We start from the raw sequence: 54,789 nt of genomic DNA on the forward strand, positions 1-54,789 counted from the left end.
CGACCTCGACGGCGGCGTCGGCCGGCAGGTTGGCGACGCCGACGGTCGAACGGGCATGGCGGCCGGCATCGCCGAGCACCTCGACCATGAAGTCGGAGGCGCCGTTCATGATCGCCGGCAGAGCGGCGAAATGCGGAGTGGCGTTGATGAAGCCGCCGAGGCGCACGCAGCGCTTGATCCGGCCGAGATCGCCGCCGAGCGCGGCCTTGGCCTGGGCGAGGAGGTTGATGGCGCAGAGCTTGGCAGCCTCGAGCCCGGCCTCGTTGAAGATCTCGGCGCCGAGCTTGCCCTTGTGCGCGTCGGCGAGCTTGCCGTCGAGGCCGAAGCAGAGCTGGCCGGAAATGATCAAGAGATTGCCGGTGATGACATAGGGCACGTAGTTCGCGACCGGCGCGGCCGGGGCGGGCAGGGTGATGCCGAGGGCGGCGAGCTTGGTGTCGATGGCGTTCATGATGAGAGGCTCCCGGCCTGCGCTGGACAGGAGCCTTTCATCGCCGATGGCAGGCAAGCTCGCAAGCGCGGTGCGACTTGGCCGATGCGCCTGCCGGGCAGGACAGGTCAGGCGGCGTCGGAACGTTTCGCCAGATAACGCTCGGCCGGTGTGTTGCGCGAGAGATTGGGGCCGAGCGCCAGCCGCGCCGCCGTATAGCGCTCGAAATCGGCCGCGTCCGGCAGCGAGGGAATGGTGATGAACTCGCCCTGGTCGAAGCCGGCGAGCGCCGCATCGACCATGTCGTCGACCTCCATGATCATTTCGGGCGGGAAGCCGTCGACGTTGACGCCGGCCCGGGCCCAGATCTCGGTGCGGGTGGCGCCCGGCAATACGGCCTGGACGCGGACGCCGGCCGCCTCGAGCTCCTTCTGCAAGGAGATGCTGAGGTTCAGCACATAGGCCTTGGTGCCGCTATAGCTGCCGTTGAACAGCTCCGGCGCCAGGGCCAGCACCGAGGCGATGTTGACGATCGCCCCGGTATTGCGGGTCACGAAGTTGCGAGCTGCCGCTGCGGCCAGACGCGTCGGGGCGATGACGTTGAGCTCGAGCATGGTCTGGAAGCGCTCGATATCGCCTTCGACCAGGGTGCCGGAGACGGACATGCCGGCATTGTTGACCAGCAGGGTCAGGCTCTGGTCGTCGCGCAGACGCTGCTCGACCTGAGCGAGTTCCGCCTTCGCCGTCAGGTCGGCCTTGAACCATTCGACCTTGCGGCCGGTCTCTGCACGAAGGCGCTCCGCCAGCGCGGCAAGGCGGGCCTCGTCACGGGCGACGAGGACGAGATCATAGCCACGGCGGGCCAGTCGGTCGGCGTAGACGGCGCCGATCCCGGTGGATGCGCCGGTGATGAGGGCGGTGCCGAGCTGCTGCGTAGCCATGTCCAACTCCTGTTCGATTTCGCTGTCGATTTTTTCATGATGATCATCATGATTGAATTTACATGATCAACATCATATAAAGAGTCAAGAGGTTGAACTGCCGATTTTCGAAGGAGCGGATCGATGCGGGTGAGCCGCGAACAGATGGCGGAGAACCGCGAGCGCATTCTCGACACGGCAGCGACCCTGTTTCGCGAGCGCGGCTTCGACGGGGTCGGCGTCGCCGATGTGATGAAGGCGGTCGGCCTGACCCATGGCGGCTTCTATGGGCACTTCTCGTCGAAGGACGACCTCGCCGCCCAGGCGCTCGGACGCGCCTTCGGCAACGCCAATCAGTGGCTGGAGGAGGCCAAGGCGGCGGAGCCGGAGGCGCCGCTGCAGGCGATTGCCAGCCGTTATCTCTCGCCGCTGCACCGCGACGACCCCGGTCATGGCTGCCCGGTGGCGGCGCTGGGTTGCGACATTGCGCGCCAAGGCGAAGCCTCACGTCAGGCTGCGACGCAGGGGGCGCGCGCGGCGATCGCGAGTTTGTCATCCGCCATGCCGGGGAGGAGCGACGAGGAGCGGCGGGCGAATGCCCTCGCGAGCTACGCGACGCTCATCGGTGCGCTGGTCTTGTCCCGCATGGTCGAGGACGAGGAGCTCTCGGAAGAGGTGCTCACTGCGGCCAGGGCTGCACTTCGGTCGACGAGCGGGTGACCGCCACAAGGCGCGGCGTCGCCCCGCCTTGTTTGCGCCATTGCCGCAATGCACCTAGATTTGAAGGGCTGCAGTTCGCCCCGGCTAAGAGCGCGAATCGAGGATCGGCATGAAGACGTATCGCGGCGGGATCGCAGGCCTGGCGGTGATGGCGGCGACGGGGGCCTGGGCGCAGACCCCGGCTTCGGCGGAGCGCGTCGTGCTCGTGCCGCACCGGGCGGTCTATGATCTCGTGCTCGACGACGGCAAGCCCTCGCGTGACATCACCACGGCGCGCGGCCGCATCGCCTTCGACTTCTCTGGTGATGCCTGCGACGGCTATGCGCTCTCCTTCCGCCAGGTCACCGAGCTGACCAGCGAAGCCGGCCCGCGCGTGATCGATGCGCGCACCACCAGCTTCGAGGAGGGCGATGCCAAGAGCTATCGCTTCAAGACCGAGAGCTCGGCTGCCGGTGCGCCGGCCGATGTCGTCGACGGCACGGCGAAGAAGGGCGAGGCCGGCTACGAGGTGAGCTTGCGCGCGCCCAAGGCCGAGACGCATCGCGAGGCCAGCGCTGCGATGTTCCCGAACGAGCAGATGAAGGCGGTGATCCAGGCGGCGCGCGAGGGCAAGAACACCTTCAATGTCCGCCTCTATGACGGCGCCAATAGCGGCAAGGACGTCTACGACACGCTGTCGGTGATCGGCCGCAAGATCACGACGCCGGCCGCCGAAGCGCCGCTGCGCAAGCCGGAATTCGAGAAGCTCGCGCGCTGGCCGGTGACGATCTCCTATTTCAAGGTCGGTTCGGGCGAGAGCACGCCGGCTTACACCGTTTCCTTCGAGCTCTATGAGAACGGCGTCACCGGCGCGATCCGGCTCGATTACGGCTCGTTCGCGCTGCGCGGCACGCTCACGCGTCTGGATCTGCTTCCGGCGAGCGACTGCTCGAAGTAGTCGTACTCGACGTCGTCTTGCGCCGCGTATCGCGCAAAGACAGGCCCTTCTCGATCGCGGCATCGCCGAACTTGGCGCGGACCTTGTCGAGGGCGGATTCCATCGCCTTCAGCTTTGGCGTCTGCTGGTCGGCGAGATCACCGCGATCGGCCTCGGCCGGATCGAAGAAGTCGCTCATGCCGATGCCGATCAGGCGGTAGCGAGGCCCGGTGCATTCGCGCGTGAGCAGGTCGCGCCCGGCGGAAAAGAGGCGGGCAGCGAGCTGGCTCGGCTCGGGCAGGCGGGCGGCGCGGGTGATGATGTGGAAATCGTGGGTCTTGAGCTTGAGGGTGACGGTGCGCCCGGCCAGTTCCTGCGCCTTCAGTCGCCGCGAGGTCCTCTCGCAGAGCCGCCACAGGATCGGCTCCAGCTCCTCGAAGCGGGCGAGGTCGACGTCGAGCGTCGTCTCGGATGAGACGGTCTTGGCCTCGTGCTCGACCGTGACCTTGCGCGGGTCGATGCCGAGGGCGAGATTCCTGAGGCGCGGCCCGTCCTTGCCGACCAGGCGATAGAGCGTCGCGATCTCGGCCTTGGCGAGGTCACCGATGGTGCGAAAGCCCGATTGGGCGAGCTTGGCCGCGCCGGCCTGGCCGATGCCCGGGATCATGCCGACGGGCTTCTGGGCGAGGAAGGCGACGGCCTCGGCCTGGCCGATGATCGAAAAGCCGCGCGGCTTGTCGAGGTCGGAGGCGACCTTGGCGAGGAACTTGGCGTAGGACAGCCCGACCGAGATGGTGATGCCGATCTCGTCCTCGATCCGGCGCTGGAAGCGGGCGAGGGTCAGCGCCGGGCTGGCATGGTGGAGCCGCTCGGTGCCGCCGAGGTCGAGGAAGGCCTCGTCGATCGAGAGCGGCTCGACCAATGGCGTCAATTCCTGCATCAGCTTGCGGACCTGGCGGCCGACGGCGACGTATTTCGCCATGTCCGGCTTGATCACGACTGCCTCGGGGCAGGCCTTCAGCGCCTTGAACATCGGCATGGCCGAGCGCACGCCCGACATGCGGGCGATGTAGCAGCAGGTCGAGACCACGCCGCGCTTGCCGCCGCCGACGATCACCGGCTTGTCGAGCAGCGAGGGATCGTCGCGCTTTTCGATCGCGGCGTAGAAGGCGTCGCAGTCGATATGGGCCAGGTGCAGGCTGTCGCGCTCGGCATGGCGCAAGAGTCTCGGCGAGCCGCAGGCCGGGCAGCGCCGCACCGGAGCGCGGGCTTCGTCATGATCCTGCAGGCAGTCGCGGCAGAGCGCCCGGGCAGAGACGGCAATGCCGACCTCTCCGCTCACGGCTCGTAGGCTTCGGGTGGGCCGGCGAGGATTTCGCGCGCATGCCCGACAATCTCGGGATTCAGGCTCAAGTTTCCGGCAAACTCGAGCAGCAGCGAATCGCTGGCGCAGAGATGGTCGAGCACGCCGAGCAGGAAGCCGGGCTCCTGTGCTGCGCTGCGCAGGGTAGTGGGGCCGAGACCGGTCGCGGCCAGGAACGGCTCCAGGCGCTCCGGTTCGGAGGCCAGGAAGGCGAGCGCCTTGAGCGCGAGCGTCTCGGCTTCCTCGCTGGTGATCGGGTGCGGCATGGCGTTCTTAAGACCGGCGATTCTGGTTTCAGGTTTGCGTTTCGTCAACTGCTCCCATGTTAAGCCTAGCACTGAACACGGCCGACGGCCTGGAGAATCCGATCCTGCGGATGACCGGGGCTGTACGGACTGGGGGATAGATGAAGAAGACGGTTCTGATCGTCGAGGATAACGAGCTCAACATGAAGCTCTTCAACGACCTGTTGGAGGCCCATGGCTACGCGACGCTCAAGACGGCCGACGGCATCGAGGCGATCGAGCTGGCGCGCACGCACCGTCCCGACCTGATCCTGATGGACATCCAGCTGCCGGAGGTCTCCGGGCTGGAGGTGACGAAATGGATCAAGGAGGACGATGCGCTGAAGTCGATCCCCGTGATCGCAGTCACCGCCTTTGCGATGAAGGGCGACGAGGAGCGGATCCGGGAGGGCGGCTGCGAGGCCTATATCTCGAAGCCGATCTCGGTCGGCAAGTTCCTCGAGACTGTTCGCGCCTATGTCGGCACGGCCTGAAGGGAAGCGCTGAACCATGTCAGCCCGGGTCCTGGTCGTCGACGATACGCCCGCAAATGTGAAGCTGCTCGAAGCCAAGCTGGGCGCCGAGTATTTTGATGTCGTCACCGCAACGAACGGGGTCGAGGCGCTGGCGATCTGCGAGCGTGGCGAAGCGGATATCGTCCTGCTCGACGTGATGATGCCCGGTATGAACGGCTTCGAGGTCTGCCGCCGGCTGAAGAACAGCGCGACCACGGCCCATATCCCGGTGGTCATGGTGACGGCGCTCGACCAGCCCAGCGACCGGCTGAAGGGGCTCGATGCCGGCGCCGACGACTTCCTGACCAAGCCGATCGACGATACCGCGCTGTTCGCCCGCGTGCGCAGCCTGGTGCGATTGAAATCAGTGACCGACGAATTGCGTCAGCGCGCACTTGCCTCGCGCCAGCTCGGCATCGCCGATCCGCTGGCTGCGGCGGCTGCTGAGACCGGGCTCAACGGTCGTGTCCTCCTGATCGAGGATCGGCCCCTGATCGCCCAGCGCCTCGTCCAGGCGCTTTCGGCCTTCCATTCGATCGAGACCGAGACCGATGCGCAGGTCGCGCTCACGCGCGCCGCCGAGGGCGATTTCGAGATCGTGCTGGTCAGTCTCGATCTCCAGAATTACGACGGCCTGAGGCTGTGCAGCCAGCTGCGCTCGCTCGAGCGGACCCGCAACCTGTCGGTGCTCCTGCTCGGCGAGGCTGAGGACCGGGCCCGGGTTCTGCGCGGGCTCGAGATCGGCGCGCACGACTTCCTGGTCCGGCCGATCGACCGCAACGAGTTGCTGGCGCGAGCGCGGACCCTGGTCCGCCGCAAGCGTTTCGCCGAGCGGCTGCGCGACAGCGTGCAGTCCTCGATGGAAATGGCGGTGATGGACCAGCTCACCGGGCTGCACAATCGCCGCTATCTCGACAGCCGGCTTGCGGTGCTGTTCGACGAGTCGGCGCTGCGGGCGAGGGCGCTCTCGCTGCTGGTGCTCGATGTCGACCGCTTCAAGGTGGTCAACGACAGCTGGGGCCACGATGCCGGCGATGAGGTGCTGCGCGAGTTCGCCGACCGGATCCGTGCCTGCACGCGCGGCATCGACCTGGTGGCGCGCATGGGCGGCGAGGAGATCGTCGTCGTGCTGCCCGACACCGCGCTCGATGCGGCGCGAGCAGTGGCCGAGCGCATCCGGGAACGGGTAGAGGGCGAGCCCTTTCAGATCCAGCGCGGACAGAGATCGATCACCGTGACGGTGTCGATCGGCGTCGCCAGCCGGCGGGCGGGCGATGCCGGGCCGGTGGAGATGATGAAGCGGGCTGACGAGGCGGTCTACCGGGCCAAGGCAGCCGGCCGAAATCGCGTCATCGTCGCCAGCGCCGCCTAAAGGGCTCCGGGGTGGGCTGGTAAGGTTTCCAAGTAGGGTTAAGTTTCGATGAAGATTGGTGAATCAATCAGATTCGATTGATTCGGAAGGGCTTCCACGTAGGGTGATTTCCAAGAGAACGGCTGCCAAGCAGCCGTCCGGAACGCCCCTCGGCAGCCCAGGTTCCGCCGCATCTCCTGGGTCACCGCTGGGCTCGGCCGGTCGATGGCGGGATCCTGGCCTCCTCAGCCCCGTCGTCGGCCGGCCACCTCGTTTTAGGCGCCCCTCCGCCGGTGGCTGCGTTCACGTCAACGCAGGTGGCGCTCGATCAATTCCGGCACCCAGTAGCCGAGCAGGCCGAAACTGGCGAGCAGCAGCAGGAGCAGCAGGGCGGCTCGCAGGCGATGCGTCCAGCGGCGCGACTCGTCGACCTCGACGATCAGGCGCAGAAAGCCGCGCATCAGCCCGCCGGGGCGCGGATGCGGTTCGGGCGGATTTTGGTTGCTCAACAGGGGCTCCGGCAGACGGGGCGGCAGATCGATGCCGCACGAGCAGGGTAGAAGATCGAAGCATCCGGCGCCAGCGACGGCACGCGGAACCGGAAGGCAGCAGCTGCGTTCAAGTCGTCAGGCGCAAATATCACCAATTACTGGTCAAGGATTGAGCGCCGGCGGCGATGTAAGGTCGCATTAACCATCGTCGTCTCATGCTAGACTGACGACGATTCGTATGCCCTGCTATTCGGCTGCGAAGCTGCTGGCCTGACATCCTCGCCAAGGAGCGACCCATGCGTCTCATCGCATCGGCGCTCTGCCTCGCGCTGTTGTCGTGGGGCGGAGGGCCTGTTCACGCGCATAGCTGGTACCCCTACGATTGTTGCAGCGACCGCGATTGCTGGCCTATGGGCCTGGATGCCGACGCGAAAGAGCCTGATCCGCGCATCGTTCCCGGCGGCTATCTCACCCATGACGGGCATTTCGTGGCGGAACAGAACACGCGGGTCTCGAAGGACGGGCGCTTCCACATCTGCCGCAGCGGCGGGATGCTGACCGGCACCGTGATCGCGCCGTCGCAGCGGCCGTTCTGCCTGTTCGTGCCGAAGCCGGCGTTCTGAGCGGACCGAAGCCGAGCCGATGGCGCTGCCTCCACCAGCGGAGGCAGCGCCACAAGTCTCAATTGCCGGAAGAACCAGCGGTGCCGCCCGAGGAGCCGTCGCCGCCGGCGCCTACACCGGCGCCAACGCCGACTCCTCCGACATTGGCGCCGAGGCCCGCGCCCAAACCGCCGCCGCCAAGGCCCGCACCGACGCCGGCGCCGACGCTCGCCCCACCAACATTGGCGCCAGCGCCCAGGCCGGCTCCGATGCCACCGCTATTGGCGGCCGCACCGACGCCCGCGCCTGCACTGACGCCGCCGGCATTCGCCGCCGTGCCAACGCCGGCTCCGACGCCACCATTGTTGACGCCCGCGCCGGCACCGGCGCCGATATCAGCGCCACCGACGCTGGCGCCTGCGCCGGCTGCTGCTCCGACGCCGCCATTGCTGGTGCCTGCACCCAGGCCAGCGCCGACATTGGCGCCGGCGACATCGCCCGCGGCTCCAACGCCGGCTCCGACGCCGCCATCGTTTGCGCCTGCGGCGACGCCGGCTCCGAGGTTGGCGCCGGCAACATTGGCTCCGACTCCAACGCCGGCGCCGATTCCGTCGCCATTGGCTGCCGAGCCGCTACCGCCGCTCTTGGAGTTGCCACCGATGTCGGCGCTCAGCCCGGCGGTTGCGGCGATGCCGCCGCGGGTGGCGCTGGCGTCAACTCCAGCGCCCGCGCCGATCCCGCCTGCGCCGGCTCCGGCGCCAGGAGAGCTTCCGCTGCCGGCCGCGCCGCTGCCAACGCTGCCGCCGGTCGAGCCGCCTCCGGTACTACCGCCCGATCCGCCACCAACGCCGATGCCGGCGGCTCCCGACCCGCCGCTGACGCTGTTGCCCGAACCCGCGCTGATGGCGCTGTATTGCAGCTGCGAGCGGATGCGCGCAGATATTCTCAAGCAATCGGATTGTTCTTTGCCGCGCAGCCCGGCGCATACTTCGTCGGCAAGCGCAGCGATGGGTGTCGTATTGCAGACTGCCAGCAAGATGCAGCCTGCAAGAGGACCGGTAATCTTGGCCTGCATGGTCAATCTCCCTGCAAACCCAGCCGGATTAGGTACGCCGGGAAGACAGAGTGGGTTTCAGCCCCGGTTTTGTTGCAGCTACGAAATGGCTACCGGGAAGCCTCGCAATTGAGCGGATCATCGCTCCCCATGCCGTGTCGGGCGACCTGAAGCACAAACGAAAAGGCCGCCCCGAGGGCGGCCTTTCGTCAACGAAGATCGAAGCTTAGGCCAGAGGCCTCACTTGATCTTGGTTTCCTTGAACTCGACGTGCTTGCGCGCGACCGGGTCGTACTTCTTCTTCGACATCTTCTCGGTCATGGTGCGCGAGTTCTTCTTGGTCACGTAGAAGTACCCGGTGTCCGCGGTCGAGATGAGCTTGATCTTGATGGTCACGGCCTTGGCCATGGCGGAGCCCTCGAACAGATGGGGCCGCCGTCGGCCCGCGCAAAAAACAAAACGGCCGGGCGAGCCCGGCAATCCGATGGGCGGGAAATGCCGTATCGGCGTCGGCAAGTCAAGGATTATCGGGCGGAGTTAGGGATTTTCCGCCGCCCGATGTTGTCAGAGCAGCTCGCGCACGAAGCTGCCGCGCTTCTCCCAGTAGAACGGAACCGGCAGATACTGGGCGAATCCGGCCTTCAGTCGCTCCTCGACCTCAGCGATGATCACCTTGGTGATGGTCGGCAGGTCGAGCTCGCGCGCCTCGTCGAAGGTGACGGAGACGAGGTCGACGAGTTCCGAATCGGGGCCGATCACGCCTTCGACCTTGCCGGCGACCGCACGGGCATCGACGGCGAAGAAGCGGGTATCGAAGCGCTTGGGCCGGCGCGGCGGGGTGATGGCGCGGGCGACGAAGGTGACGGCGCCGAGATCGGGAAAGACGCCCCTGGCAGCAAACTCGGTCCACACCCCCTCGGGCGGGCTCTCGGGCGCGCCATAGTCGGCACTGCCGAAGAGCAGGCCGGTCTCCTCGAAGGTCTCGCGGATCGCGGCCAGCGCCAGGGCGCGTCCGCGTTGGGCGCTCGGGCGCACGCAACGGGCGAGCAGGCGCTGCTCGCACGGGCCGGCGAGGGCGCCGGTCGCGGCCATGCGGCGATCGCCGGCCTCGATGCGTCCGCCCGGGAAGACGTATTTGCCCGGCATGAACTTGTGGCCGGCATGGCGCTTGCCCATCAGCACCCTGGGCTTCTTCCCGGAATGGTCGAGAATCAGCATGGTCGCGGCGTCGCGCGGGCGCAGGTTGACGGTGGTGCGCGCCCGCTCGGCCTGGGTCAGGGTGATGGTGTGGTCGCTCATCGACCGCCTACGGCCTTCATCGCGGGTTGGCGCTCCGGCTTGGGCATGGCGCCGCCGAAGCCGTGCATGCGCAGCGCCCATTGCAGGCCGATGACCGCGCCCTTGGCCGGCTGCATCAGCGCCAGGCTGAGCAGCACGGTCAATGGCAGCCAGACCCAGAGGTGCAGCGCGATCGACCAGTTGGCGTACTTCTCGGCCAGCAGGATGCCGCCGACGACGACATGGCCGACGATGGTGATGACGATATAGGGCGGCAGATCGTCGGCACGCTGGTGGTGCAAGGTCTCGCCGCAGGCCTCGCAGGAATCGACGGGCTTCAGGAAGGCGCGGAAGAGCCGGCCTTCGCCGCAATGCGGGCAGCGACCGAAGAGGCCGCGACGCATAGCCTGACGCCAGTCGCGAGCCTGGACCGGCTTGGGTTGGTGACAATGTATGGACATGGAGTTCTTCGTGGTTCAGGGCATCAGCGTCTGCGGCCTGATCGTGTAGGCGGGGGCCGGCCCTTCTTTCGCCCCATAGGTAAATCAGGGCGTGACCTTTTGCCAGAGCGGTCGGATGTCGCGGGCCTGCCCTCTGTGAGCAACTCGAATCGCAGCGCTCCTGCGACCGGCGCCGCCTCGACCAGTTTGACGTGGACGCGGTCGCCGAGACGCCAGCTTTCGCCGGTGCGATCGCCGACCAACGCGTGGGCGCGCTCGTCATGGCGATAGTAGTCGGCGCCGAGGGTGGAGGCCGGGATGAAGCCGTCGGCGCCGGTACCGTCGAGCTTGACGAAGAGGCCGGCGCGGTTGAGGCCGGCAATGCGCCCGTCGAAGCTCGCGCCGATCTGGTCGGCGAGGAAATGCGCGATCAACCGGTCGGTAGTCTCGCGCTCGGCCGCCATGGCGCGCCGCTCGGCCGCCGAGATCCGCGTCGCGACCTCGCGCAGCTCGCTGAGCGTCACCGACTTCGGCAGGCCGTCATCGCCGAGCTTCAGCGCCGAGACGAGGGCTCGGTGCACGAGCAGGTCGGCATAGCGGCGGATCGGCGAGGTGAAATGGGCGTAGCGGCGCAGGTTCAGGCCGAAATGTCCGTAATTCTCGGCGACGTATTCGGCCTGCGCCTGAGTACGCAGCACGACCTCGTTCATCAAGAGCTCGTTCTCCGAGCCCTTGATCATGGCGAGGATGCGGTTGAACAGCACCGGCCGCAGCGCCGCGTCCTTGGGCAGCTTGATGCCAATCGAGGCCAGAACCTCGCCGAGCGCCCGCATCTTTTCGAGCGAGGGCTCGTCATGGCAGCGATAGATCAGCGGGCTCTTCGCCTTCTCCAGCGTCTCGGCCGCCGCGACGTTGGCGAGGATCATGAACTCCTCGATCAGCCGGTGTGCGGCGAGCCGTTCGGGCACGATCACGCGGGTGACCTTGCCATTGGGATCGAGGACGAGCTTGCGCTCGGGCAGATCGAGATCGAGCGGCTGACGGGCGTCGCGGGCACGGGCTGCGGAGCCGTAGGCGGCCCAGAGCGGCATCAGGATGCTGTCGCGGATCGGGGCGGCGACGTCGTCCGGCTTGCCGTCGATCGCCGCTTGCGCCTGCTGGTAGGAGAGCTTGGCCGCCGAACGCATCATGATGCGGTGGAAGGAGTGGCTCTTCTTGCTGCCGTCGGCCTTGAGGATCAGGCGGACAGCCAGCGCAGGCCGATCCTCGCCGCCGCGCAGGGAGCAAAGATCGTTCGAGATGCGCTCGGGCAGCATCGGCACGACGCGATCGGGGAAATAGACCGAGTTGCCGCGCTCCAGCGCCTCGCGATCGAGTGCCGAGCCGGGGCGAACATAAGAGGCGACGTCGGCGATGGCGACGGTGACGATGTGGCCACCGGGATTGTCGGGATCGTCATCCGGCGCGGCGTGGACCGCGTCGTCATGATCCTTGGCGTCGGCCGGATCGATGGTGATCAGCGGCAAGGCACGCCAATCCTCCCGCCCTGCGAGGGTAGCTGACTTCGCGGCTTCCGCTTCGGCGATCGTCGCCGGCTGGAACTCGTTCGGGATGCCGTGGGCATGGATCGCGATCAGCGAGACGGCGCGCTCGGACTTCAGCGAGCCGAGCCGTTCGCGCACCCTGGCCTGCGGCGGGCCGAAACGGCTTTCGCGGGCGAAGGAGACCGAAACGAGATCGCCGTCCTCGGCATTGCCGGTTTGTCCCTTCGGAACAATCGCCTCGCGGCCCTGCGCCTTCTTGTCGACCGGGACGAGCCGGCCGGAGCCGTCGGGGAGGGCGCGGAAGATGCCGAGCACCTGCGCCTTGGCCTTGCCCATCACCTTGAGGGTGCGGCCGGACCATTGATAGCCTTCGACGCCGCGCAGTTTCGTCAGCTTGAGCAGGACATGATCGCCGATGCCGGGGGCGGCAGTGGTCGGCGTCTTCGGCTTGCGACGGAATTCGCGCTGGCGCTCGAGCAGGATCTTCGGCGCCTCGCCCTGGTCGTCCTCGTTCCATTCGAGCGGGGCGGCGATGAGATCGCCCTCGCGATCACGCGTCTTGATCTCGCAAAGCAGGACGGCGGGCAGAGCGGCATGCGGCTTGACCGGGCCCGAGCCGCCGTTCTCCTCCAGCTCGAGCTCGCGCAGCAGGCGCTTCAGCCAGATCTTGCCGCCGCCGTCGAGCTGGAAGGCCTTGGCGATGTCGCGCCGGCCGGGCTCGCGGCCGGCGGCGCGCTCCTCCTCGATGAAGGCGAGGATGGCGTCGCGGGAGAGGTCGGCGTCGGGACGGGACAAAGGCTGGGGCCTCGTCAACGGCGGCTGGGCGCAAAGGACATGGGAAGGTTCTGGCATGGCGCGGCGGGCGGCGCCAGAACGGCCTGTGCAGAACTGCTGCCCGAAACGGAGAAGGGCTGCCCTTGCGGGCAGCCCTTCCATTGCCGAACCGCAGCCCCGGTAACAGGGCTAAGCGTCACGGAAACTCAAGCGCAACCGAACCCCTCATGGGACGAGACCAGGTCACGCAGTCCCCGCGACAGCGGTTGATGACAATGAGACACTGGATCACCTCCTTTCAGTTGTTACCGACAAGGAGGAGGCTAAGGTGATTCCAAGCATTGCGTAAACGGCAAAGATTCAGCTGATCACAGGCCGTGCCGCTGCAATAAAATCAGGCACTAGCTCGGTGTTGAATGCGATTGCCTAATTTGTGGGCGGTCGATCTGCCCATTGCCTGGTCACTTGCTGCTGCGGCGCATGATCCTTGCGTGAGATCGGCCCCTCCCGGCAGGAAATCGTTCTCGAAACCGCCCTGAACGCGCCTTGTTGCGGTGCCCCGATGGCCTGGAAGCCAGGTTGGCACGTCGTTTGCGAACTTCTCCGCCAGCTGGAACGGCAGCTGGCGCCTGCAAGGGCGCGGTCAACAGGGACCTCAGGGGATATCGCAGTGAAACTCACTCGTCGCACGGTCATCGGCGCCGCCTTCGCAGGCGCCACGGTTCTCTCCTCGCTGCTGCCGGCGGCGGCGCAAGAGACGATCAAGGTCGGCATCCTGCACTCGCTCTCCGGCACGATGGCGATCTCGGAGACGACGCTGAAGGACGTCATGCTCATGCTCATCGAGGAGCAGAACAAGAAGGGCGGCGTGCTCGGCAAGAAGCTCGAGGCGGTGGTCGTCGACCCGGCCTCGAACTGGCCGCTCTTCGCCGAGAAGGCGCGTGAGCTGATCGTCAAGGACAAGGTCGCGGCCGTGTTCGGCTGCTGGACCTCGGTCTCGCGCAAGTCGGTGCTCCCGGTGTTCAAGGAGCTCAACTCGATCCTGTTCTATCCCGTCCAGTACGAGGGCGAGGAAAGCGAGCGCAACGTCTTCTATACCGGCGCCGCCCCGAACCAGCAGGCGATCCCGGCCGTCGACTACCTCGCCAAGGAGGAGAAGGTCGAGCGCTGGGTGCTGGCCGGCACCGACTACGTCTATCCGCGCACCACCAACAAGATCCTGGAGGCCTATCTTCTCGCCAAGGGCGTGAAGAAGGAGGACATCCTGATCAACTACACGCCGTTCGGCCATTCCGACTGGCAGACCATCGTCTCCGACATCAAGAAGTTCGGCACGGCCGGCAAGAAGACCGCCGTGGTCTCGACCATCAACGGCGACGCCAACGTGCCGTTCTACAAGGAGCTCGGCAACCAGGGCATCAAGGCGACCGACATCCCGGTCGTGGCCTTCTCGGTCGGCGAGGAAGAGCTCGCCGGCATCGACACCAAGCCGCTGGTCGGGCATCTCGCCGCCTGGAACTACTTCCAGTCGGTCAAGACGCCGGAGAACGAGGCCTTCATCAAGCAATGGAAGGCCTACAAGAAGAACGACAAGGCCGTCACCAACGATCCGATGGAAGCCCATGTCGTCGGCTTCAACATGTGGGTGAAGGCGGTTGAGAAGGCCAAGTCCACCGATCCGGACAAGGTGATCGACGCGCTGCCCGGCATCGAGGCGCCGAACCTGACCGGCGGCGTCTCGAAGATGCTGCCGAACCACCACATCACCAAGCCGGTGCTGATCGGCGAGATCAAGGGCGACGGCCAGTTCGACGTGGTCTCTAAGACCGGCCTCGTCGCCGGCGACGCCTGGTCGAAGGAGCTCGACGGCTCCAAGGATCTGGTCGGCGACTGGGTCGAGAAGAAGTGCGGCAACTTCAACGTCAAGACCGGCAAGTGCGGCGGCGCCTGAGTTAAGAGGGGGAAGGGCGGCACGGTCGATCAACGCCCGGCCGCCCTTCGAATTGCCTGGGCATGCCGCCGGATCGGCCGGCGGCATGCTGGACAAGCCGACCAGCCAATCGAAGCGAGACATGCGGATTCTTTCCAGCCTCCTGCGCGTGCTTGCGCTCGCGATGACGCTCGCCTTCGCGCCGGCCATCGCGCTCGCGCAAAGCGCCGACGACGCCTTCGCCCGCCTCAACGCCGACAGCTTCTCGGACACCGCACGCGCGATCGACATCCTCGTCCAGAGCGCCCATCCGAATGCGGCGGTGATCATCGAGGCACTGGCTGATGGCCGGCTGCTTGCCGGCGGCGGTGCGGTCGCGGTGAAGACCAAGGAGGGCGGCTTCCTCGACGCGCGGACCGGGCAGGCGCTCACCGCACAGCCGGCCGGCGTCAACCCGGTCAGGCTCAACAACAATGTCAGGCGGGTGATCCAGGGCGCGCTCGGCGGCCTTGGCCTGATCAATCCCGATCCGGGCAAGCGTGTCGCGGCCGCCGAGGCGGTGTTTCGGGCGCGCGACATCTCGGTGCTGCCGGTCCTCGAAGCCGCCATCGCCAAGGAAACCAATGACCGGGCGCGTCGGGCCCTGCGCGAGGCGCAGGCGGCGATCCTGATCGTCAAGACCGATGCGCCGCCCTTCGACCGGATCGCTGCCGTCGACGTTCTGCGCGAGCGCGGCGACCAGGAGGCGCTGGCGACGCTGCGCGCTTTGCCGGGCGACGCCTCGCCGGGCCTCAAGGAAGCGCAGGCACGCGCCATTTCCGACATCGAGGGAAAGCTCGCTCTGTGGCGGGCCGCGCAGAACCTCTGGTACGGGCTTTCGCTCGGCTCGGTGCTGCTGCTCGCCGCGATCGGCCTCGCGATCACCTTCGGCGTGATGGGCGTGATCAACATGGCCCATGGCGAGATGGTCATGCTCGGCGCCTACACCACCTTCATCGTGCAGGAGGTGATCCGGGCGCGCTTCCCGGGGCTGTTCGACTGGTCGCTGGCGATCGCGATCCCGGCCGCTTTCATCGTCGCCGGCGCCGTCGGCATCGCGATCGAGCGCGGCGTCATCCGCTTCCTCTATGGCCGGCCGCTGGAGACGCTGCTCGCGACCTGGGGCATCAGCCTGATCCTGCAGCAGGCGGTGCGCACCGCCTTCGGGCCGACCAACCGCGAGGTCGGTGCGCCCTCCTTCATGTCCGGCGCCTTCGAGCTCGGCGGGCTCGCCATCACCTGGAACCGGCTCTGGATCATCGTCTTCGCGGCCCTGGTCTTCCTGGCGCTGCTGGCGATCCTCAAGCTGACGCCGATGGGCCTGCAGATGCGCGCCGTCACGCAGAACCGGCGCATGGCCTCGGCGATGGGCATCCGCACCGGCCGGATCGACGCGCTGACCTTCGGGCTCGGCTCCGGCGTTGCGGGCCTTGCCGGCGTCGCGCTCTCGCAGATCGACAATGTCAGCCCCAATCTCGGCCAGAGCTACATCATCGACTCATTCATGGTCGTGGTCTTCGGCGGGGTCGGCAATCTCTGGGGCACGCTGATCAGCGCCATGAGCCTCGGCGTCGCCAACAAGCTTCTGGAGCCCTATGCCGGCGCCGTGCTCGGCAAGATCGCGCTGCTCGTCTTCATCATCCTGTTCATCCAGAAGCGCCCGCGCGGCCTGTTCGCGCTGAAGGGCAGGGCGGTGGAAGCATGATCACGCGCTTCCTGCTCTCGAACATGGACAAGCGGGGCTACGCCTTCCTCGTCCTCGTCGCGGCGATCGGCCTCATGGTGCCGCTGGCGAACCTTTTGATCCCGGCCGGCTCGCCCTTGCATGTCTCGACCGCGACCATGTCGCTCTGGGGCAAATATCTCTGCTACGCGCTGCTGGCGATCTCGCTCGACCTGGTCTGGGGCTATTGCGGCATCCTCTCGCTCGGCCATGGCGCCTTCTTCGCCCTCGGCGGCTATGCGATGGGCATGTATCTGATGCGCCAGATCGGCTCGCGCGGCGTCTACGGCAATCCGGTCCTGCCCGACTTCATGGTCTTCCTGAACTGGGGGGAATTGCCCTGGTACTGGTACGGCTTCTCGTCCTTCCCCTTCGCCATGCTCATGGTGCTGCTGGTCCCCGGCCTGCTCGCCTTCGTCTTCGGCTGGTTCGCCTTCCGCAGCCGCGTCACCGGCGTCTATCTCTCGATCATCACCCAGGCGCTGACCTATGCGCTGCTGCTCGCCTTTTTCCGCAACGATATGGGTTTTGGCGGTAATAACGGCCTGACCGATTTCAAGGACATCCTCGGCTTCAATGTCCAGGCGCAGGGCACGCGGGCGGCGCTGTTCGCGATGACCTGCGTCATGCTGATCTCTGGCTTCCTGATCGCCCGCGGCATCGTCACCTCCAAGCTCGGCAAGGTGGTGATCGCGATCCGGGATGCTGAATCGCGCACGCGCTTCCTCGGCTACCGGGTCGATCGCTTCAAGCTCTTCGTCTTCACCGTATCGGCCTGCATGGCCGGCGTCGCCGGGGCGCTTTACGTGCCGCAGGTCGGCATCATCAATCCCAGCGAATTCGCTCCGGCCAATTCGATCGAGACCGTGATCTGGGTCGCAGTCGGGGGGCGCGGCTCGCTTGTGGGCGCTGCGCTCGGGGCCGTCGTCGTCAACTGGGCCAAGACGATGTTCACCTCGGGCTTCATGGCGCCGTACTGGCTGTTCGCGCTGGGCGCGCTCTTCGTCTTCGTCACCCTGTTCATGCCGAAAGGTATCCTCGGCACTGTGCAGGGCTGGTGGGAGACGCGCCGCAAGCCTGAAGCGTTGCCGGCGGCCGAGCCGGCTCCGGCGGAGTGAGATCGATGAACGCTCCCACACCCGGCGCGCTGACCTCTTCCTTGCTCTATCTCGACGGCGTCAGCGTTTCCTTCGACGGCTTCAAGGCGATACGCGGTCTGTCGCTGACCATCGAGCCCGGTGAGATGCGCGCGATCATCGGCCCGAACGGCGCCGGCAAGACGACGATGATGGACATCATCACCGGCAAGACCCGGCCCGACGAAGGCACCGTGATGTTCGGCGGCTCGGTCGACCTGACCCGGCTCGACGAGGCGGCGATCGCCAATCTCGGCATCGGCCGCAAGTTCCAGAAGCCGACGGTGTTCGACTTCCATACGATCGAGGACAACATCCTCTTGGCGCTGAAATCGAAGCGCACGGTGCTGAAGACGCTGTTCTGGCAGACGGAAGGGCCTCAGCAGAAGCGGATCGACGACATCCTCGGCATCATCAAGCTCGCCGACAAGCGCGAGCGGCTGGCCGGTTCGCTCTCGCACGGCCAGAAGCAGTGGCTCGAGATCGGCATGCTCCTGGCGCAGGACCCAAAACTCCTGCTCGTCGACGAGCCGGCCGCCGGCATGACCGATGGCGAGACGGCGCAGACGGCGGTGCTGCTCAAGGAGATCGCCAGGGATCATTCCGTGATCGTGGTCGAGCACGACATGGGCTTCATCCGCGAGCTCGGCGTGAAGGTGACGGTCCTGCACGAGGGCTCGGTATTGGCCGAGGGACCCCTCGATCAGGTTAGCGCCAATGAGCGCGTGGTCGAAGTCTATCTGGGGCGCTAATCATGCTGACCGTGGATGCCATCGATCTCCATTACGGCGCCGCCCAGGCGCTGCGCCGCGTCTCGGTCAGCGCCGAGATCGGCAAGGTCACCTGCGTGATGGGCCGCAACGGCGTCGGCAAGACCTCGCTGATGCGCGCCATCGTCGGCCACCAGCCGATCTCGGGCGGGCATATCCGGCTCGACGGCGAGGACATCTCGGCACTGCGCAGCGAGGACCGCGCCCGCGCTGGCATCGCCTATGTGCCGCAGGGCCGCGAGGTCTTCCCGCTGCTGACGGTGAAGGAAAACCTCGAGACCGGTTTTGCGCCCTTGCCCCGCAAGGAGCGCTTCATCCCGAATGAACTGTTCGACCTCTTCCCCGTGCTGCAGTCCATGCTGGGCCGGCGCGGCGGAGACCTCTCGGGTGGCCAGCAGCAGCAGCTCGCGATCGCGCGGGCGCTGGTCACCCGACCCAGGCTGCTTGTGCTGGACGAGCCGACCGAGGGCATCCAGCCCTCGATCATCAAGGATATCGGCCGCGCCATCGACTACCTCCGCCAGAAAGGCGGCATGGCGATCGTGTTGGTCGAGCAATATTTCGACTTCGCCCGCGACCTCGCCGACACGATGTTCGTGATGGACCGCGGCGAAGTCGTGCTCGCCGGGCCGATGGCGGAGCTCGATGGGGCGCAGGTCCAGAGGTTGATTCAGGTCTAGCCGCCAATGGATTGAGGCAAGCCGATTTTGGTGCGTGCCTCATCCGTCATGGTCGGGCTTGTCCCGACCATCCACGTCTTTCGGGCATGCGGCGTTCAAGACGTGGATGCTCGCCACCAGGGCGAGCATGACGGAGATCAGACCCGCTGACTAGGAGTCAGCGGGACCGGTGTAGCCTCGGCTCAAGCAGCAAGGTCGCGCGCGGCGAAGACCTCCTTCGCCGCGAACAGCCCGTTGAGCGCCGCCGGGAAGCCGGCATAGACCGCCATCTGGATCATGACCTCGGTGATCTCCTGGCGCGACAGGCCGACGTTCAGCCCGGCCTCGATATGGACCTTGAGCTGCGGCTGGGCGTTGCCCATTGCGGTCAGCGCCGCGATCGTCGCGATCTCGCGGGAGCGCAGGTCGAGCCCCGGGCGCGAATAGATGTCCCCGAACGAGAATTCGAACACGTAATTCGCAAAATCTGGTGCGATGCCGGCGAGCGCCGCGATCACCTTGTGGCCGGCTTCGCCGTCGATCTCAGCGAGAGCCCGCCTGCCGCGCTCCAGCCTGCTGGTTTCGGCGTTTGCGTTGATGTGCGTCATGGTCTTCGATCCTCTTTTCGATGTCGGCATAGCCGGCGATCTTGGTGTCGAGGACGAGAAGGCAGGCTTCGAGTTCGGCGACGCGAGCGCGAACCTGCTCGCGGTGCCGTTCCAGCAAGGTACGACGATCGGCTTCCGTGCCGGCCCCCTCTTCGCGCAACGCCGCATAACGCAGCATCTCGCGGAGCGGCATACCGGTGGTCTTGAGCCGGCCGAGGAAATCGATCCAGGTCAGGATCGAGGCGTCGTAGTCGCGCTGGCGTGACCGGTCCCTGTCGGCATAGGGCAGCAGCCCGATCCGCTCGTAATAGCGGATCGTATGGGCCGACAATCCCGATCGCCTGGCAAGTTCACCGATCTTCATGGCCGCCTTCTCATCACGACGCCCGGGAAGCTACGAGTTCGAGCGCACTCTAAGTCAATGCCGTCGCCGAGACTTTTTTGAGAGGCCGCGCGCCCGTCTCAAAACTCCAGCGGCGCGTTGTCGATGACCTCCTTCATCACGAAGAAGGTACGGGTCTGGCGCACGCCCGGCAGGGCGAGCAGCGTCTTGGCGTGCAGCTTGTTGAAGTCGGCGAGGTCGCGGACGCGGATCTTGAGGAAATAGTCGAAATCGCCGGCGACGATATGGCAGTCGAGCACGACCGGGAGCTGCTTCACCGCCTCCTCGAAGGCGCCGAAGCTCTCGGGCGTCGAGCGATCGAGGACCACGCCGACGATGGCGAGCGTGCCCTTCTCGACCTTGTGCGGATCGACCTGCGCGCGCACGCCGGTGACATAGCCCTCGGCGAACAGGCGCTGGATGCGGCGATGACAGGTGGCGGCGCTGGTGTTCACGCGCTTGGCGATCTCGGCATTGCCCATGCGCCCATCGGTCTGCAGCAGCCGCAGGATTCTGAGGTCGGTTTTGTCGAGTTCGGCCTCCATGAATGATTCTTCCGTTTTTACCGCTGATGATGTCGCTCAAAGCTAACAGATCGCGGATAGCGTGGAAGTGTAAGAAAAATCTGACGCGAAGTTCGGGAGCACCTTTCACAGGCGTTTTGCTAGCGTTTGCGGGTCATTTCAGAAGGGAAACCCGCATGCTCGCCAAGTTCGAACGCTATCCCCTGACCTTCGGTCCGTCGCCGATCGAGAAGCTCTCGCGCCTCTCCGCCCATCTCGGCGGCGGGGTCGCGCTCTATGCCAAGCGCGAGGACTGCAATTCCGGCCTCGCCTTCGGTGGCAACAAGCTGCGCAAGCTCGAATACATCGTCCCGGATGCGATCGCGTCCGGCGCCGACACGCTGGTCTCGATCGGTGGGGTGCAGTCGAACCATACCCGCATGGTCGCCGCGACCGCCGCCAAGATCGGCATGAAGTGCCGCCTCGTGCAGGAGAGCTGGGTGCCGCATGAGGACGCGGTCTACGACCGGGTCGGCAACATCCTGATGTCCCGGGTGATGGGCGCCCATGTCGAGCTGGTCGACGAGGGCTTCGACATCGGCATCCGCGCCAGCTGGGAAAAGGCGCTGGAGGATGTGAAGGCCAAGGGCGGCAAGCCCTATGCGATCCCGGCCGGCGCCTCCGTGCACAAATTCGGCGGGCTCGGCTATGTCGGCTTTGCCGAGGAGGTGAGGGCGCAGGAGGAGGAGCTCGGCTTCAAGTTCGACTACATCGTCGTCTGCACCGTCACCGGCTCGACCCATGCCGGCATGGTCGTCGGCTTCGCCAAGGACGGCCGCCAGCGCAACGTCATCGGCATCGACGCCTCGTTCACGCCGGCCCAGACCAGGGCGCAGGTGCTCGATATCGCGCAGAAGACCTCCGAGCTGGTCGGCGGCAAGGAGATCACCGCGGACGACATCGTGCTGAACGAGGACTACGCCTATCCGGTCTATGGCGTGCCTTCCAAGGAAACGATCGAGGCGATCCGCCTGTCGGCCCGGCTCGAGGGGATGATGACCGACCCCGTCTATGAGGGGAAATCGATGCAGGGCATGATCGACCTGGTGAAGAAGGGCTTCTTCCCGGCCGGTTCGAAGGTGCTCTACGCGCATCTCGGCGGCGTGCCGGCGATCAACGGCTACAGCTACACCTTCCGCAACGGTTGAGCGCCATGGAGGCGCTCGTCCTTTGTGAGATCGCGGCGGGGCGCGAGGATCTCCGCGAGATATTGCTCGCGCGCATCGGCCGGCTCGGCCTGCACGGGCGGGCGAAGCTGAACTTCGTCGCCCGTGATCGAGACCTCGGCGATGGCGTGATCCTGGCGGTTGCTTTCCCGAGGCTAGCCGAGGCGGAGCGCTTCGTCGTCGAGGCGATCGGCGACGGGCTGGGTCCCACTGCCCTCAGGCTGCTCACGCTCGAAGCCGTCTGGCAGGCCGAGCCGCTGCCGCTGATGTTCCCCTGATAGATGTCGGCGCCGGCCGTTACGGCCTGGCGCCGGCTGCGTCAGGCAGATCGCCAATGACCGTACCTGCTGTCTTCGGCTTGGTGAGCGGGGCAGGCGTCGGCTGATTGCCGTAATGGATCAGATCCTGTCCGGCATGGATGTCGCTCGCGACCTGGAGGTCAAGGCGCTCGGCGTCGCGGCGGCGGACGTCCTCGACGATCTCTGCGGCTTCCTCCTCCGGCACGCCCAGGGCGCGCAGCACCTCGCCGCCGAAGACCATGGCGGATTCGAAGGTCTCGCGGATCTGGTAATCGACGCCGGCGCGGATCAGATCCATCGAATGGCCGCGGTCGAAGGCGCGCACGAACAGCTTGGCATGCGGGAACTCAGCCTGCGCCACCCGCACGATCGCATTGGCCGTCTCGCGCTTCTCGACGCAGACCAGGATCGCCTCGGCCTGATGCGCGCCCGAGGCGTGCAGGATGTCGGAGCGCGTGCCGTCGCCGTAATAGACCTTGAAGCCGAAGGTCGCGGCGGCCTGGATCATCTCGACGTCGGTCTCGATCAGCGAGATGCTGCAGCCGCGGGCGAGCAGGGCCTGGCTCGCGACCTGGCCGAAGCGTCCGAAGCCGACGACGAGGATGCGGCCTTTCAGGCCCTCGGCATGCTCGATGCCATCCAGCGATTCCTGTTCGGGCGGCATGAAGCGATCGATGGCGAGCACGACCAATGATGTGATGGCCATCGAGAGGATCACAATCGCGCTGGCGATGGCGTTGATGCGCGCATCGAAAATGCCCGCAGCCGCTGCGGCGCTGTAGAGCACGAAGGCGAACTCGCCGCCCTGCGAGAATAGCGCGACGCGGGTGATCGCGTTGCGCGTGCGCGTCCCGAACAGCTTGGCGACGATGAGGATGCCGGCTGCCTTGACTAGCATGAAGGCGACGACGCCGAGCGCGACGGCTCGCCATTCCTGGCCGATCAGCTTGAGATCGAGCGACATGCCGACAGCCAGGAAGAACATGCCGAGCAGCAGGCCACGGAACGGCTCGATATCGGCCTCGAGCTGATGGCGGAAAGTCGATTCCGATAGCAGCACGCCAGCAAGGAAGGCGCCCATCGCCATGGAGAGGCCACCGAGCTGCATCGCCAGCGCCGAGCCGAGCACGACGAGCAGGGCAGCGCCGGTCATGACCTCGCGGGCCTGCGCATTGGCGAGCAGCCGGAACATCGGGTTGAGCAGCCATTTGCCGGCGGCGACAAGGCCGACGAGCGAGCCGGCGCCGATCAGCAGGGGCATGAGGCCGCCGCTGTCTGCCGCCTTGCTCGGCGCCAGTACGGCGACGATCGCGAGCAGCGGCACGATGGCGAGGTCTTCGAGCAGCAGGATCGAGACCGCCTGCTGGCCGTGCGGCGTCGAGGCCTCGCCGCGCTCGTTCAGCATCTGCATCACGACCGCGGTGGAGGACAGGACGAAGCCCATGCCGGCGATGAAGGCGGCGGCGGGGGCGAGCCCGGCCAGAATGCCGACCCCGGTCAAGAGCGCGCCGCAGAGCCCGACCTGGGCGACGCCGAGGCCGAAGATCTCGCCGCGCAAGTTCCAAAGGCGGGAAGGCTGCATCTCCAGCCCGATGATGAAGAGGAACATGACGACGCCGAACTCGGCGACGTGGAGCACGCTTTCGGGATTGGAGAACAAGCCGATGCCGGAGGGGCCGATGACGAGGCCGCCGGCGAAATAGCCGAGCACCGAGCCGAGCTTGAGCTTGCGGAAGATCGGCACCGCGATGACGCCGGCGCCCAGAAGCCCGACGGCCTGAACCAGATCCTGAGAGAAGCCTTCCGCCGCCATAACGCTGCCTTTTCCCGCCTCTGCTGTGGATATCCGTGCCTTCGAAACAGAAGGCGCCCAGGCGGTTTAGGCAAGCTTTCGCCCGGCCGCCAGAGCGCCCGGACAGCATGATGCAGCTAGTGTGCCGGCCGGCCAACGCTTGCCGGCCGACCGTCATCGGGGCATTTAGCATCGCAAAAGCCGGCTCTCTGCCGGCAGCAGGAGCGTTCGCGATGCAGCTTGGAGTGGTCGGCCTCGGCCGCATGGGAGCCAATATCGTCCGGCGGCTGCACCGCACCGGGCACAATTGCGTGGTCTATGACCGCGATCCGAAGCCGGGCGAGGCGCTGGCTAGGGACGGCGCCGTCAATGTCGGAGATCTCAAGGAGATGGTGGCGAAGCTCCAGGCGCCGCGCGCGATCTGGATCATGCTGCCGGCCGGCGAGATCACCGAGAAGACGCTCGCCGATCTCGCGGTGATGATGAGCCCCGGCGATACGCTGATCGATGGCGGCAACGCCTTCTGGAAGGACGATGTCCGGCGCGGGCGCGAGCTCGAAGCCAAGGGCCTGCACTATCTCGACATCGGCACTTCCGGCGGCGTGCACGGGCTCGATCGCGGCTATTGCCTGATGATCGGCGGCGACAAGGCAACCTTCGACCGGCTGGAGCCGATCTTTAAGGCGCTGGCGCCGGGCAAGGGCGAGATCGAGCCGACCAAACACCGCGAGGGGCGCAACCCGACGGCCGAGCAGGGCTATCTGCATTGCGGACCGGCCGGCGCCGGCCATTTCGTCAAGATGATCCATAACGGCATCGAATACGGGATGATGCAGGCCTTCGCCGAGGGCTTCGACCTCTTGCGCAACGCCTCGGCCAAGGACGGCCTGCCTGAGGAATACGGCTTCGATTTCGACGTCGCCGAGATCGCCGAGGTCTGGCGGCGCGGCTCGGTCGTGACCTCATGGCTGCTCGATCTCACCGCCGAGGCGCTGGCGGCCGACGAGGAGCTCGGCGCCTATTCCGGCCATGTCTCGGATTCGGGCGAGGGGCGCTGGACGGTGCAGGCGGCGATCGAGACCGCGACGCCGGCCGAGGTGCTGACCTCCTCGCTCTACACCCGCTTCCGCTCGCGCAAGGACCATACCTTCGCCGAAAAAATCCTCTCCGCCATGCGCGCCGGCTTCGGCGGCCATGTCGAGCCGAAGAAGCAAGGCTGAGCGAGTATGACCTTTGCCAAGGACGCCGGGGCACCGGCGGTGATCGTCGTGATGGGCGTCGCGAGCTCGGGCAAGACCTCGCTCGGCGAGCGGCTGGCCGAGCGCCTCGGCTGGCCGTTCCGCGATGCCGACTCGTTCCATCCGCCCGCGAACGTCGCGAAGATGTCTTCAGGCATTCCGCTGACCGACGAGGACCGCAAGCCCTGGCTGGCGGCGATCGCGGCCTGGATCGACGAACTCCGCAGCACGGGCAAGAACGGCATCGTCACCTGCTCGGCGCTGAAGAAGGCGTATCGCGAGGTGATCGTCGGGGATCGGCCCGATGTCGCGCTGGTCTATCTCAAGGGCTCGCGCGAACTGATCGGCGAGCGCATGGCGGCGCGCCAGCACCATTTCATGCCGCCCGCGCTGCTCGACAGCCAGTTCGCGACGCTGGAGGAGCCGGGCGCGGACGAGAAGCCGCTCGTCGTCCAGGTCGAGGCGAGCAAGGAGGCGATCGTCGAGCAGGTCGTGCGGGAGCTGCGGCTGGTTTGAAACGCACTAGCGTCATACTCGCCCTTGTGGCGAGCATCCACGTCTTGAACAGCGCTCTCGGTCAGCGAAGACGTGGATGGTCGGGACAAGCCCGACCATGACGGACAAAACCTCACCCGCCCGGCGGCGCGCTGTCCCGCGAGGTCAGCGCCGCGATGTCCTGGGCGCGGTGGCGCGGCCTGAGTGAAGCTGCGAACAGCGCGAGCCTGTGCCGGAGATAGGCCAGGATCAACGGCAGCAGCGGCGCCTGCGAGCGATCGGCTGTGTGCACGGAAACCTCCGCCCACGTCGAACGGGCATATCCCGTCCGGCATGCAGCCTGCGCCCGTCCGGCGCCGGCTGCAAGCCCGCTCCCAGTTTCAACCGATTGAAAAAAGGCCGCAATCGGCGCATTGCTTGGGGGAGGCGGGGGAGCCGCCGTTCCAAGGTATCATCATGCTCGACAAAGCCGTTCCGCCGCGCACGCTCAAGCTCAATGCCGCCGACAATGTCGCGGTCGCCGTCGACCCGATCGATGTCGGTGTCAGTGCTGCCGGGGTCACCGCGCTGAAGCGCATCCCGCGCGGCCACAAGATCGCGCTGACCCGGATCGCCAAGGACGAGCCGATCCGCAAGTTCGGCCAGATCATCGGTTTCGCGACAGACGACATCCCGCCGGGCGAATGGGTGCACGAGCACAATACCGGCTTCCACGCCTTCGAGCGCGACTATGCCTACGCCGCCGAAGCCAAGCAGGAGCTGATCCTGCCGGTCGAGCAGCAGGCGACCTTCCAGGGCTTCCGCCGCAAGGACGGCCGCGCCGGCACGCGCAACTATGTCGGCATCCTGACCTCGGTGAACTGCTCGGCCTCGGCCGCGCGCTTCATGGCCGAGGAGGTCAAGCGCTCGGGCATCCTCGCCGACTATCCCAATGTCGATGGCGTGATCGCGCTGACGCACGGCACCGGCTGCGGCATCGACTACAACGGCGAGAGCTTCGAGGTGCTGAAGCGCACCACTTGGGGCTATGCCTGCAACCCGAACATGGCGGCGGTGCTGGTCGTCGGACTCGGCTGCGAGGGCTTCCAGATCAAGCGGATGAAGGAAGCCTATGGCGTCGAGGAGAGCGACATCTTCCGCACCATGACGATCCAGGAGACTGGCGGCACGAAGAAGTCGGTCGCAGCCGGCGTCGAGGCGCTGAAGACGATGCTGCCGATCGCCAACCGGGTCTCGCGCGAGACCGTGCCGGCTTCCGAACTGATGCTGGCGCTGCAATGCGGCGGCTCCGACGGCTATTCCGGCATCACCGCCAATCCGGCGCTGGGCGCCGCCGTCGACATCCTGGTCGAGCATGGCGGCACCGCGATCCTCTCCGAGACGCCGGAAATCTACGGCGCCGAGCACCTGCTGACCCGCCGCGCCGCCACGCGCGAGGTCGGCGAGAAGCTCGTCGGCATCATCAAGTGGTGGGAGGATTATACCGAGCGTGCCCGGATGAGCATGAACAACAACCCGTCGCCGGGTAACAAGGCGGGCGGGCTCACCACCATCCTGGAGAAGTCGCTCGGCGCAGCCGCCAAGGGCGGCACCAAGACGCTCTCGGCCGTCTATCACTATGCCGAGCCGGTGCGCGACAAGGGCTTCGTCTACATGGACACGCCTGGCTACGACCCGGTCGCTGCGACCGGGCAGGTCGCGGGCGGCGCCAACATCCTCGCCTTCACCACTGGCCGCGGATCGGCCTATGGCTGCAAGCCGACGCCCTCGGTGAAGCTCGCCACCAACACGCCGATCTACGAGAAGATGATCGACGACATGGACATCAATTGCGGCGACGTGCTCGACGGGGTGAGTCTGGAAGAGAAGGGCCGCGAGATCTTCGAGACGCTGCTGAAGATCGCCTCCGGCGAGCGCTCCAAGTCCGAGCAGCTCGGCTATGGCGACGCCGAGTTCGTGCCCTGGCAGATCGGCGCGACGATGTGAGGTGAGGGCGCGGGCGAGGTGCTATTACAGCCTCGCTCTAGCCTGACGTTCCGGGCCGGCCGGTAGGCCAGGTCGACAGCGCCTGCTCGGCGATGGCCCGTAGCACGTCGCGACTGAAGCCGGCCTTGGCCTGCACCGCCATGCCGTGAATCACCGTTAGCACGAACGCCGCGAGCACATCGGGCTTGGCCATCTCCGGCAGGTCGCCCTCGGCCTTCGCCCGCTCGAAGCGCTCGCGAAGCAGCGCCTCGCCGGCGGCGCGCGCCTCGATCAGTAGCTGCCGCACCGGCTCCGCCTCGTCCGATCCCGCCACGATGCCGTTGATACCGAGGCATCCGGTATGGTCGGGATAGCGCGTGTTGACGTCGATGGCGCCGAACATGATGCCGGCGGCGACTTCCCGTGCCGTCGGCAGCAGAAGCGCTTTCGGAAAGTGGTCGAGATAGCGTTCGTAATAGCGGTTCAAGGCCAGGCCGAAGAGCGCTTCCTTGTTGCCGAAGGCCGAATAGAGGGCGGGCCGCTCGACGCCGGTCGCCTGCGTCAGGTCGGCATAGGACGCGCCCTCATAGCCCTTGCGCCAGAAGACGCAGAGCGCCGCGTCGAGCGCCTTCTCGACGTCGAACTCGCGATGGCGTCCCATCAGGGTGGTCCAGCTCTTTTCATAACGAGCATTATTAAACCGCTTGACAGGCTTTGTCCATATTTCATACCAATCGTTATAGTAACGATCGTTACGATAACGAAACTGCCGCTCGCCAATGGCTGATGCGGCGCATCCATCTGGAGAAATTCCCATGTCGAAGACATTGCAGGGCAAGGTCGCCCTCGTGACCGGCGGCTCGCGCGGGCTCGGCGCCGCCGTTGCCGAGGCGCTGGCGGAGCAGGGCGCGGACGTCGCGATCAGCTATGTCGCCTCGGCGCAGAAGGCTGAGGCCGTGGTCGAAAAGCTCAAGGCCAAGGGCGTGAGAGCCCTTGCGATCCAGAGCGACCAGGCCGACATGGCCGCGGCCAAGCCGTTGGTCGACGAGGTCGTCGCGCAGTTCGGCAAGCTCGACATCCTCGTCAACAACGCGGCCATCGCCGTGCAGGGCAAGACGGTCGACGATCCTAAACTCGATACCGTCAATCTCGATCGCCAGTGGCAGATCAACGTGATGGGCCCCGTGGCCCTGACGCGCGCGGCCGCCCCCTTGCTGTCGGATGGCGGTCGGATCGTCTTCATCGGTTCGCGTCTCGGCACGCATGCCTTGATGGCTGGGGTGGCCGATTATGCGGGAACCAAGGCCGCGCTCATCGGATATGCGAAAGGGATGGCCCGCGATCTCGGCGGACGCGGCATCACTGCCAACGTTGTCCAGCCCGGTGCGATGCCGACCGACATGATGGTCGACGCGCTGGGCAGCACAGATGCGCCCGCTGCCTTCCTCGACATGCATCCGATCCGCCGTCTCGCCACGCTCGAGGAAGTGGCCGGTACGGTCGGCTTCCTGGCAGGTCCGAATGCGGGCTATATCACCGGTGAGGTGATCAGCGTGTCGGGTGGCGTGGGCATCTGAAGCGGCTGCGCTCGCGCGCGGCTCAGATACCGACCAATCTGAGCCGCGTGCCCCACGGGTCGGTGCTCTCGAAGCCGCGTGCCACCGTTGTCGGCGCATAGCCGGCTTTCGCCATGCGCTCGCGCTGCGCCGCCAGCAGCGTGGGATCGGCGACCTCCAGCGAGAACCAGTCGAGGCCGGTCTGGGCCCGGTCGCGCGGCCCGGCGCCGGCGCTGTTCCAGGTGTTGAGCGCGACATGGTGATGATAGCGGCCTGACGAGAGGAAGCTCGCCGTGTCGCGGCGCGAGGTTGAATCGAGGCCGATCGCGTCGCGATAGAAGCTCTCAGACTGTGCGATGTCGCCGACGCGCAGATGCATATGGCCGATGCGCAGTCCGGCAGGCGCCTCGCGATAGTCGCTGCGGCTGGTGTCCGTCATGGCGAGGATGCCGTCGACGTCGAGCCGGTGCGTGCCCATGACGACGCGCTCGCCCTCCCAGCGCCAGAGGCGCGGGTCGCGGTCGGCATAGACCTCGATGCCGTTGCCCTCGGGATCGTCGAGATAGACCGCCTCACTGACGCTGTGGTCGGCGAAGCCGGTGAGCGGCGTCTGGTTGCGGGCGACATGGACGAGCCAGCGGGCGAGATCGTGCCGTGAGGGCATTAGGAAAGCGGTGTGGAACAGGCCGGCGGCATTGCGCGGCTCGTAGGCAGCCTGCGGCCGCGGCTCCAGCCAGACCAGCGGCACGCCGCCGGCGCCGAGGATGATGCCGTCGGCGCTGGCCGAGATGACGCTAAGGCCGAGCACGGACTGGTAGTAGCGGCTCATCCGGTCGAGATCGCGCACGCGCAGGCCGATCGCGCCGCAGTGGATCGGCGCGCTGCCGGCAAGGCCCGGCCCGACGACCGGCGTCGGTCCTTCCGCCCGTGCGGCTGCGGCAGCCGCCATGGCGAGCGAGGTGGTGCCGGCGAGCCGCAGCAGGGTCCGCCTCGTCAATGCGATCGTCATCGTCACCTGGTCCGGTCGCGGCGTGTTGCCGCTGCGGCGGTGCAGAGCATTCTTCGCGGCGGCATGCATGTCACAAGCGCGCGAGGGTCTGCCCAAGGCGGTGCATTAGGAGAAGCGGTCCCAGGCCGCCTGGCGGGAAATTCCGAGCGCTTCGCCGATCGCGGCCCAGGAGATCTTGCGCTTGCGCAGGACATCGACCGTCCTGCCCAGCCCGATGGCGGTGTGCTCGTAGAGGGCCGCCTCGGTCTTGAGCCAATGCAGGAGTCGCTCGGTCGGCAGCGCCTCGAGATTCTGGATGCTCCGCACTTGCGAATCCGGCCGCGGCGCGTCGACCGGCAGCGCCATGAACGCGTTGCACTTGGCGACGCACTCATTGCAGATGAAGACCGCCGGGCCGGCGACGAGCTTCTCGACGTCATGCTGGTTCTTGCCGCAGAACGAGCAGTGCAGGAGCGGCTTCAACGCCTTGCTCAGGCGCTTTTTCCAGTTGCCGGAGCCAGCCTCGCCGGGAGCCTGATCCGATGTCGTCATGGCCGCCTCCTGTCAAGGTGAGCTTGACATGAAACTCCGGCATCAGGGATTTTTTGTCAAGGTCAACTTGACGTTGGCCGACTGGTCGGCACCTCTCTCCTGATGCTCAGAGCTCGGAGGTGAAGCCCCATTGCGGGACATGGGCGGCGAGCTTGTCGAGCAGCTGCCCGAGCTGGCTCCGCTCTTCGCCCGAGAGGCAGTCGAGCATCGCCTGCTCCCTGGCCTTGAGCGCCGGGATGTAGCGCTCGTAGAGGGCGCGGCCTTCCACCGTCAGGAAGAGCAGCTGGCGCCGGCTGTCGGCCCTGTCGGGCTCGCGCCGGATCAGCTTCTTCTTCTCGAGCAGGATCACGGCGCGGCTGACGCTCGCCTTGAGATGGCCGGAGAACTCGCAGAACTCACTGGCGCTGGCGCCGTCGCGCACGGTCAGGAAGATCAGGATGACGATCTCCGGCCGGGTCAGCCCGAACTCCATCTCGATCGCCCGGAAGGACGGCTCGCGATAGAAGTTCAGGATATAGCCGATCTTGTAGGCGGTCGGGATCGCGGTGCCGTCGAGGATGGCGCGCCGCTGACCGGCGTCGAGCTCGCTGGCCTCGTCTTGCGGAATTAGTCTCACATTAGACTTTTTTGTTGCGCGCGCCATGAGCCGGTCCTAGCATCCCGGATAAGGAATGGCACGGTTTTGCCGTGCCGGGAGGAGGCGATGGAACAGGCTGGTGCCACAAGGCGTCAGGCACTTTCGCGCGCGCCGGAGCGGCAATGCTTCTATTCGGGCACGGACGCCCATCCGATCTATGTCGACCGGCTCGGGGCGACGCAGCCCGGGCGTCTGCCGATCGTCCTCGTCCATGGCGGCGGCCATACCGGCGCCTGCTATCTGACGACGCCCGATGGCCGGCCGGGCTGGGCGGCCGCCTTCGCCACCTCCGGCCGCGAGGTCTTCGTGCCGGACTGGCCGGGCCATGGCCGCTCGCCGATGCGGCCGGATTTCGCGACCCTGTCGAGCGTCGAGATTGCGACCTCGTTGCAGCGTCTGCTCGAGGAGATCGGGCCGGCGGTGCTGCTGGTGCATTCGGCGAGCGGGCCCATGGCCTGGTGGATCGCCGAGCGGAGCCCGCAGGCGGTTGCCGCCATCGTCGGCATCGCGCCCGGTGGGCCGGCCAATCTCCTGCCGGTACTGCCCGACGATGCCGAGGCGGTCGCCAAGCTCAAGGACGATGAGAGCCTCGGCTGCCCGGTCCGGGTCGAAGAGGACAAGCCGCTCTTCATCCCGCCGGAGTTCATGCGGGCCTATTGGGCCAATTCCGAGCGCTTTCCGCAGCAGGCCTTCGAGGCCTATCGCCGCTCGATCGTGCCTGAGAGTGCGCGCCTGATGAACGAGCGCTTCAACATCGGCGGCAAGGGTCTGCGCATCGCCGATCCGGCGAACCTTGCCGACCTACCGATCCTGATCGTCACCGGCGACAGCGATCCGCGCCATCCGCGCGCGGTCGACGAAGCGACGGCACGCTATCTCGGCGCCGAGTTCGTCTGGCTGCCGGAGCGCGGCATCAGCGGCAACGGCCATATGCCGATGTGCGAGGACAACAGCGACGAGATCGCGGCCCTGATCGTCGCCTGGCTGGAGACAAAGGGTCTTTGAAGCTCGAACCGGCGGTAAGGCCGGACGACAGCTCGGGAGGAAATCTGATGCGGTCGCTTCTAGCGGGCGGCGCCCTGATGGCGCTCGCCACCATGCAGGCGCTGGCCCAGGTCAGCGACGATGTCGTCAAGATCGGCGTGCTGACCGATATGGGCGGCGTCACCGCCGATATCGGCGGCAAGGGCTCTGTCATCGCGGCCGAGCTGGCGGTGAAGGAGTTCGGTGCGAGCGTGCTCGGCAAGCCGATCCAGATCGTTGCCGCCGATCACCAGCACAAGGCCGATGTCGGCACCTCCGTCGCCCGGCAATGGTTCGACATCGACAAGGTCGATGCCGTCGTCGATGTGCCGAACTCCGCGGTGGCGCTGGCGCTGCAATCGCTCGCCCGCGAGAAGAAGCGGATCGTGATGTATTCCGGTGCCGGCACCACGGCGCTGACCAATGAGCAGTGCTCGCCCTATGGCTTCCACTGGACCTACGACACCTATGGTGTCGCCCGCGGCACTGCCTCGGCCGTGGTCAAGGCCGGCGGCACCTCCTGGTTCATGCTGGCTTCCGACTATGCCTTCGGCCACCAGCTGCAGAAGGATGCGACCGATGTGGTCGAGGCCAATGGCGGCAAGGTCGTCGGCGCGGTGCGCCACCCCCTGAACAATGCCGATTTCTCCTCCTTCCTGCTGCGGGCGCAGTCCTCGGGCGCCAAGGTGATCGGCATCGCCAATGCCGGCAACGACACCGTCAACGCGATCAAGCAGGCCGGTGAGTTCGGGCTCGCCGAGCAGGGGCAGAACCTCGCGGCGCTGATCTTCTTCCTGCAGGACGTGCACAGCCTCGGCCTCAAGGCGACGCAGGGCACCTACCTCACCACCGCCTCCTATTGGGACCTCGACGAGCCCTCGCGCGCCTGGTCGAAGCAATTCCTGGAGAAGGCCGGGATGATGCCGTCCATGCTGCATGCTGGTGTCTACGGCTCGGTTCTGCACTATCTCAAGGCGATCAAGCAGGCCGGCACCGACGATCCCGACAAGGTCGCCGCCGCGATGCGGGCGATGCCGATCAACGACGCCTTCACCAAGGACGCCAAGATCCGGGCCGATGGCAGGGTGCTGCGCGAGATGTATCTCGCCCGCGTCAAGAAGCCGGCGGATTCGAAGGGGCCGTGGGACTATTTCGAGATCGTGCGCAAGATCGCGCCGGAGGAGACCGTCTGGCCGCTGTCGGAGAGCAAGTGCCCGGCGGCGAAGGGCTGACGCTTCAGAGCGCAAAACCCTTGAGCCGCTCGCCGAGCGCGGCGATGCGCTCGGCCGCGACATTGGCGATGGCGATGCGCAAATGCTGCTCCTGGCCGGGACCGAAATAGGGGCCGGGCAAAGCGAGCACGCCCCGCTCCTGCACCAGCTGGCGGACGACCTCTGCGGCCGGCACGCCCTCGAAGGGATGGGCGACATAGGCGAAATAGGCGCCCGCAGCGAGCACGCTCCAGCCGTTCAGCGGCGCGATCGCCTGGCGGAAGAGCGCGGCGCGGGAATTCATCTCGGCGCGGTTGGCCTCACGCCAGGCGCGGATGCCGTCGATGCCCCAGGCGACGGCGCTCTGGCCGGCACGGACGGGGCTGATCTGGACGCAGTCGAGCACCTTGCCGATCTGGGCCAGCGCGGCTTCGCCAGCCGTGATCGCACCCAGCCGCCAGCCGGGCACGGCATAGGCCTTGGAGAAGCTGTAGAGGCCGATCAGCGAATCCTGCCAGTCGCTTGCGGAAAAGAGCTCATGCGGGCGGTCGAGCCCTTCGGGCAGGAAGTCGCGATAGGTCTCGTCGAGCACCAGCCAGATCTTGCGCCTGCGACAAAGCGCGGCGAAGGCGGCGATGGTGGCGGGCGGATAGACCGCTCCTGTTGGGTTGTTCGGCGTCACCAGGACGATGGCGCGGGTGCGCTCGTCGATCAGCGCCTCGGCGACGGTGGCATCCGGGACGAAGCCGGCTTGCGGATCGCAGGGCAGAGGACGCGGCTCGACGCCGAGCATGCTGAGCGTCATCTCGTGGTTGAAGTACCACGGCGTCGGCAGCAGCACGTTGTCGCCGGCCCGCGCCAGCGCCATCATCACGGTGACGAAAGCTTGGTTGCAGCCGGCGGTGATCGCGATCTCCTGCGGCCGGATCATGCCGCCGTAGAAGGCGCTGCTCTCGGCAGCATAGGCCTCGCGCAGGATATCGTCGCCGGCGATCGGGCCGTAGCGCGTGCTCTCGGGCTCCGCTGCTGCCGCGGCGAGACGTTCGAGCAGGGTGCCGGGGGGTGGCGAGCCCGGCACGGCCTGCGACAGGTCGATCAGCGGGCCGTGACCGCCGGCATAGCCGCGGGCCCAGGCCTTGGCCTCGGGGATCGGCGGTGTCGCGGTGTCGATGAGATCGGGATTGAGCGGGGCGGGAGAGGGCGCAGTCATGGCCGAGCTTTGCGGCGCGTTTCTTCCGGCGTCAACGGCTTCGCCGGCAGGGCTGGAGCGCAGCGCCGGCACGCCCCATATTCGAACCGGAACAAGGCGAGGCTGATCGAATGGACGACGAGACACAGGACGCGATCGAGGAACTGCACGCCATGCTCGACCGCGCCCGGGTGATCGTGCCCTTCACCGGAGCTGGCATTTCGACCGAATCGGGCGTGCCGGATTTCCGCTCGCCCGGGTCACCTTGGATGACCAACAAGCCGATCCCGTTCGAGGCCTTCCTCGCCAGCCGCGAGGCACGGATCGAGGCCTGGCGGCGCAAATTCGCGATGGACGACCATTATCGCGACGCCAAGCCCAATCGCGGCCACCGCGCGCTGGCGACATTGGTGGCCGAAGGGCGCTCGCCCGGCGTGATCACCCAGAACATCGACGGCCTGCACCAGGCTTCGGGCATCGCCGAGGGCGGTGTGATCGAACTGCACGGCAATGGCACTTATGCGACCTGCCTGACCTGCGGCTGGCGGTACGAGCTTTCGGCGATCCGGGAGGCGTTCGAGGCGAGCGGCGAACCGGCGGCTTGCATGATGTGCGCCGGCGTCGTGAAGACGGCGACGATCTCCTTCGGGCAGCAGATGCCGCAGCAGCCGATGCTGCGGGCGCATGAGCTCACGATGTCGGCGGATCTCTATCTCGTCGCCGGCTCCTCGCTCGTCGTCTTCCCGGCCGCGACCTTTCCGGTCATCGCCAAGCGCAACGGAGCCAAGCTCGTCATCCTCAACCGCGAGCCGACCGATCTCGACCCGATCGCCGATCTCGTCGTGCGCAGCGAGATCGGCCCGGCATTGGCGCGATTGGCGAACTGATCAGTCGCGCGAGGCGAGGGCGAGGCGCACGGCCAGCCCACCGAAGACGACGCCGAGGATGCGCTGCGGCCAGAGCGCCAGATGGGGACGGCTGGCGATGGCGCGGCCGAGCCGGCTGGCGGTCATGATGACGATGCTGTTGGCGACGAGGCCGAGCCCGGTCAGGATCGTCACCAGCACCATCACCTGCAGGAAGAGCGAGCCGGCTTCGGGCCGCAGGAATTGCGGCAGCAGCGCCAGCATGAACAGCGCGATCTTGGGATTGAGCAGGTTGGTGAGCAGGCCTTGCAGGAAGATCTGGCGCAGCGGCATGCGCGGGACGTCGGTGCTGGGCGCGAACAGCGCAGCGGGCGCGCGCAGCGTCTTCCAGGCGAGGTAAGCGAGATAGGCGGCGCCGGCCCAGCGCAGGATGTCGTAGGCTGCCGGCACCAGGATGAAGAGCTGCGACAGGCCATAGGCGGCCGCAAACCCCTGCAGATAGCAGCCGGCCGAGATGCCGGCATAGGTCATGAAGCCGGCGGCGCGGCCCTGGCTCATGCTGCGCGAGGCGATCAGCAGCATGTCGGGACCGGGGGTCGCCGTCAGCACGGCGCAAGCGGCGGTGAACAAAGCGAGCGTGGTGAGATCGAGCATGACTGGGTCCTTCAGGCCAGCGGTTTGGCGAAGCGGGCGAAGGCGTCCTTCGTCGGCGTGGTGCCGGCGCCGGGCTGTTCCGGTCTACGGAAACAACCATCGGCGACATTGGCCGGTTCCGCGAAGGCGTCCTTGATCCAGGGGATGTATTCGAGCACCGGTGTCGCCGGATGCCAGTAGGACAGGTGGACGTGCACCTGGCTCATCTCGCCGGCATGGGGCGCGACCGGCAGGCGATGGGCTAGCGCCAGCTCCGCCACCTGGATGTATTCGGTGATGCCGCCGAGGCGGGTGACATCGGGCTGGGCATAGTGGATCGCGCCGGCCTGCACGAAGGCGCGGAAGGCGTCGACGGTATAGAGCTGCTCGCCGAGCGCGACCGGAATCGCGGTCGAGCGGGCGAGCTCGGCATGCGAGCCGATGTCGTCGTACCAGAGCGGCTCCTCGAACCAGAAGATGTCGAGCCCCTCGGCGCGGGCGCAGAAGCGCTTGCAGGTCGGCAGATCCCATTTGCCATTGCCGTCGATCGCCATCGTGACATGGTCGCCGATGGCGCGGCGCACCGCCTCGAGCCGGCCGATATCGGTCATCGGGTCGGCATGGCCGACCTTGATCTTGATGCGGTGGAAGCCGTCGCGCTCGACCGCCATGCGCGCGCCCTCGACCAACTCGTCCTTCGGGATCGAGAGCCAGCCGATATCGGTGTTGTAGGCTTCGAGCTTGGCCTTGCTGGCGCCGCCGAGCAGATGCCAGAGCGGCACGCCGGCCTTCTTGGCCTTGAGGTCCCAGAGCGCGACGTCGACGGCGGCGAGCGCCAGCTGGGTGATGCCGGCGCGGCCGACCCATTGCAAAGCGGGATGGCGGGCGAGCTTCAGCCAGAGCCGCGAATGTTCGGACGCGTCCTCGCCGGCGAGCAGTGGTGCGTAGCAATCGCGGATGCACGACGTAATCAGCCGGTCGGAGGCGAGATCGGCATGGGTGCCGGTGAAGCCATAGCCGACGAGCCCGTCCTCGGTGACGATCGTGGTGCCGACCACGCCCCAATGGCTGATCCGGTGGGTCGAATCGGCGATCGAGCCGCCGGTGACCGGGATATGGAGGATGAAGGGCTCGATACGGGCGATGCGCATGGCTGCTCTCCGACTCTGCAGCCGATCATCAGCCTGATGCGCGGGAGCGACAAGGCGCAGTTTTCATCGGCCTTAACGCGTTTTGTGCATGCTGATGATGTGGATGAGCCGGATGCGGCTGTTTCCCGACTCCGCCGGGGTGCTATCGTCACGTCACGAATCACGTTTCGCGGCGGAGATGAGCGGGACATGTCCGACGAATACGGCGACGGAGGCAGGCCAGCGGTCGGCCCGCTGCAATCGCTCAACCGGGTCGTGCGACTGGACGGGCCTGAGGTTGCAGCCGAGCAGGTGGTCGAGATCACCGGCCACGTCAAATGGTTCGATGTGAGCAAGGGCTATGGCTTCGTCGTGCCCCAGGATGGCGGCAGCGATGTCCTGGTCCATGTCACCATCCTGAAGCGCGACGGCTTCCACGCCATTGCCGAAGGCGCGCGCATCGTGCTCGAGGCGATTGCCAAGGCCCGCGGCCGCCAGGCCATCCGCGTGCTTTCGATCGACACTTCGGCGGCGCGTCATCCGGCCGAGATGCCGATGCCACGCACCAATGCGACGGTGACGCCGACGAGCGGGCTCGAGCGGATGGTGGTGAAGTGGTTCAACCGCCTGCGCGGCTTCGGTTTCGTCTCAGCCGGCGAGGGCGCTCCGGACATCTTCGTCCACATGGAGACGCTGCGCCGCTACGGCATCGTCGAGCTCATCCCGGGACAGACCGTTCTGGTGCGCTATGGCCCGGGGCCCAAGGGGTTGATGGCTGCCGAAGTCCGCTTCGAGCAGGGTGGACCTCCCAGCTCGCACTGAGAAGAACATTCTCCGGAAAGGCGCCTTCTGGCGCCTTTTTTCGTTGTGCCCCTGATATTTGCGTGAGGCGGCTGAGGTAATTCACGATATAGATCGTGAATTGCGGATTTTGCCGTTGAATTGTGCGTAATGCCTATTATAGAGGCGGCCCGAGATTGATGTGGGCGTGTCCCGTTCGGCCGGCCGGTCGGCGAGCTGCCCGGAGAGCCGGCCGTGAAGCTGTTCCATCCGATCCTCGCCGGCGCGACACTGACCGAGCGTGCAGCCGCCTGTGCCGGCGTCTTCGCCGCGATCGCGCTCACTGCGGCGGCCGGATACGTGTTTCCGACGCACTCGCCATTGGTCGTGGCGCCGATCGGCGCTTCAGCGGTGCTGATCTTCGCCGTGCCGGCGAGCCCGCTGGCGCAGCCCTGGCCGGTGGTCGGTGGCAATGTGATCTCGGCCTTCGTCGGACTTGCCGTCGGCTGGGTCGTGCCGGACCTGACGATCGCCGCGGCGCTCGCGGTCGCGCTCGCCATTGCGATCATGTCGCTGACGCGCTCGCTGCACCCGCCGGGCGGAGCCGTCGCGCTCACGGCGGTGCTCGGCGGCCCGGCGGTGATGAAATGGGGGCTGATGTTCCCGTTCGTGCCGATCGGGCTGTGCTCGCTCTCGCTTGTCGCGCTCGGCGTCGCATTCCATGCCCTGACGCGACGCAGCTATCCGCATCGGCCGCCGCCGGCCGGCCAGGTCATTCCGCAGGCCGCGGTGCCGGCGATGTTCAGCGCGCCCGATATCGACGAGGCGCTGGCGCAGATGGGCGATTCCTTCGACATCGCCCGCGAGGATCTCGACCGGCTGCTGCAATATGCCGAGGCGAGCGCGATGCGCCGGCAGGCACGGAGCTCGTGATCTTCGCCGTTTCTGAAGGGAAACGGCGAATTTGAGCGATTCGCTTTTATCTGACCTAAAGGGACCTGCGGCTAGGGTGTCCTCGTTATGAGGATATGCCGATTGCCGTGCTGCTGATCACTGACCGCCCTGAGCAGAGCGTGAAGCTCGAGCGGCTGCTGTCGCTGTGGGGGCCTTGCAATGTCGTCGACCTGCATCGTCCGGCACGGGGCGGGCCGGTGCCGACACGGCTGCTCGTCAGTGACGTCGATCTGTCCCAACGCGCTTCGGTCGAGGCCGTCCGCGATCGGCTGAGCGAGCGCAGGCGCAAGGGCATGCCCTATCTCTGCCTGCTGCGCGATCAGTCTCCGCGCCTGAAGATCCAGGCCAACGCGATCGGCGCGAGCGCGATCCTGCCGGCGGATCTTCCGGCCAAAATCCTCCTCGACGAGATCGGCCGCATCCTCAATCCGGAGGGGCAGGCTCCGATACAGCAGCATTTCGTCGCCGCATCCGCTGCGATGGCCGACATGCTCTCGGCCGCCACCGAAGGGCAGCCTCTGCCGGTGGCGGCGATCGAAGGCAGTGTCGAGGCGATCAATCGTGCCGCCGACGATCGCGATCTCGGCGCCTGGCTCGACATGGTCTGGAACCATGACGACGCCACCTATCAGCACTGCCTGCTGGTCGCCGGTCTCGCCGCCGCCTTCGCCCGCGCGCTCGGTTTTCCCGAGGAAGCACGCCAGCTGGTGACCAGCGCCGCGGTGCTGCACGACATCGGCAAGGCGCGCGTGCCCCTCGCGATCCTGCACAAGCGCGGCAAGCTGACGGCGGAGGAGTTCGCGATCGTGCGCGAGCATCCGCAGATCGGCTATGAGATGCTGCTGCGGCAAGGCGCCTTCGCCCGCGAAGTCGTCGAGGCGACGCGCAGCCATCACGAATATCTCGACGGATCGGGCTATCCGCGCGGGCTGAAGGCGGACGACATCTCGGACATCGTGCGGATGATCACGATCTGCGACATCTATGCTGCGCTGATCGAGCGACGCTCCTACAAGGCGCCGATGGAGCCCGAAGAGGCCTATGCCGTGCTGGTCGGCATGGGCGCCAAGCTCGACGCCGACCTGTTGCGGGCCTTCAGGCCGGTGGTGCTGTCCGGTTGACGCTGCTTCAGAGCGCGAAGGACGTTCCGCAGCCACAGGAGCTGGTGGCGTTCGGATTGATGATCTTGAACGACTGGCCGACGAGATCGTCGACGAAATCGATGGTCGAACCGTCGAGCAATTCGAGCGAGGTTTCGTCGATCAGCACCGTCGCGCCGTCGCGCTCCAGCACGAGATCCCCGGGCGCCTTCTCGCGGTCGATATCGAAGACGTACTGGAAGCCCGAGCAGCCGCCGCCGGCGACGCTGACGCGCAGCATCGCGCCGGGAGCTTCGTTCGCCATCACCGCGACGATCCGGCTCGCCGCCTTGTCGGTCAGCGAGATCGCGTGCGGATTGGCCTCGATCGCCATGGTCATGCGCAGAACATCCTTGCTCCTGCCTCCTTTGCAAAGGTAATGCCCACATGGCGGGCCTTCAAGCCGCGCTTGCCCACGGGGCTGCCATGCCGCACGCACACGATACCGCCCCTGCAGTGGACCGCGACCCCGGCGATCGCTGGCGCGCACCTTATGCCTGCCGGACCGCGACGAGCCGTGGCCGGCTGGTCGAGGAGCCGGGGTCGGCGACACGCAACCCCTTCCAGCGCGATCGCGACCGCATCATCCATTCGACGGCCTTCCGCCGGCTGAAGCACAAGACCCAGGTCTTCGTCTCGCATGAGGGCGACCATTTCCGCACCCGCCTGACCCATACGATCGAGGTGGCGCAGATCGCCCGCGCGCTAGCCCGGGCACTGGGGCTCGACGAGGACCTGGCCGAGGCGCTGGCGCTGGCACATGACCTCGGCCACACGCCCTTCGGCCATACCGGCGAGGATGCGCTCGACGAGTGCATGGCCGGCTTCGGCGGCTTCGACCATAACGCCCAGACGCTGCGGATCGTGACCCGGCTCGAGCGGCGCTATGCCGGCTTCGACGGGCTCAACCTGATCTGGGAGACGCTGGAGGGGCTGGTCAAGCACAATGGCCCACTGCTGACCGCAGCTGGCAAGCCGACCGAGCGCTACGCCAAGACCGGCATTCCGGTGGCGATTCTCGAATACCAGGAGAAGCAGGATCTCTGGCTGGACAGCCACGCCTCGGCCGAGGCGCAGGTCGCCGCGCTCGCCGACGACATCGCCTACAACGCCCATGACATCGATGACGGCCTGCGTGCCGGGTTGTTCGATCTTCAGGAATTGCGGGTGGTGCCGTTCCTGGCCGGGTTGCTCGACGAGATCGACACTTTGCATCCGGGGCTGGAGCGCCCGCGCGCGACCAACGAGTTGGTGCGCCGGGTGATCACGCGCTTCGTCGAGGATGTGATCCGCGAATCCGAGGCCCGAATCGCGGCACTGGCGCCGGTGGATGCCGACGCGATCAGGCGTGCCGGCGCGCCGGTCGTCGCCTTCTCGCCGACGATCGTCGCAGCCGACAAGGCGATCAAGGGTTTCCTCTATCCGAACATGTATCGCCATCCGCGCATCGGCGTGATCCGCAAGGAGGCGGCCGACGTCGTCCGTGACCTGTTCGCCAAATTCAGCGCGACGCCTGAGGCGATGCCGGCCGAATGGGCCGCCGGCTGCGAGGCGATGGACGAAAGCAGACGGGCGCGGCGAATCGCCGACTACATTGCCGGCATGACCGACTGGTACGCACTCGACGAGCACCGACGCCTGTTTGACGCCACCCCGTCGCTGCGATAGGCGCTGGCCCGCTTTCCCTATGCATCTTTGGTCGTCATGAACATTTTCGAGACTTTCTCCACACGCCTCGCCGCCATCCTGACCGGATTGGCAGAGGCCGGCCGCATCCCGGCCGGGCTGTCGCTGGCGCGCGTCGTGGTCGAGCCGACCAAGGATCCGGCCCATGGCGACCTTGCGATCAACGCCGCCATGGTGCTGGCCAAGGAAGCCGGCATGGCGCCGCGCGCGCTCGCCGAGCTGATCGTCGCCGAGCTGGCCAAGGACGGTGACGTCCTCAAGGCCGAGATCGCGGGGCCTGGCTTCATCAACCTGACGCTGCAACCTGCTGTTTTCACTGAGGTTCTGAAGTCGGCGGTGCTGGCTGGAACCGAGCATGGCCGTGGTACCGCCAAGGGCGAGCCCAGGATCAACGTCGAATACGTCTCGGCCAATCCGACCGGGCCGATGCATGTCGGCCATGGCCGCGGCGCGGTGTTCGGCGATGCGTTGGCGAGCCTGCTCGCCTTCGCCGGGCACGACGTCACCCGCGAATACTACATCAACGATGCCGGTGCGCAGGTCGACGTGCTCGCCCGCTCCGCCTTCCTGCGCTATCGCGAGGCGCTGGGCGAGGATATCGGCGCGATTCCGGAGGGGCTCTATCCCGGCGACTACCTGATCTCGGTCGGGCAGACGCTCGCGAAGGAGTACGGCCCGTCACTACGCGACAAGCCCGAATGGGACTGGCTGCAGCTCGTGCGCCAGGCGGCGATCGACGGGATGATGGCGATGATCCGCGACGATCTCGCCGCGCTCGGCGTCGTCCATGACCTGTTCTTCTCGGAGCGCTCGCTACAGGGCAGGGAGGGCAACTCCAACGCCGTGCACCAGACGATCGAGGATCTGCGCGCCCGCGACCTCGTCTATGAGGGCCGGCTGCCACCGCCCAAGGGCCAGAAGGATGAGGACTGGGAGGATCGCGAGCAGACACTGTTCCGCGCCACCAAATTCGGCGACGACGTCGACCGGCCGCTGCTGAAGTCGGATGGCAGCTACACCTATTTCGCCAACGACATCGCCTATCACCGCTCCAAGTTCACCCGCGGCTTCGCCGAGATGATCGACGTCTGGGGCGCCGACCATGGCGGCTACGTCAAGCGCATGCAGGCGGCGGTGAAGGCGGTGACGAACGGAGAGGGCGCACTCGACGTCAAGCTCTGCCAGCTGGTCAGGCTGCTGCGCAATGGCGAGCAGGTCCGGATGTCGAAGCGCTCCGGCGATTTCGTCACGCTACGCGAGGTCATCGACGAGGTCGGCCGCGATGCTGTGCGCTTCATGATGATCTTCCGCAAGAACGATGCGACGCTGGATTTCGACCTCGCCAAGGTGGTCGAGCAGTCGAAGGACAATCCGGTCTTCTATGTCCAGTACGCGCATGCGCGCTGCGCTTCGATCTTCCGCCAGGCGGCCGAGACCTTCCCGGATCTCGACCTGTCCCCGCAGGCGCTGGCGCAGGCGGACCTCGGTCTGCTGACCGACGAAGCGGAGATCGGCATCGTCAAGATGATTGCCGCCTATCCGAGGATGATCGACGCCGCGGCTTCGTCACATGAGCCTCATCGTGTCGCCTTCTTCGTGCACGATCTGGCAAGCGCCTTTCATTCCCTCTGGAACAAGGGCAAAGACTCGCCGCAATTACGGTTCGTTAATCAAACTGATCGAAAGTCGACCTCGGCAAGATTGGCGTTCGTGCATGCGGTACGCAGCGTCCTTGCTTCCGGGCTGGCGGTCGTTGGGGTGACGGCGCCGGAGGAGATGCGCTGACGGGATCCATCCCGGCGCATCGGGTGCTTTGCGGATCAGGACGATCCGGCCAGCGCCCACCGGGTCCGATACGAAGGCGGCGTTGGCCGGGTGCCGAAAGGCAGGTCGGCTAGAGCTTTCGTCAGATTGACCGCGCTGCGGCGTCGTCCTTTGATGGATGGTGGCGCGCGCTGGAATGGATCATGTCATGAGCGAGCCAGCTAGAAACCGTTTCGCCCTCGATCTCGACGATCTGGAGCGTCAGCTGCGCGGAGCGGCCCAGCCGCAGAAGCCGGGTGCGGCTTCCGATCCGCTGATGGAGCTGACCCGCCTCGTTGGGCAGGACGATCCGCTGAAGGAGCTCTTTGCCGGTCGCCCCGCCGAGCCGGCGCGCCCAGCTGCACCGCAGCCCGCGTCCTGGTCCACCAACCGGACCGAGCCGAGCTTCCAGCCGACGCTGGTCACCGCGCCGCCGGTGCAGTCGGCTCCGCCGCCGGCCGATGTGCGCGGCGCGCTCGACGAATTCGAGGCGCTGCTGCGCCGCACCGAACCCGTCCGGACCGCACCTCCGCAGCCGGCCGCCAAGGCGCCCGCGGCTCCGGTCCATGATTACGACGAGCCTGAACCGCTTCCGACCCCGGCGCGCTCGCAGCCCTATGCGATGCAAAGCGATGGGCCGCATGCCTATGTCCCAGAAGAGCCGCGCGATCTCGACGAGGCGGCGGGTCAGCAGCATGCCCCGGCCTATGATCATGATTATCACGGTGCCCAGAATTACGATGCTCAGCCTCAGGTTGCCGAGGACGAGGCTCACGATTTCCAGCGGCCGCGTTCGCGCAAGGGGCTGCTGACCGCAGCGGCGCTGGCCGTGGTCGCGATCGGCGGTGTCGGCGCCGCGATGGTCTTCCGCGACACGCGCCCGGCCGGCGTCAACGGCCAGCCGCCGGTGATCGCGGCCGATACCGGCCCGTCCAAGGTCGCTCCGGTCAATCCCGGCGGCGCCGAGATCCCGAACCAGAACAAGCAGATCTACGAGCGCAGCGGCGATGCCTCGGCTGACAAAACCAAGGTTGTCAGCCGCGAGGAGCAGCCGGTCGACGTACAGCAGGCCGCGCGCACAATGGCGGCGCAGCGCCCGACACAGGCCTCGAACGGCGCCATCACACCGACCGACACGGCTGCCGCCGGGCTGGCCCCGACCGAGCCTGGCCTGATCCCGATCCCGGCCGTGCCGGGTCTCGGCGAGCCGCGCAAGGTCCGCACCGTCGCGATTCGTCCCGACGGCACGCCCGCGCCGACCAATGGCGCGGCGGTCAATGGAGCAGGGCAGGGCATTGTGACCGGCTCGGCTCCGTCGACCCGCCCTGCCGCGACGACGGCGCCGGTTGCGCAAGCCCAGCCCGTGCCGCGGCCGCAGCAGCCGGGGGCAACGCCGGCCACGGCGCCGAAGACGCAGGAGCGCGCCGCCGCGCCGGCAACCCCGCCGGCTTCGCAGACGCCGCCGGCCAACACCCGTACCGCCGCGCTGGCGCCGCAGCAGGCCGAGCCGGCGGCGACCGCGCCGCGGGCCGACCCGAATGGCGGCTTCGCCGTCCAGCTCGGCGCTCCGGGCAGCGAGGCCGAGGCGCGCGCCACCTTCGCGGCGCTGCAGCGCAAATATCCGGACCAGCTCAATGGCCAGAGCCCGATCGTGCGCAAGACCGAGCTCGCCGGTGGCAAGACGGTCTACCGCCTGCGCGTCGGCCCGTATTCCCGCGAGGATGCGAGCTCGATGTGCTCGGCGCTGCAGGCTGCCGGCGGACAGTGCTTCATCGCCAAGAACTGAGCCGATACCAGGCTTGTTTCAGACACCGGCCGCGACTTTCGCGGCCGGTGTTTTCGTTCGGCGCGTGCGTCGCCGATCACTGCGGCGATCTCTTGGCTTGTCCACAGGCGGCGCGGCGGGCAGGCTGAACGGATTCTCATTCAGCTCTCCGGTTTGCTCGTCATGCCTCGCGACTCGACGTCCCGTGCCCACGAGACCTTTCTCGGTTCCGAAGCCACCGACTTCGAGGCCGTGCCGCGTGGCGCGGTCGCGGTGATCGGCATTCCCGGCGCGACACCCTATCCGTCGGGCGGCCTTCACAGTGCCTCTGCGCCGGCAGCCATCCGCCAGGCGAGCGCGAGGCAGGCTGCGCGCCGGGAGCACTATGATTTCGATCTCGGCCGGGCGCAGGCCTGGTCGGAGCAGACCCTGGTGGATTGCGGCGAGATCGCTTTCGACCCGGGCGATTTCGCCGGGAACCGGGCGCGGATCGAAACCGTCTACACGACCCTGCTGGCGCGTGGCGCTGCGCCTTTGCTGCTCGGGGGCGATGACAGCGTGCAGATTCCGGTGCTGGCCGCCTTCGCCGCGCTGGGCGAAATCACCATCCTGCAGATCGACGCTCATATCGACTGGCGCGAGGAGGTCGAGGGCGAGCGCTTCGGCTTGTCGAGCACGATGCGGCGCGCATCCGAGCTCGCCGGCGTCAAGGCGATCGTGCAGGTCGGCGCCCGCGGCATCGGCAGCGCGCGCGAAGCTGACGTGAGCGAGGCGCGCGCGGCGGGGGCGCAGCTCGTCGACATGCGCACGCTCAGGGAGAAGGGGATCGGGCACGCGGTCCGATGCGTACCTGACGGCAGGCCGGTCGTGGTCTGCTTCGATGTCGACGGCCTCGACCCGTCGGTGGTGCCCGGCGTGCTCGGGCGGGCGCCGGGCGGCCTTGGCTATGGTGACGTGGTTGACCTCCTGAACGGCGTCGCGGCGCGCGCGCCGATCATCGGCTTCAACATCGTCGAGTTCGTGCCGGAGGAGGATATCGGCGGCCTCGGCTTGCGCACCGTGTGCCGTCTCGCAATGCTGGGCGCGGGCCTGCTCGCCAATGGCGCCGGGGCCGGGCGCTAGTCCTCGAACATGGTGGCGTTGCGCCCGCCGACGACGATGTCGAAGCGATAGCCGGCCGCGACTTCGTCATGGCCCGGCGCGTATGGCCTGCCGATGTTCCGTTCGAAGGCGTCGCCCATCAGGATCCGCATCGGGTCGCGGTCATTGTGCGGGTCGCCGGCGAAATACATCTGGGTGATCAGCCTCGCGCCGCCGCCGCGCAGCGAGAGATGGATGTGCTTGGGCCGCCAGCGGCCGATATCGGGCCGGGCCAGATAGGCTCCCGGCTCGATCGTCCAGAAACGGTAGTTGCCGGCGTCATCGGTGAGCACCCGGCCGAGGCCGAGAAAATAGGGATCGAGCTTCAGACCGGAATGGTCCTCGACATGGGCGTAGCGGCCATGGGTGTTGGCGTTCCAGATCTCCAGCAGGACGCCCCGCAATGGCCGTCCGTTCTCGTCCGTGACAGTGCCGGCGACCTCGATCGGCGTGCCTTCGGCGCGAGGCATGTCGCGGCCGAGCCGCGTCATGTCGAGATCGTGCGGGCGAAGACCAGGCGGGACGCGCAGATAGGGGGCGAAGGATTCGCGGGCCGCTTCCGGAATCGGCCGCAGCACCTCACGCGGCGTGCGTTGGTGCGAGGTGTTGTCCGTCGGCCCGATCGCCAGGCGCCTGCCGTCAGCGTCCATGCTGGCTGTCTCCCTTCGAGAGATCGTCGAAGAAGGGTGTCTCGCGCTCGCCAGCCATGACGATGTCGATCGCGTAGACCTCGGAGCCATCGCTGCGGCGCCCGTCATGGCGTGCGACCAGGCGCTCGCGCTGAGGCTGGGGCAGGGCGAGCAGCAGCGGATCCTCGTCATTGCCGGGCTCGTCGGCAAAGAAGATCTGCGTGACGATGCGGGAGATCCCGTCCGAGAACAGGGTCAGGGTGATGTTGGGCGCGCGCCTGATCCCGCCGGCGAGGCTTCGTCCCGGCATCACCGTGCGCAACTCGAAACGGCCGTCATTGGCGCGGCAGCGCGCATAGCCGTCGAACCAGGGATCGAGATCGGGATGGCCGGCATTCGCGGGTGTCCGATAGACGCCGGCGGCGTTGGCTTGCCAGAACTCGACGAGGACGCCAGTCGCGAGATCGCCATAGAGGTCGAGGAAGCGCCCGCGCAGGACGATCGGTCGGCCGGCCGCCCGGTAGACCAGAGCGGAATGGGGCTGGACCAGGTCCATGCGATCCTCGTCGCAGAACGGGATCGGATAATAGGGGCCGCACGTATCCTCATTGGTCGCCGGAAGAGGCAGGTTCGGGCGCTCGGACACGATATCATCCTATGAACTAGATGATTGATTGAAGCGCTTCGCGGACGGTTCTGCAAGCCCCCATCGAAACTGGGCTGGATCACCTGCGCGAGCCCGACAAACTGGCCGCCAGCCCTGCCTCGGGCGCATGCCGGCCCGCCGGCGGCGCGGTTCTACCATCACGACCGTGCGGATAGCTTCGGGCGATCTCGGCGGCTCTGCCCGCATGCAAGATGCCGAAGGCTCAAAACTTCTCAGAGGAAACACCATGGACCGCCGCAAGCTGATCAAGACGACCGCCGCCGGGGCCGCCGCCGCGACCATCGCCGCGCCGGCGATCGCGCAGACCAACCCGAAAATCAGCTGGCGCCTGACCTCGAGCTATCCGAAGAGTCTCGACACGCTGTTCGGCATCTCGACCCAGGTCGCCAAGCGCGTCGCCGAGGCGACCGACGGCAATTTCCAGATCCAGACCTTCGCTGCCGGCGAGATCGTGCCGGCGCTGCAGGCGCTCGATGCGGTACAGAACGGCACGGTCGAGTGCAGCCACACGCTGTCGAGCTTCTATATCGGCAAGGACACCGCCTTCGCCTTCGAGACCTCGCTGCCCTTCGGCCTCAACACCCGCCAGCAGAACGCCTGGCTCTATCAGGGCGGCGGATTGGAGCTCTGCCGCGACCTGATGAAGAAGTTCGGCGTGCACACGATTCCTTCCGGCAATACCGGGGCCCAGATGGGTGGCTGGTTCCGCAAGGAGATCAAGAGTGCTGCGGACCTGCAGGGACTGAAGTTCCGCATCGCCGGCCTCGGCGGCCAGATCATGGCCAAGCTCGGCGTTGTGCCGCAGACGCTCGGCGGCGGCGATATCTATCCGGCGCTGGAGCGCGGCACGATCGATGCGGCCGAGTTCTCCGGGCCCTATGACGACGAGAAGCTCGGCTTCGTGAAGGTGGCGAAGTACTATTACTATCCCGGCTTCTGGGAAGGCTGCGCCAATGTCAGCTTCATCGCCAACCAGGAGAAGTGGAACGGGCTGCCGGCGCATTACCGTGCCATCGTGGAATCGGCCTGCGCCGAGGCGAATGCGCTGTGCATGGCGAAATACGACCATGGCAACCCGGACGCGCTGCTGCGCCTAATCGCCTCCGGCGCGGAGCTGCGCGCCTTCCCGCAGGATGTGATGCAGGCAGCATTCAAGGAGGCCTTCGCCCTCTATGCCGACCAGGCAGCGAAGAACCCGAACTTCAAGACGCTGTGGGATTCCTTCCTGCCGTACTGGAAGAAGGAGCAGCTCTGGTTCCGCGTCGCGGAATTGCCGTTCGATGCGTTCAACGCGCAGGCGTCGCAGTCGCTACGGTGATCGCAGCATAGCCCGGGATTCGTAACCGGACGCTGTTCCAGTTCGTCATGCTCGCCCTTGTGGCGAGCATCCACGTCTTGAGTACCGCATTCGCCGAACGAAGACGTGGATGGTCGGGACAAGCCCGACCATGACGGCAAGGGCGAGCTCGCAATGGCGCAATGCGGCACGCCCCCGAATCGGCGATAACGGCGCCATGACCTCGCGCGCTTTCATCGCCGGCTGCCTCGGCACGAGCCTGACCCCCGACGAGCGGGCGTTCTTCCGCGACGCCCGGCCCTGGGGCTTCATCCTGTTCAAGCGCAACACGCAGGATCCGGCGCAAGTCGCTGCGCTGACGGCGCAGATGCGCGATTGCGTCGGCTGGCATGCGCCGATCCTGATCGATCAGGAGGGCGGCCGGGTCCAGCGCATGGGCCCGCCGCATTGGCCGCCTTATCCGCCGGCGCTGGCCTTCCTCGCGATCAACGACCCCGTGCAGCAGCGCGAGATCGTCAGGCTCTCGGCGCGATTGATGGCGCATGACCTCAAAAGCGTCGGCATCGATGTCGATTGCCTGCCGGTGCTCGACGTGCCGATCGCCGGCAGCCATGACGTGATCGGCAACCGGGCCTATGCGCGCGATCCCGCCATGGTGGCGACGCTCGGCCGGGCGGCGGCCGAGGGGCTTTTGGCCGGCGGCGTATTGCCGGTGATCAAGCACATGCCCGGCCATGGCAGGGCCAAGGCGGACAGCCATCACGACCTGCCGGTGGTCGAAGCGAGCCTCGACGAATTGCGCGCCCATGATTTCCGGCCGTTCCGGCACCTCGCCGACATGCCGCTGGCGATGACGGCGCATGTCGTCTTCACCGCGCTCGACAAGCGCCGGCCGGCGACGATCTCGCGGAAGATCGTGCGCGAGATCATGCGCGGCGAACTCGGCTATGACGGGCTGATCATGACCGACGACATCTCGATGAAGGCCTTGTCCGGCTCATTCGAGGAAAAGACGAGGGCGGCGATCCGGGCCGGCGTCGACCTGGTGCTGCACTGCCATGGCATCATGGAGGAAATGGTCGCGGTCGCGGGCGCTGTCCCTGCGATGACCGGCCACCGCGCCCGCCGCGCCGCGATGGCGCTGGCGCGCATCAGGCACGAGCCCGAGCCGCTCGATGTGGACAGCACCCGCGCGCAGCTTGCCAGCGCCCTTGCTTTGAGCGGCGGTTAGGCTGATTCTCTCCCCGGGGTTGCGGCCTCGCCCGACGGGCGGGGCAGGACATGGGGAATTGGCCATCGATGGCCGCTGAGCTGCCATTCCAGGAGGACGGCACGCCGGAGCGCGCGACCGGCGAGCCGTCGCTCGTGATCGACGTCGACGGCTATGAGGGGCCGCTCGACCTGCTGCTCGACCTTGCCCGCCGCCAGAAGGTCGATCTCGCCCGTATCTCCATCCTTGCGCTGGCCGAGCAGTATCTGTCCTTCATCGAGACGGCGCGGGCGCTGCGACTGGAACTCGCCGCCGATTATCTCGTCATGGCGGCCTGGCTCGCTTACCTCAAATCGCGGATGCTGCTGCCGGAGCCGCCCAAGGGCGAGGAGCCGAGCGCAGCCGATCTCGCCACCGCACTGGCGCTGCGCCTGAAACGGCTGGAGACGATCCGCGCCGCGGCGCAACGGCTCGCCACGCGCGAGCGGCTCGGCCGCGACGTCTTCGCCCGCGGCGCGCCGGAGGTGATTGCCTTCGAGGGGCGGCCGATCTGGGAGGCCGAACTCTACGATCTCCTGGCGGCCTATGCACAGCAGCGCCAGAAGCGCATCCGCCAGCCGATGAGCGTCGGCCAACGCCAGGTGCTCTCGTTGGCCGAGGCGCGCGAGGCGCTGGCGCGGCTGGTCGGCGAGGCCGGCGAATGGACGGCGATCGACGGCTACCTCACCCGCTACATGCGCAGCCACGGGTTGCCAGCTGAGACCATGTCCGCGACGGTGCGTGCCTCCTCGCTCTCGGCCATGCTTGAGATGGTGCGCGAGGGCGTGCTCGACCTGCGCCAGGACGGCGCCTTCGCGCCGCTCTATGTCCGCCGCCGCTCGGCGCGGCCGCCGACGCTCGGCCTGTGAGGCGCTGATGGCCGTGGCCGAAGCCGAGCGCGAGGACGAGGAAGCCTGGGATGCCGACGAGGCGCTGGCGCGCGCCTGCCGCATCGCCGAGGCGCTGCTGTTCGCCTCGGTGCAGCCACTCTCGGCCGAAGATCTGGCGAAATCGCTGCCGGCCAATGTGCCGATCGAGCGGGTGATCGCCGAATTGCAGCAGACCTATGCGCTGCGCGGAGTGACGCTGCATCGTGTCGCCGGCGGCTATGCCTTCCGCACTGCGCCCGATCTCGCCTACCTGCTGGCACCCGAGGCCGAGCCGCCGCGCAAGCTCTCGCGCGCCGCCCTGGAGACGCTCGCCATCATCGCCTACCATCAGCCGGTGACGCGGGCCGAGATTGAGGAAATCCGCGGCGTCGCCACCGCTAAGGGCACGCTCGACATCTTGCTCGAGGCGGGCTGGGTGCGCCTGCGCGGCCGGCGGCGCTCGCCCGGACGGCCGGTGACCTTCGGAACCACGCCGGCCTTTCTCGACCATTTCGGGCTCGACCGCATCGACGACCTGCCGGGGCTGGAGGAGTTGAAGGGTGCGGGCTTCATCGAAGGGCGCCTGGCCAAGGACCTCACCGTGCCGGTGCCGGACGACGATCCGGGCTTGCGCGACGACGAAGACCCGCTCGGCGACCTGTTCACGCCGCTTGACGACGGCGACGCCAGCTAGCACAGCGCAGGCGATCGCGCCCAGCGGGCCGGCAGGAGAACGACTTGGCTCGCAACGAAGGCAGGATGCGCTGGCTGGGGTGGGGACGGCGCGGCACAGCCGGCGCCGCCATCCCGATGGCGCTCGGCTTCGACGGCGTCACCCAGCGATTCGGCGCGGTGACGGCGCTGGACCAAGTCTCGCTCAGCATCGCGCCGGGCGAAATCGTCGCGCTGCTCGGTCATTCCGGCTGCGGCAAGACGACGCTGCTGCGGCTCGCGGCTGGGGTCGAGCGGCCGAGTTCGGGGCGCGTCCTGCTCGAAGGGCGCGACGTCTCATCGCCCGGCAGCTTCGTCGAGCCGGAGGCGAGGGGGGTCGGCCTGGTCTTCCAGGATTACGCGCTCTTTCCGCATCTTAGCGTGCGCGAGAATGTCCGCTTCGGCCTGCGCGGCTATGGCAATGCCGAGGCCGACGCGACGGCGCTGCGGGCCATCGCCCGCGTCGGCCTCGCCGACCTTGCCGAGGCCTATCCACACATGCTGTCCGGCGGCGAGCAGCAGCGCGTGGCGCTGGCGCGGGCGGTGGCGCCGCGGCCCGGTGTGCTGCTGATGGACGAGCCCTTCTCCAATCTCGACCGGCGACTGCGCGATGCAGTGCGCGACGAGACGATGGCGCTGCTGCAGGAGATCGGCGCGACCTCGATCATCGTCACCCACGATCCCGAGGATGCGATGCGCGTCGCTGACCGGATCGTGCTGATGCGGCAGGGGCGGATCGTCCAGACGGGAACAGGCGAAGAGCTTTACCGGAAGCCCGCCAGCCTCTTTGCCGCCCGATTTTTCTGCGACCTTACCGAGATCGAGACGGTCGTCCGCAATGGCGAGGTCGATACGCCGCTCGGCCGCTTTCCGGCGCCGGACCTGCCGGACGGAGCAGCTATGCTCGCTATCCGCCCCCAGGCGATCCGGCTGGTGCCCAAGGGCTTCTGTCTGCCGGCGCGGGTGGTGACACGGCGCTTCCTCGGCGAGGTCGATCACATCGAGCTCGCGGTCGACGGGATCGAGAAGCTGTTGATGGCGCGGTTGCCGACGCGGCGGGATTCCGTCGTCGAGGGTGAGGATGTCGGTATCGACATTACGATGGACGAAGTCCTTGTGTTCCCTGTAGGGGACACCTAGTTTCCGGCACAAGCATCTGGCCCGTCGGGACAAGTCGGGCCGCGCGTTCAATTTCGGAGGAGTACCGCCATGGGTGGCGTCAGCATCTGGCACTGGATCGTCGTCGGCGTCATCGTCATGCTGCTGTTCGGCCGCGGCAAGGTGTCCGAACTGATGGGCGACGTCGCCAAGGGCATCAAGTCGTTCAAGAAGGGCATGGCCGAGGACGAGGCCCCGCCGGCCGCGCAGCAGCCGGCCGATCCCAAGGTGATCGACCAGACGGCCCAGACCGCGAGCCCGCAGCCGGCCAAGGCCGAGACCAAGGCCTGACACTCGCGCCGCCCAAGGCGGCGCTTGAGGTTTCCCAAAGGACCGGCCGTCGATGTTCGACATCGCCTGGAGCGAAATGCTGCTGATCGGGGGCGTCGCGCTCATCGTGATCGGCCCCAAGGACTTGCCCGGGGCGCTGCGCACCGCCGGGCAGGCGATCGGCAAGATTCGGCGCATGGCCGCCGAGTTCCAAGGGCAGTTCAACGACGCGATGCGCGAGGCCGAGCTGACTGACCTGAAGAAGCAGGTCGATGACATCGGCAATTCGATTCAGGCCTCGACCAATTTCGACCCGATCGAGCCGATGAAGGACTTCGGTGCCGCCGACGCCTCGAAGCCGGCTACCGTCGACGACAAGGCGATGAAGGATGCCGAGGCGACGCTCGCCGCGCTGCCGGCGCCCGATCTGCCGGCTCCGGTCAGCATCGAGCCGGCGCCCGTCGCTGAATCCGTGCCGGAGGAAAAGCCGAAGCGTCGCCGCAAGGCCGTCGCGACCGAGGAGCCGGCGGTGCCGACCGAAGCTGCCGCGGCTGAGGCGCCGCCGGCCAAGCCCGCCCGCAAACGCAAGGCCAAGGCGGCCGAGGTCGAGGGCGGAGAGACGGCATGAGCAGCGTCGTCGAGGCGAACACCGAGCCCAAGCGTCCCGGCGAGGATGAGATCGAGGCGTCGCGCGCGCCGCTGATCGACCATCTCATCGAGCTGCGCTCGCGGCTGATCAAGTCGCTGATCGCCTTCCTGATCATGTTCTTCATCTGCTTCGCCTTCTCGACGCAGATCTACAATCTCCTGCTCCAGCCCTACATCTGGGCAGCGGGGTCCGGCACGAACGCGCCGCTGCAATATACCGCGCCGCTCGAATTGCTCTTCACGCACATCAAGGTCGCGGCCTTCGGTGCCGGCTTCTTCGCTTTCCCGGTGATCGCAACGCAGATCTACAAATTCGTCGCGCCCGGTCTCTACAAGAACGAGCGTCAGGCCTTCGCGCCTTACCTCGCGGCGACGCCGATCTTCTTCGTGCTCGGCGCGGCCCTGGTGTTCTTCTTCGCCATGCCGGTGCTGATGAAGTTCTCGCTCGGCATGCAGCAGGCGGCGACCGAGACGCAGGCCAGCATCGTGCTCCTGGCCAAGGTCAGCGAATACCTGTCGCTGATCATGACGCTGATCTTCGCCTTCGGCATCTCCTTCCAATTGCCGGTGATCCTGACCCTGCTCGGCCAGGCGGGAATCATCGATGCGCAGTTCCTGAAGGACAAGCGCCGCTACGCCATCGTCTTCGTCTTCGTCGTCGCAGCGGTGCTGACGCCGCCCGACGTGATCTCGCAGCTGATGCTCGCGATCCCAATGCTGCTGCTCTACGAGCTCTCGGTGTTCTCGGTGCGCCGGGTCGAGAAGAAGCGCGATGAGACGAAGGCGGCCGAG

Annotated in this window: 58 protein-coding genes and 1 pseudogene (2 of these 59 only partly in view); 34 read left to right on the top strand and 25 right to left on the bottom strand. The window is 66.9% G+C overall.

Annotation, left to right across the window (positions count from 1 at the left end; all coding sequences use genetic code 11):
- Both AC07O0_RS05495 and AC07O0_RS05500 read right to left on the bottom strand, forming a co-directional pair.
- On the bottom strand, positions 1-451 hold the 5' portion of the coding sequence (locus AC07O0_RS05495) for a RidA family protein (RefSeq protein WP_494620787.1). Its footprint begins 23 nt before the window's first position; only the first 451 of its 474 coding nucleotides appear in the window; the start codon lies at positions 449-451; its stop codon lies beyond the left edge, outside the window.
- A 107-nt stretch (positions 452-558) separates the two neighbouring features.
- A complete protein-coding gene (locus AC07O0_RS05500) occupies positions 559-1,371 on the bottom strand; it encodes an SDR family NAD(P)-dependent oxidoreductase (protein WP_494620788.1) in 813 nt (270 codons plus the stop codon).
- A gap of 123 nt (positions 1,372-1,494) precedes the next feature.
- On the opposite strand from AC07O0_RS05500, the gene AC07O0_RS05505 reads away from it, so the two are divergent.
- Positions 1,495-2,070: a TetR/AcrR family transcriptional regulator gene (locus tag AC07O0_RS05505; protein WP_494620790.1), complete on the top strand. Its 576-nt coding sequence runs from the start codon at positions 1,495-1,497 to the stop codon at positions 2,068-2,070.
- A gap of 109 nt (positions 2,071-2,179) precedes the next feature.
- Entirely contained in the window at positions 2,180-3,007 is an 828-nt protein-coding gene (locus AC07O0_RS05510; RefSeq protein ID WP_494620791.1) for a cell envelope integrity EipB family protein, read from the top strand.
- On the opposite strand, the gene AC07O0_RS05515 is transcribed toward AC07O0_RS05510, so the two are convergent.
- Complete coding sequence (locus tag AC07O0_RS05515) at positions 2,964-4,328, bottom strand: DNA polymerase IV (RefSeq protein ID WP_494620793.1); 1,365 nt, start codon at positions 4,326-4,328, stop codon at positions 2,964-2,966. The genes AC07O0_RS05510 and AC07O0_RS05515 overlap by 44 nt on opposite strands.
- Complete coding sequence (locus AC07O0_RS05520; protein ID WP_494620794.1) at positions 4,325-4,615, bottom strand: DUF3572 domain-containing protein; 291 nt, start codon at positions 4,613-4,615, stop codon at positions 4,325-4,327. The genes AC07O0_RS05515 and AC07O0_RS05520 overlap by 4 nt, the downstream gene beginning before the upstream one ends.
- A gap of 140 nt (positions 4,616-4,755) precedes the next feature.
- On the opposite strand from AC07O0_RS05520, the gene AC07O0_RS05525 reads away from it, so the two are divergent.
- Both AC07O0_RS05525 and AC07O0_RS05530 read left to right on the top strand, forming a co-directional pair.
- Positions 4,756-5,127: a response regulator gene (locus AC07O0_RS05525; RefSeq protein WP_454027948.1), complete on the top strand. Its 372-nt coding sequence runs from the start codon at positions 4,756-4,758 to the stop codon at positions 5,125-5,127.
- Between the two features lie 16 nt (positions 5,128-5,143).
- A complete protein-coding gene (locus tag AC07O0_RS05530) occupies positions 5,144-6,520 on the top strand; it encodes a PleD family two-component system response regulator (protein WP_494620796.1) in 1,377 nt (458 codons plus the stop codon).
- 287 nt (positions 6,521-6,807) lie between these two features.
- Here the strand turns inward: AC07O0_RS05530 and AC07O0_RS05535 are convergent, their stop codons facing one another.
- Entirely contained in the window at positions 6,808-7,008 is a 201-nt protein-coding gene (locus AC07O0_RS05535; RefSeq protein ID WP_494620798.1) for a hypothetical protein, read from the bottom strand.
- Between the two features lie 278 nt (positions 7,009-7,286).
- Here AC07O0_RS05535 and AC07O0_RS05540 point away from each other — a divergent pair, with 278 nt between their 5' ends.
- Positions 7,287-7,613 carry a hypothetical protein gene (locus tag AC07O0_RS05540; RefSeq protein ID WP_494620800.1) on the top strand — a complete coding sequence of 109 codons (327 nt, stop codon included), beginning with the start codon at positions 7,287-7,289 and terminating at the stop codon, positions 7,611-7,613.
- A gap of 58 nt (positions 7,614-7,671) precedes the next feature.
- Here the strand turns inward: AC07O0_RS05540 and AC07O0_RS05545 are convergent, their stop codons facing one another.
- The 5 genes from AC07O0_RS05545 to rnr form a co-directional block, all read right to left on the bottom strand.
- Positions 7,672-8,541: a hypothetical protein gene (locus tag AC07O0_RS05545; protein WP_494620802.1), complete on the bottom strand. Its 870-nt coding sequence runs from the start codon at positions 8,539-8,541 to the stop codon at positions 7,672-7,674.
- 345 nt (positions 8,542-8,886) lie between these two features.
- The gene (gene rpmG, locus AC07O0_RS05550; protein ID WP_091828458.1) at positions 8,887-9,054 is read right to left on the bottom strand and encodes a 50S ribosomal protein L33; all 168 of its coding nucleotides are present in this window, start codon (positions 9,052-9,054) and stop codon (positions 8,887-8,889) included.
- 156 nt (positions 9,055-9,210) lie between these two features.
- Positions 9,211-9,945, bottom strand: coding sequence for an NUDIX hydrolase (locus AC07O0_RS05555; RefSeq protein ID WP_494620804.1), 735 nt, complete (start codon positions 9,943-9,945; stop codon positions 9,211-9,213).
- Positions 9,942-10,385, bottom strand: a complete 444-nt coding sequence (locus tag AC07O0_RS05560; RefSeq protein ID WP_494620806.1) for a DUF983 domain-containing protein — start codon at positions 10,383-10,385, stop codon at positions 9,942-9,944. Before AC07O0_RS05560 ends, AC07O0_RS05555 begins: the two co-directional genes overlap by 4 nt.
- A gap of 23 nt (positions 10,386-10,408) precedes the next feature.
- Positions 10,409-12,760, bottom strand: coding sequence for a ribonuclease R (rnr, locus tag AC07O0_RS05565; protein WP_494620808.1), 2,352 nt, complete (start codon positions 12,758-12,760; stop codon positions 10,409-10,411).
- 616 nt (positions 12,761-13,376) lie between these two features.
- Between rnr and urtA the strand changes: the two genes are divergently transcribed.
- From urtA to urtE, 5 genes are all read left to right on the top strand, one after another.
- On the top strand, positions 13,377-14,633 hold the full coding sequence (gene urtA / locus AC07O0_RS05570) for an urea ABC transporter substrate-binding protein (protein ID WP_454028035.1): 1,257 nt from the start codon (positions 13,377-13,379) through the stop codon (positions 14,631-14,633).
- 121 nt (positions 14,634-14,754) lie between these two features.
- Complete coding sequence (gene urtB / locus AC07O0_RS05575; protein ID WP_494620810.1) at positions 14,755-16,356, top strand: urea ABC transporter permease subunit UrtB; 1,602 nt, start codon at positions 14,755-14,757, stop codon at positions 16,354-16,356.
- On the top strand, positions 16,353-17,492 hold the full coding sequence (gene urtC, locus AC07O0_RS05580; RefSeq protein WP_494620812.1) for an urea ABC transporter permease subunit UrtC: 1,140 nt from the start codon (positions 16,353-16,355) through the stop codon (positions 17,490-17,492). The genes urtB and urtC overlap by 4 nt, the downstream gene beginning before the upstream one ends.
- A 5-nt stretch (positions 17,493-17,497) precedes the next feature.
- Positions 17,498-18,262, top strand: coding sequence for an urea ABC transporter ATP-binding protein UrtD (gene urtD, locus AC07O0_RS05585; RefSeq protein WP_494620814.1), 765 nt, complete (start codon positions 17,498-17,500; stop codon positions 18,260-18,262).
- Between the two features lie 2 nt (positions 18,263-18,264).
- On the top strand, positions 18,265-18,960 hold the full coding sequence (gene urtE / locus AC07O0_RS05590) for an urea ABC transporter ATP-binding subunit UrtE (protein ID WP_427359237.1): 696 nt from the start codon (positions 18,265-18,267) through the stop codon (positions 18,958-18,960).
- A gap of 182 nt (positions 18,961-19,142) precedes the next feature.
- Here urtE and AC07O0_RS05595 read toward each other — a convergent pair whose 3' ends face one another.
- From AC07O0_RS05595 to AC07O0_RS05605, 3 genes are all read right to left on the bottom strand, one after another.
- Complete coding sequence (locus AC07O0_RS05595) at positions 19,143-19,547, bottom strand: carboxymuconolactone decarboxylase family protein (RefSeq protein ID WP_494620817.1); 405 nt, start codon at positions 19,545-19,547, stop codon at positions 19,143-19,145.
- Positions 19,483-19,911: a MerR family transcriptional regulator gene (locus AC07O0_RS05600; protein WP_494620819.1), complete on the bottom strand. Its 429-nt coding sequence runs from the start codon at positions 19,909-19,911 to the stop codon at positions 19,483-19,485. The genes AC07O0_RS05595 and AC07O0_RS05600 overlap by 65 nt, the downstream gene beginning before the upstream one ends.
- Positions 19,912-20,009: 98 nt before the next feature.
- Entirely contained in the window at positions 20,010-20,474 is a 465-nt protein-coding gene (locus tag AC07O0_RS05605) for an Lrp/AsnC family transcriptional regulator (protein WP_494620821.1), read from the bottom strand.
- A gap of 155 nt (positions 20,475-20,629) precedes the next feature.
- On the opposite strand from AC07O0_RS05605, the gene AC07O0_RS05610 reads away from it, so the two are divergent.
- A complete protein-coding gene (locus AC07O0_RS05610) occupies positions 20,630-21,640 on the top strand; it encodes a 1-aminocyclopropane-1-carboxylate deaminase (RefSeq protein WP_494620823.1) in 1,011 nt (336 codons plus the stop codon).
- Positions 21,641-21,645: 5 nt separating this feature from the next.
- A complete protein-coding gene (locus AC07O0_RS05615) occupies positions 21,646-21,936 on the top strand; it encodes a hypothetical protein (protein ID WP_494620825.1) in 291 nt (96 codons plus the stop codon).
- A 19-nt stretch (positions 21,937-21,955) separates the two neighbouring features.
- On the opposite strand, the gene AC07O0_RS05620 is transcribed toward AC07O0_RS05615, so the two are convergent.
- Positions 21,956-23,770 carry a monovalent cation:proton antiporter-2 (CPA2) family protein gene (locus AC07O0_RS05620; RefSeq protein ID WP_494620827.1) on the bottom strand — a complete coding sequence of 605 codons (1,815 nt, stop codon included), beginning with the start codon at positions 23,768-23,770 and terminating at the stop codon, positions 21,956-21,958.
- A gap of 212 nt (positions 23,771-23,982) precedes the next feature.
- On the opposite strand from AC07O0_RS05620, the gene gnd reads away from it, so the two are divergent.
- Positions 23,983-24,969, top strand: coding sequence for a phosphogluconate dehydrogenase (NAD(+)-dependent, decarboxylating) (gnd, locus tag AC07O0_RS05625; protein WP_494620829.1), 987 nt, complete (start codon positions 23,983-23,985; stop codon positions 24,967-24,969).
- Between the two features lie 6 nt (positions 24,970-24,975).
- Positions 24,976-25,503 (top strand): gluconokinase, encoded by a 528-nt coding sequence (locus AC07O0_RS05630; protein ID WP_494620831.1) that lies wholly within the window; start codon positions 24,976-24,978, stop codon positions 25,501-25,503.
- A gap of 112 nt (positions 25,504-25,615) precedes the next feature.
- Here AC07O0_RS05630 and AC07O0_RS05635 read toward each other — a convergent pair whose 3' ends face one another.
- Complete coding sequence (locus AC07O0_RS05635; RefSeq protein WP_494620833.1) at positions 25,616-25,774, bottom strand: hypothetical protein; 159 nt, start codon at positions 25,772-25,774, stop codon at positions 25,616-25,618.
- A 164-nt stretch (positions 25,775-25,938) separates the two neighbouring features.
- Between AC07O0_RS05635 and AC07O0_RS05640 the strand changes: the two genes are divergently transcribed.
- Entirely contained in the window at positions 25,939-27,468 is a 1,530-nt protein-coding gene (locus AC07O0_RS05640; protein ID WP_494620835.1) for a UxaA family hydrolase, read from the top strand.
- A gap of 37 nt (positions 27,469-27,505) precedes the next feature.
- On the opposite strand, the gene AC07O0_RS05645 is transcribed toward AC07O0_RS05640, so the two are convergent.
- On the bottom strand, positions 27,506-28,108 hold the full coding sequence (locus AC07O0_RS05645; RefSeq protein WP_494622353.1) for a TetR/AcrR family transcriptional regulator: 603 nt from the start codon (positions 28,106-28,108) through the stop codon (positions 27,506-27,508).
- 154 nt (positions 28,109-28,262) lie between these two features.
- Between AC07O0_RS05645 and AC07O0_RS05650 the strand changes: the two genes are divergently transcribed.
- Positions 28,263-29,024 (top strand): SDR family NAD(P)-dependent oxidoreductase, encoded by a 762-nt coding sequence (locus AC07O0_RS05650; RefSeq protein ID WP_494620837.1) that lies wholly within the window; start codon positions 28,263-28,265, stop codon positions 29,022-29,024.
- A gap of 22 nt (positions 29,025-29,046) precedes the next feature.
- Here the strand turns inward: AC07O0_RS05650 and AC07O0_RS05655 are convergent, their stop codons facing one another.
- From AC07O0_RS05655 to AC07O0_RS05665, 3 genes and pseudogenes are all read right to left on the bottom strand, one after another.
- Positions 29,047-30,012, bottom strand: coding sequence for a VOC family protein (locus tag AC07O0_RS05655; protein ID WP_494620839.1), 966 nt, complete (start codon positions 30,010-30,012; stop codon positions 29,047-29,049).
- A gap of 354 nt (positions 30,013-30,366) precedes the next feature.
- Positions 30,367-30,486: pseudogene (locus AC07O0_RS05660) on the bottom strand (ClpX C4-type zinc finger protein); the annotation flags it as partial.
- Positions 30,487-30,649: 163 nt separating this feature from the next.
- Positions 30,650-31,159 (bottom strand): MarR family winged helix-turn-helix transcriptional regulator, encoded by a 510-nt coding sequence (locus AC07O0_RS05665; RefSeq protein ID WP_494620841.1) that lies wholly within the window; start codon positions 31,157-31,159, stop codon positions 30,650-30,652.
- Positions 31,160-31,246: 87 nt separating this feature from the next.
- On the opposite strand from AC07O0_RS05665, the gene AC07O0_RS05670 reads away from it, so the two are divergent.
- Positions 31,247-32,185, top strand: a complete 939-nt coding sequence (locus tag AC07O0_RS05670) for an alpha/beta fold hydrolase (RefSeq protein WP_494620843.1) — start codon at positions 31,247-31,249, stop codon at positions 32,183-32,185.
- Between the two features lie 47 nt (positions 32,186-32,232).
- Positions 32,233-33,435, top strand: coding sequence for an ABC transporter substrate-binding protein (locus tag AC07O0_RS05675; RefSeq protein WP_494620845.1), 1,203 nt, complete (start codon positions 32,233-32,235; stop codon positions 33,433-33,435).
- A gap of 4 nt (positions 33,436-33,439) precedes the next feature.
- Here AC07O0_RS05675 and AC07O0_RS05680 read toward each other — a convergent pair whose 3' ends face one another.
- A complete protein-coding gene (locus tag AC07O0_RS05680; RefSeq protein ID WP_494620847.1) occupies positions 33,440-34,624 on the bottom strand; it encodes an aminotransferase in 1,185 nt (394 codons plus the stop codon).
- Between the two features lie 110 nt (positions 34,625-34,734).
- On the opposite strand from AC07O0_RS05680, the gene AC07O0_RS05685 reads away from it, so the two are divergent.
- Complete coding sequence (locus AC07O0_RS05685) at positions 34,735-35,490, top strand: SIR2 family NAD-dependent protein deacylase (RefSeq protein ID WP_494620849.1); 756 nt, start codon at positions 34,735-34,737, stop codon at positions 35,488-35,490.
- Here the strand turns inward: AC07O0_RS05685 and AC07O0_RS05690 are convergent, their stop codons facing one another.
- The gene (locus AC07O0_RS05690) at positions 35,491-36,123 is read right to left on the bottom strand and encodes a LysE family translocator (protein WP_494620851.1); all 633 of its coding nucleotides are present in this window, start codon (positions 36,121-36,123) and stop codon (positions 35,491-35,493) included.
- Between the two features lie 11 nt (positions 36,124-36,134).
- Positions 36,135-37,253 carry a mandelate racemase/muconate lactonizing enzyme family protein gene (locus AC07O0_RS05695; protein WP_494620853.1) on the bottom strand — a complete coding sequence of 373 codons (1,119 nt, stop codon included), beginning with the start codon at positions 37,251-37,253 and terminating at the stop codon, positions 36,135-36,137.
- A gap of 189 nt (positions 37,254-37,442) precedes the next feature.
- On the opposite strand from AC07O0_RS05695, the gene AC07O0_RS05700 reads away from it, so the two are divergent.
- The 3 genes from AC07O0_RS05700 (at position 37,443) to AC07O0_RS05710 (ending at position 40,087) form a co-directional block, all read left to right on the top strand.
- Positions 37,443-38,054, top strand: coding sequence for a cold-shock protein (locus AC07O0_RS05700; RefSeq protein WP_494620855.1), 612 nt, complete (start codon positions 37,443-37,445; stop codon positions 38,052-38,054).
- Between the two features lie 213 nt (positions 38,055-38,267).
- A complete protein-coding gene (locus tag AC07O0_RS05705; protein ID WP_494620857.1) occupies positions 38,268-38,945 on the top strand; it encodes an HPP family protein in 678 nt (225 codons plus the stop codon).
- A gap of 107 nt (positions 38,946-39,052) precedes the next feature.
- The gene (locus tag AC07O0_RS05710; RefSeq protein ID WP_494620859.1) at positions 39,053-40,087 is read left to right on the top strand and encodes an HD-GYP domain-containing protein; all 1,035 of its coding nucleotides are present in this window, start codon (positions 39,053-39,055) and stop codon (positions 40,085-40,087) included.
- A gap of 7 nt (positions 40,088-40,094) precedes the next feature.
- Here the strand turns inward: AC07O0_RS05710 and AC07O0_RS05715 are convergent, their stop codons facing one another.
- Positions 40,095-40,445: a HesB/IscA family protein gene (locus AC07O0_RS05715; protein ID WP_494620861.1), complete on the bottom strand. Its 351-nt coding sequence runs from the start codon at positions 40,443-40,445 to the stop codon at positions 40,095-40,097.
- 86 nt (positions 40,446-40,531) lie between these two features.
- On the opposite strand from AC07O0_RS05715, the gene AC07O0_RS05720 reads away from it, so the two are divergent.
- The 4 genes from AC07O0_RS05720 to AC07O0_RS05735 all read left to right on the top strand — a co-directional run bounded on the left by AC07O0_RS05720 (position 40,532) and on the right by AC07O0_RS05735 (position 46,481).
- Positions 40,532-41,773: a deoxyguanosinetriphosphate triphosphohydrolase gene (locus AC07O0_RS05720; protein WP_494620863.1), complete on the top strand. Its 1,242-nt coding sequence runs from the start codon at positions 40,532-40,534 to the stop codon at positions 41,771-41,773.
- Positions 41,774-41,809: 36 nt separating this feature from the next.
- On the top strand, positions 41,810-43,576 hold the full coding sequence (gene argS, locus AC07O0_RS05725) for an arginine--tRNA ligase (RefSeq protein ID WP_494620865.1): 1,767 nt from the start codon (positions 41,810-41,812) through the stop codon (positions 43,574-43,576).
- 187 nt (positions 43,577-43,763) lie between these two features.
- Positions 43,764-45,380 carry an SPOR domain-containing protein gene (locus tag AC07O0_RS05730; protein WP_494620867.1) on the top strand — a complete coding sequence of 539 codons (1,617 nt, stop codon included), beginning with the start codon at positions 43,764-43,766 and terminating at the stop codon, positions 45,378-45,380.
- 162 nt (positions 45,381-45,542) lie between these two features.
- Positions 45,543-46,481 (top strand): arginase family protein, encoded by a 939-nt coding sequence (locus tag AC07O0_RS05735; RefSeq protein WP_494620869.1) that lies wholly within the window; start codon positions 45,543-45,545, stop codon positions 46,479-46,481.
- Here AC07O0_RS05735 and AC07O0_RS05740 read toward each other — a convergent pair.
- Entirely contained in the window at positions 46,478-47,149 is a 672-nt protein-coding gene (locus tag AC07O0_RS05740) for a dioxygenase family protein (protein ID WP_494620871.1), read from the bottom strand. The genes AC07O0_RS05735 and AC07O0_RS05740 overlap by 4 nt on opposite strands.
- Positions 47,139-47,774 carry a dioxygenase family protein gene (locus tag AC07O0_RS05745; protein WP_494620873.1) on the bottom strand — a complete coding sequence of 212 codons (636 nt, stop codon included), beginning with the start codon at positions 47,772-47,774 and terminating at the stop codon, positions 47,139-47,141. Before AC07O0_RS05745 ends, AC07O0_RS05740 begins: the two co-directional genes overlap by 11 nt.
- 247 nt (positions 47,775-48,021) lie before the next feature.
- Here AC07O0_RS05745 and AC07O0_RS05750 point away from each other — a divergent pair, with 247 nt between their 5' ends.
- From AC07O0_RS05750 to tatC, 8 genes are all read left to right on the top strand, one after another.
- A complete protein-coding gene (locus AC07O0_RS05750; protein WP_494620875.1) occupies positions 48,022-49,113 on the top strand; it encodes a TRAP transporter substrate-binding protein in 1,092 nt (363 codons plus the stop codon).
- A 196-nt stretch (positions 49,114-49,309) separates the two neighbouring features.
- Positions 49,310-50,323, top strand: coding sequence for a beta-N-acetylhexosaminidase (gene nagZ / locus AC07O0_RS05755; protein WP_494620877.1), 1,014 nt, complete (start codon positions 49,310-49,312; stop codon positions 50,321-50,323).
- A 68-nt stretch (positions 50,324-50,391) separates the two neighbouring features.
- Positions 50,392-51,210, top strand: coding sequence for a segregation and condensation protein A (locus tag AC07O0_RS05760; RefSeq protein ID WP_494620878.1), 819 nt, complete (start codon positions 50,392-50,394; stop codon positions 51,208-51,210).
- Between the two features lie 7 nt (positions 51,211-51,217).
- Positions 51,218-51,904, top strand: a complete 687-nt coding sequence (gene scpB / locus AC07O0_RS05765) for an SMC-Scp complex subunit ScpB (protein ID WP_494620881.1) — start codon at positions 51,218-51,220, stop codon at positions 51,902-51,904.
- Between the two features lie 65 nt (positions 51,905-51,969).
- Complete coding sequence (locus AC07O0_RS05770) at positions 51,970-53,061, top strand: ABC transporter ATP-binding protein (protein ID WP_494622355.1); 1,092 nt, start codon at positions 51,970-51,972, stop codon at positions 53,059-53,061.
- 69 nt (positions 53,062-53,130) lie between these two features.
- Positions 53,131-53,370, top strand: a complete 240-nt coding sequence (locus AC07O0_RS05775; RefSeq protein WP_494620883.1) for a twin-arginine translocase TatA/TatE family subunit — start codon at positions 53,131-53,133, stop codon at positions 53,368-53,370.
- Positions 53,371-53,422: 52 nt separating this feature from the next.
- Positions 53,423-53,977, top strand: coding sequence for a Sec-independent protein translocase protein TatB (tatB, locus tag AC07O0_RS05780; protein ID WP_494620885.1), 555 nt, complete (start codon positions 53,423-53,425; stop codon positions 53,975-53,977).
- Positions 53,974-54,789, top strand: partial view of a twin-arginine translocase subunit TatC gene (tatC, locus tag AC07O0_RS05785; protein WP_494620887.1) — the 5' portion only. 18 nt of this gene lie beyond the right edge of the window; 816 of the gene's 834 nt are visible here — the first part of the coding sequence; it begins with the start codon at positions 53,974-53,976; its stop codon lies off the right edge, out of view. Before tatB ends, tatC begins: the two co-directional genes overlap by 4 nt.

This window comes from Allobosea sp. GW821-FHT10B12 (genome assembly GCF_059415545.1).

Bases quoted from the DNA above. Each gene is read 5' to 3' on its own strand.
- AC07O0_RS05500 (WP_494620788.1), bottom strand. From the start codon at position 1,371: ATGGCTACGCAGCAGCTCGGCACCGCCCTCATCACCGGCGCATCCACC.
- AC07O0_RS05505 (WP_494620790.1), top strand. From the start codon at position 1,495: ATGCGGGTGAGCCGCGAACAGATGGCGGAGAACCGCGAGCGCATTCTC.
- AC07O0_RS05510 (WP_494620791.1), top strand. From the start codon at position 2,180: ATGAAGACGTATCGCGGCGGGATCGCAGGCCTGGCGGTGATGGCGGCG.
- AC07O0_RS05520 (WP_494620794.1), bottom strand. From the start codon at position 4,615: ATGCCGCACCCGATCACCAGCGAGGAAGCCGAGACGCTCGCGCTCAAG.
- AC07O0_RS05525 (WP_454027948.1), top strand. From the start codon at position 4,756: ATGAAGAAGACGGTTCTGATCGTCGAGGATAACGAGCTCAACATGAAG.
- AC07O0_RS05530 (WP_494620796.1), top strand. From the start codon at position 5,144: ATGTCAGCCCGGGTCCTGGTCGTCGACGATACGCCCGCAAATGTGAAG.
- AC07O0_RS05540 (WP_494620800.1), top strand. From the start codon at position 7,287: ATGCGTCTCATCGCATCGGCGCTCTGCCTCGCGCTGTTGTCGTGGGGC.
- rpmG (WP_091828458.1), bottom strand. From the start codon at position 9,054: ATGGCCAAGGCCGTGACCATCAAGATCAAGCTCATCTCGACCGCGGAC.
- AC07O0_RS05555 (WP_494620804.1), bottom strand. From the start codon at position 9,945: ATGAGCGACCACACCATCACCCTGACCCAGGCCGAGCGGGCGCGCACC.
- AC07O0_RS05560 (WP_494620806.1), bottom strand. From the start codon at position 10,385: ATGTCCATACATTGTCACCAACCCAAGCCGGTCCAGGCTCGCGACTGG.
- rnr (WP_494620808.1), bottom strand. From the start codon at position 12,760: ATGCCAGAACCTTCCCATGTCCTTTGCGCCCAGCCGCCGTTGACGAGG.
- urtB (WP_494620810.1), top strand. From the start codon at position 14,755: ATGCGGATTCTTTCCAGCCTCCTGCGCGTGCTTGCGCTCGCGATGACG.
- urtC (WP_494620812.1), top strand. From the start codon at position 16,353: ATGATCACGCGCTTCCTGCTCTCGAACATGGACAAGCGGGGCTACGCC.
- urtD (WP_494620814.1), top strand. From the start codon at position 17,498: ATGAACGCTCCCACACCCGGCGCGCTGACCTCTTCCTTGCTCTATCTC.
- urtE (WP_427359237.1), top strand. From the start codon at position 18,265: ATGCTGACCGTGGATGCCATCGATCTCCATTACGGCGCCGCCCAGGCG.
- AC07O0_RS05595 (WP_494620817.1), bottom strand. From the start codon at position 19,547: ATGACGCACATCAACGCAAACGCCGAAACCAGCAGGCTGGAGCGCGGC.
- AC07O0_RS05600 (WP_494620819.1), bottom strand. From the start codon at position 19,911: ATGAAGATCGGTGAACTTGCCAGGCGATCGGGATTGTCGGCCCATACG.
- AC07O0_RS05605 (WP_494620821.1), bottom strand. From the start codon at position 20,474: ATGGAGGCCGAACTCGACAAAACCGACCTCAGAATCCTGCGGCTGCTG.
- AC07O0_RS05610 (WP_494620823.1), top strand. From the start codon at position 20,630: ATGCTCGCCAAGTTCGAACGCTATCCCCTGACCTTCGGTCCGTCGCCG.
- AC07O0_RS05615 (WP_494620825.1), top strand. From the start codon at position 21,646: ATGGAGGCGCTCGTCCTTTGTGAGATCGCGGCGGGGCGCGAGGATCTC.
- AC07O0_RS05620 (WP_494620827.1), bottom strand. From the start codon at position 23,770: ATGGCGGCGGAAGGCTTCTCTCAGGATCTGGTTCAGGCCGTCGGGCTT.
- gnd (WP_494620829.1), top strand. From the start codon at position 23,983: ATGCAGCTTGGAGTGGTCGGCCTCGGCCGCATGGGAGCCAATATCGTC.
- AC07O0_RS05630 (WP_494620831.1), top strand. From the start codon at position 24,976: ATGACCTTTGCCAAGGACGCCGGGGCACCGGCGGTGATCGTCGTGATG.
- AC07O0_RS05640 (WP_494620835.1), top strand. From the start codon at position 25,939: ATGCTCGACAAAGCCGTTCCGCCGCGCACGCTCAAGCTCAATGCCGCC.
- AC07O0_RS05645 (WP_494622353.1), bottom strand. From the start codon at position 28,108: ATGGGACGCCATCGCGAGTTCGACGTCGAGAAGGCGCTCGACGCGGCG.
- AC07O0_RS05650 (WP_494620837.1), top strand. From the start codon at position 28,263: ATGTCGAAGACATTGCAGGGCAAGGTCGCCCTCGTGACCGGCGGCTCG.
- AC07O0_RS05655 (WP_494620839.1), bottom strand. From the start codon at position 30,012: ATGACGATCGCATTGACGAGGCGGACCCTGCTGCGGCTCGCCGGCACC.
- AC07O0_RS05670 (WP_494620843.1), top strand. From the start codon at position 31,247: ATGGAACAGGCTGGTGCCACAAGGCGTCAGGCACTTTCGCGCGCGCCG.
- AC07O0_RS05675 (WP_494620845.1), top strand. From the start codon at position 32,233: ATGCGGTCGCTTCTAGCGGGCGGCGCCCTGATGGCGCTCGCCACCATG.
- AC07O0_RS05680 (WP_494620847.1), bottom strand. From the start codon at position 34,624: ATGACTGCGCCCTCTCCCGCCCCGCTCAATCCCGATCTCATCGACACC.
- AC07O0_RS05685 (WP_494620849.1), top strand. From the start codon at position 34,735: ATGGACGACGAGACACAGGACGCGATCGAGGAACTGCACGCCATGCTC.
- AC07O0_RS05690 (WP_494620851.1), bottom strand. From the start codon at position 36,123: ATGCTCGATCTCACCACGCTCGCTTTGTTCACCGCCGCTTGCGCCGTG.
- AC07O0_RS05695 (WP_494620853.1), bottom strand. From the start codon at position 37,253: ATGCGCATCGCCCGTATCGAGCCCTTCATCCTCCATATCCCGGTCACC.
- AC07O0_RS05700 (WP_494620855.1), top strand. From the start codon at position 37,443: ATGTCCGACGAATACGGCGACGGAGGCAGGCCAGCGGTCGGCCCGCTG.
- AC07O0_RS05715 (WP_494620861.1), bottom strand. From the start codon at position 40,445: ATGACCATGGCGATCGAGGCCAATCCGCACGCGATCTCGCTGACCGAC.
- AC07O0_RS05720 (WP_494620863.1), top strand. From the start codon at position 40,532: ATGCCGCACGCACACGATACCGCCCCTGCAGTGGACCGCGACCCCGGC.
- argS (WP_494620865.1), top strand. From the start codon at position 41,810: ATGAACATTTTCGAGACTTTCTCCACACGCCTCGCCGCCATCCTGACC.
- AC07O0_RS05730 (WP_494620867.1), top strand. From the start codon at position 43,764: ATGAGCGAGCCAGCTAGAAACCGTTTCGCCCTCGATCTCGACGATCTG.
- AC07O0_RS05735 (WP_494620869.1), top strand. From the start codon at position 45,543: ATGCCTCGCGACTCGACGTCCCGTGCCCACGAGACCTTTCTCGGTTCC.
- AC07O0_RS05740 (WP_494620871.1), bottom strand. From the start codon at position 47,149: ATGGACGCTGACGGCAGGCGCCTGGCGATCGGGCCGACGGACAACACC.
- AC07O0_RS05750 (WP_494620875.1), top strand. From the start codon at position 48,022: ATGGACCGCCGCAAGCTGATCAAGACGACCGCCGCCGGGGCCGCCGCC.
- nagZ (WP_494620877.1), top strand. From the start codon at position 49,310: ATGACCTCGCGCGCTTTCATCGCCGGCTGCCTCGGCACGAGCCTGACC.
- AC07O0_RS05760 (WP_494620878.1), top strand. From the start codon at position 50,392: ATGGCCGCTGAGCTGCCATTCCAGGAGGACGGCACGCCGGAGCGCGCG.
- scpB (WP_494620881.1), top strand. From the start codon at position 51,218: ATGGCCGTGGCCGAAGCCGAGCGCGAGGACGAGGAAGCCTGGGATGCC.
- AC07O0_RS05770 (WP_494622355.1), top strand. From the start codon at position 51,970: ATGCGCTGGCTGGGGTGGGGACGGCGCGGCACAGCCGGCGCCGCCATC.
- AC07O0_RS05775 (WP_494620883.1), top strand. From the start codon at position 53,131: ATGGGTGGCGTCAGCATCTGGCACTGGATCGTCGTCGGCGTCATCGTC.
- tatB (WP_494620885.1), top strand. From the start codon at position 53,423: ATGTTCGACATCGCCTGGAGCGAAATGCTGCTGATCGGGGGCGTCGCG.